Annotated in this window: 55 protein-coding genes and 1 tRNA gene (2 of these 56 cut by a window edge); 33 read left to right on the top strand and 23 right to left on the bottom strand. The window is 51.6% G+C overall.

The genetic code is table 11. The features are described from left to right. On the top strand, positions 1-535 hold the end of the coding sequence (locus RCA23_RS12690) for a hypothetical protein (RefSeq protein WP_169701415.1). Its footprint begins 2651 nt before the window's first position; only the last 535 of its 3186 coding nucleotides appear in the window; its start codon lies beyond the left edge, outside the window; it ends in the stop codon at positions 533-535. 954 nt (positions 536-1489) lie between these two features. On the opposite strand, the gene RCA23_RS12685 is transcribed toward RCA23_RS12690, so the two are convergent. Next, positions 1490-2218, bottom strand: a complete 729-nt coding sequence (locus RCA23_RS12685) for an SDR family oxidoreductase (RefSeq protein WP_044050621.1) — start codon at positions 2216-2218, stop codon at positions 1490-1492. A 949-nt stretch (positions 2219-3167) separates the two neighbouring features. Here RCA23_RS12685 and RCA23_RS12680 point away from each other — a divergent pair. Beyond that, a complete protein-coding gene (locus RCA23_RS12680) occupies positions 3168-4241 on the top strand; it encodes a TAXI family TRAP transporter solute-binding subunit (RefSeq protein ID WP_044050620.1) in 1074 nt (357 codons plus the stop codon). 73 nt (positions 4242-4314) lie between these two features. Here the strand turns inward: RCA23_RS12680 and RCA23_RS12675 are convergent, their stop codons facing one another. Next, positions 4315-4725, bottom strand: a complete 411-nt coding sequence (locus RCA23_RS12675) for a hypothetical protein (protein WP_052377179.1) — start codon at positions 4723-4725, stop codon at positions 4315-4317. Between the two features lie 292 nt (positions 4726-5017). Here RCA23_RS12675 and RCA23_RS12670 point away from each other — a divergent pair, with 292 nt between their 5' ends. Beyond that, entirely contained in the window at positions 5018-5608 is a 591-nt protein-coding gene (locus tag RCA23_RS12670) for a LysE family translocator (protein ID WP_236631360.1), read from the top strand. 481 nt (positions 5609-6089) lie between these two features. Then, the gene (locus RCA23_RS12665) at positions 6090-6797 is read left to right on the top strand and encodes an IS6 family transposase (RefSeq protein ID WP_044051564.1); all 708 of its coding nucleotides are present in this window, start codon (positions 6090-6092) and stop codon (positions 6795-6797) included. A 2-nt stretch (positions 6798-6799) separates the two neighbouring features. Here the strand turns inward: RCA23_RS12665 and RCA23_RS16065 are convergent, their stop codons facing one another. Together RCA23_RS16065 and RCA23_RS12650 are read right to left on the bottom strand one after the other, a co-directional pair. Next, entirely contained in the window at positions 6800-7096 is a 297-nt protein-coding gene (locus RCA23_RS16065) for a DUF2924 domain-containing protein (protein WP_052377178.1), read from the bottom strand. A 277-nt stretch (positions 7097-7373) separates the two neighbouring features. Continuing rightward, on the bottom strand, positions 7374-8444 hold the full coding sequence (locus tag RCA23_RS12650; RefSeq protein WP_044050618.1) for a fatty acid desaturase family protein: 1071 nt from the start codon (positions 8442-8444) through the stop codon (positions 7374-7376). A gap of 639 nt (positions 8445-9083) precedes the next feature. Between RCA23_RS12650 and RCA23_RS12645 the strand changes: the two genes are divergently transcribed. From RCA23_RS12645 to RCA23_RS12630, 4 genes are all read left to right on the top strand, one after another. Beyond that, a complete protein-coding gene (locus RCA23_RS12645) occupies positions 9084-10427 on the top strand; it encodes an enolase C-terminal domain-like protein (protein WP_430902884.1) in 1344 nt (447 codons plus the stop codon). Positions 10428-10636: 209 nt separating this feature from the next. After that, positions 10637-11344 carry a GntR family transcriptional regulator gene (locus RCA23_RS12640; protein ID WP_044050616.1) on the top strand — a complete coding sequence of 236 codons (708 nt, stop codon included), beginning with the start codon at positions 10637-10639 and terminating at the stop codon, positions 11342-11344. Beyond that, positions 11341-12312 carry a TIM barrel protein gene (locus RCA23_RS12635; RefSeq protein ID WP_044050615.1) on the top strand — a complete coding sequence of 324 codons (972 nt, stop codon included), beginning with the start codon at positions 11341-11343 and terminating at the stop codon, positions 12310-12312. The genes RCA23_RS12640 and RCA23_RS12635 overlap by 4 nt, the downstream gene beginning before the upstream one ends. 38 nt (positions 12313-12350) lie before the next feature. Continuing rightward, positions 12351-13157 carry a PfkB family carbohydrate kinase gene (locus tag RCA23_RS12630; protein ID WP_169701414.1) on the top strand — a complete coding sequence of 269 codons (807 nt, stop codon included), beginning with the start codon at positions 12351-12353 and terminating at the stop codon, positions 13155-13157. Here the strand turns inward: RCA23_RS12630 and RCA23_RS12625 are convergent. Together RCA23_RS12625 and RCA23_RS12620 are read right to left on the bottom strand one after the other, a co-directional pair. After that, the gene (locus RCA23_RS12625; protein ID WP_044050613.1) at positions 13145-13981 is read right to left on the bottom strand and encodes an amidohydrolase family protein; all 837 of its coding nucleotides are present in this window, start codon (positions 13979-13981) and stop codon (positions 13145-13147) included. The two genes, RCA23_RS12630 and RCA23_RS12625, sit on opposite strands and share 13 nt — an antisense overlap. After that, positions 13978-15000: an aldo/keto reductase gene (locus RCA23_RS12620; RefSeq protein WP_169701413.1), complete on the bottom strand. Its 1023-nt coding sequence runs from the start codon at positions 14998-15000 to the stop codon at positions 13978-13980. The genes RCA23_RS12625 and RCA23_RS12620 overlap by 4 nt, the downstream gene beginning before the upstream one ends. Positions 15001-15092: 92 nt before the next feature. Between RCA23_RS12620 and RCA23_RS12615 the strand changes: the two genes are divergently transcribed. From RCA23_RS12615 to RCA23_RS12595, 5 genes are all read left to right on the top strand, one after another. Further along, on the top strand, positions 15093-15896 hold the full coding sequence (locus tag RCA23_RS12615; RefSeq protein WP_044050612.1) for a BtpA/SgcQ family protein: 804 nt from the start codon (positions 15093-15095) through the stop codon (positions 15894-15896). Then, a complete protein-coding gene (locus RCA23_RS12610; RefSeq protein WP_044050611.1) occupies positions 15893-16963 on the top strand; it encodes a M42 family metallopeptidase in 1071 nt (356 codons plus the stop codon). The genes RCA23_RS12615 and RCA23_RS12610 overlap by 4 nt, the downstream gene beginning before the upstream one ends. Next, on the top strand, positions 16960-18450 hold the full coding sequence (locus RCA23_RS12605; protein ID WP_044050610.1) for an FGGY-family carbohydrate kinase: 1491 nt from the start codon (positions 16960-16962) through the stop codon (positions 18448-18450). Before RCA23_RS12610 ends, RCA23_RS12605 begins: the two co-directional genes overlap by 4 nt. 14 nt (positions 18451-18464) lie before the next feature. Then, a complete protein-coding gene (locus RCA23_RS12600; protein WP_044050609.1) occupies positions 18465-19004 on the top strand; it encodes an SIS domain-containing protein in 540 nt (179 codons plus the stop codon). 137 nt (positions 19005-19141) lie between these two features. After that, positions 19142-20629: a fucose isomerase gene (locus tag RCA23_RS12595; protein WP_236631359.1), complete on the top strand. Its 1488-nt coding sequence runs from the start codon at positions 19142-19144 to the stop codon at positions 20627-20629. 2 nt (positions 20630-20631) lie between these two features. Here the strand turns inward: RCA23_RS12595 and RCA23_RS12590 are convergent, their stop codons facing one another. From RCA23_RS12590 to RCA23_RS12580, 3 genes are all read right to left on the bottom strand, one after another. Beyond that, positions 20632-21549, bottom strand: coding sequence for a carbohydrate ABC transporter permease (locus tag RCA23_RS12590; RefSeq protein WP_052377177.1), 918 nt, complete (start codon positions 21547-21549; stop codon positions 20632-20634). 1 nt (position 21550) lies between these two features. Then, positions 21551-22657, bottom strand: a complete 1107-nt coding sequence (locus RCA23_RS12585) for a carbohydrate ABC transporter permease (RefSeq protein ID WP_044050607.1) — start codon at positions 22655-22657, stop codon at positions 21551-21553. Between the two features lie 69 nt (positions 22658-22726). After that, positions 22727-24361, bottom strand: coding sequence for an extracellular solute-binding protein (locus RCA23_RS12580; RefSeq protein WP_044050606.1), 1635 nt, complete (start codon positions 24359-24361; stop codon positions 22727-22729). Positions 24362-24609: 248 nt separating this feature from the next. Between RCA23_RS12580 and RCA23_RS12575 the strand changes: the two genes are divergently transcribed. The 4 genes from RCA23_RS12575 to RCA23_RS12560 all read left to right on the top strand — a co-directional run bounded on the left by RCA23_RS12575 (position 24610) and on the right by RCA23_RS12560 (position 28524). Beyond that, positions 24610-25677 (top strand): ABC transporter ATP-binding protein, encoded by a 1068-nt coding sequence (locus tag RCA23_RS12575; protein ID WP_044050605.1) that lies wholly within the window; start codon positions 24610-24612, stop codon positions 25675-25677. Positions 25678-25749: 72 nt separating this feature from the next. Further along, complete coding sequence (locus tag RCA23_RS12570; RefSeq protein ID WP_044050604.1) at positions 25750-26202, top strand: RbsD/FucU family protein; 453 nt, start codon at positions 25750-25752, stop codon at positions 26200-26202. Further along, positions 26199-27119, top strand: a complete 921-nt coding sequence (gene rbsK / locus RCA23_RS12565; protein WP_044050603.1) for a ribokinase — start codon at positions 26199-26201, stop codon at positions 27117-27119. The genes RCA23_RS12570 and rbsK overlap by 4 nt, the downstream gene beginning before the upstream one ends. Positions 27120-27597: 478 nt before the next feature. Next, the gene (locus RCA23_RS12560; RefSeq protein ID WP_044050602.1) at positions 27598-28524 is read left to right on the top strand and encodes an SMP-30/gluconolactonase/LRE family protein; all 927 of its coding nucleotides are present in this window, start codon (positions 27598-27600) and stop codon (positions 28522-28524) included. Positions 28525-28559: 35 nt separating this feature from the next. On the opposite strand, the gene RCA23_RS12555 is transcribed toward RCA23_RS12560, so the two are convergent. Continuing rightward, a complete protein-coding gene (locus RCA23_RS12555; RefSeq protein ID WP_044050601.1) occupies positions 28560-29303 on the bottom strand; it encodes a creatininase family protein in 744 nt (247 codons plus the stop codon). Positions 29304-29321: 18 nt separating this feature from the next. Next, positions 29322-30125 carry an L-fucose dehydrogenase gene (locus RCA23_RS12550; protein WP_044050600.1) on the bottom strand — a complete coding sequence of 268 codons (804 nt, stop codon included), beginning with the start codon at positions 30123-30125 and terminating at the stop codon, positions 29322-29324. Positions 30126-30417: 292 nt separating this feature from the next. On the opposite strand from RCA23_RS12550, the gene RCA23_RS12545 reads away from it, so the two are divergent. The 4 genes from RCA23_RS12545 to RCA23_RS16575 all read left to right on the top strand — a co-directional run bounded on the left by RCA23_RS12545 (position 30418) and on the right by RCA23_RS16575 (position 31611). Further along, positions 30418-30663 carry a hypothetical protein gene (locus RCA23_RS12545; protein WP_044050599.1) on the top strand — a complete coding sequence of 82 codons (246 nt, stop codon included), beginning with the start codon at positions 30418-30420 and terminating at the stop codon, positions 30661-30663. A gap of 66 nt (positions 30664-30729) precedes the next feature. Continuing rightward, positions 30730-31062, top strand: coding sequence for a hypothetical protein (locus RCA23_RS16585; protein ID WP_169701412.1), 333 nt, complete (start codon positions 30730-30732; stop codon positions 31060-31062). Positions 31063-31168: 106 nt separating this feature from the next. After that, positions 31169-31277, top strand: a tRNA-Ser gene (locus tag RCA23_RS16580). 181 nt (positions 31278-31458) lie between these two features. Next, positions 31459-31611 (top strand): hypothetical protein, encoded by a 153-nt coding sequence (locus RCA23_RS16575; RefSeq protein ID WP_169701411.1) that lies wholly within the window; start codon positions 31459-31461, stop codon positions 31609-31611. Positions 31612-31730: 119 nt separating this feature from the next. Here RCA23_RS16575 and RCA23_RS12535 read toward each other — a convergent pair whose 3' ends face one another. From RCA23_RS12535 to RCA23_RS12520, 4 genes are all read right to left on the bottom strand, one after another. Further along, complete coding sequence (locus RCA23_RS12535; RefSeq protein WP_044050597.1) at positions 31731-33632, bottom strand: bifunctional sugar phosphate isomerase/epimerase/4-hydroxyphenylpyruvate dioxygenase family protein; 1902 nt, start codon at positions 33630-33632, stop codon at positions 31731-31733. Between the two features lie 123 nt (positions 33633-33755). Continuing rightward, positions 33756-34550, bottom strand: coding sequence for a metal ABC transporter permease (locus RCA23_RS12530; RefSeq protein ID WP_044050596.1), 795 nt, complete (start codon positions 34548-34550; stop codon positions 33756-33758). After that, positions 34550-35299, bottom strand: a complete 750-nt coding sequence (locus tag RCA23_RS12525) for an ATP-binding cassette domain-containing protein (protein WP_044050595.1) — start codon at positions 35297-35299, stop codon at positions 34550-34552. Before RCA23_RS12525 ends, RCA23_RS12530 begins: the two co-directional genes overlap by 1 nt. After that, a complete protein-coding gene (locus tag RCA23_RS12520; protein WP_044050594.1) occupies positions 35296-35811 on the bottom strand; it encodes a transcriptional repressor in 516 nt (171 codons plus the stop codon). Before RCA23_RS12520 ends, RCA23_RS12525 begins: the two co-directional genes overlap by 4 nt. Before the next feature lie 56 nt (positions 35812-35867). Between RCA23_RS12520 and RCA23_RS12515 the strand changes: the two genes are divergently transcribed. After that, entirely contained in the window at positions 35868-36791 is a 924-nt protein-coding gene (locus RCA23_RS12515; protein WP_044050593.1) for a zinc ABC transporter substrate-binding protein, read from the top strand. 23 nt (positions 36792-36814) lie between these two features. Here the strand turns inward: RCA23_RS12515 and RCA23_RS12510 are convergent, their stop codons facing one another. Further along, the gene (locus RCA23_RS12510) at positions 36815-37171 is read right to left on the bottom strand and encodes a hypothetical protein (protein ID WP_052377176.1); all 357 of its coding nucleotides are present in this window, start codon (positions 37169-37171) and stop codon (positions 36815-36817) included. A 211-nt stretch (positions 37172-37382) separates the two neighbouring features. Here RCA23_RS12510 and cuyA point away from each other — a divergent pair, with 211 nt between their 5' ends. Then, positions 37383-38396, top strand: coding sequence for a D-cysteate sulfo-lyase (gene cuyA, locus RCA23_RS12505; RefSeq protein ID WP_044051560.1), 1014 nt, complete (start codon positions 37383-37385; stop codon positions 38394-38396). A gap of 6 nt (positions 38397-38402) precedes the next feature. Here the strand turns inward: cuyA and RCA23_RS12500 are convergent, their stop codons facing one another. Next, positions 38403-39287: a LysR family transcriptional regulator gene (locus RCA23_RS12500; RefSeq protein ID WP_044050591.1), complete on the bottom strand. Its 885-nt coding sequence runs from the start codon at positions 39285-39287 to the stop codon at positions 38403-38405. Positions 39288-39530: 243 nt separating this feature from the next. On the opposite strand from RCA23_RS12500, the gene RCA23_RS12490 reads away from it, so the two are divergent. From RCA23_RS12490 to RCA23_RS12475, 4 genes are all read left to right on the top strand, one after another. Continuing rightward, on the top strand, positions 39531-40496 hold the full coding sequence (locus tag RCA23_RS12490; RefSeq protein WP_044050589.1) for an ABC transporter substrate-binding protein: 966 nt from the start codon (positions 39531-39533) through the stop codon (positions 40494-40496). Positions 40497-40565: 69 nt separating this feature from the next. Beyond that, positions 40566-41621 (top strand): quaternary amine ABC transporter ATP-binding protein, encoded by a 1056-nt coding sequence (locus RCA23_RS12485; RefSeq protein ID WP_044050588.1) that lies wholly within the window; start codon positions 40566-40568, stop codon positions 41619-41621. Beyond that, the gene (locus RCA23_RS12480) at positions 41618-43171 is read left to right on the top strand and encodes an ABC transporter permease subunit (RefSeq protein ID WP_044050587.1); all 1554 of its coding nucleotides are present in this window, start codon (positions 41618-41620) and stop codon (positions 43169-43171) included. Before RCA23_RS12485 ends, RCA23_RS12480 begins: the two co-directional genes overlap by 4 nt. Beyond that, positions 43168-43890: an alpha/beta fold hydrolase gene (locus RCA23_RS12475; RefSeq protein WP_044050586.1), complete on the top strand. Its 723-nt coding sequence runs from the start codon at positions 43168-43170 to the stop codon at positions 43888-43890. The genes RCA23_RS12480 and RCA23_RS12475 overlap by 4 nt, the downstream gene beginning before the upstream one ends. A 224-nt stretch (positions 43891-44114) precedes the next feature. Here the strand turns inward: RCA23_RS12475 and RCA23_RS12470 are convergent, their stop codons facing one another. Continuing rightward, positions 44115-45332 carry an aminopeptidase P family protein gene (locus tag RCA23_RS12470; RefSeq protein WP_044050585.1) on the bottom strand — a complete coding sequence of 406 codons (1218 nt, stop codon included), beginning with the start codon at positions 45330-45332 and terminating at the stop codon, positions 44115-44117. Between the two features lie 415 nt (positions 45333-45747). Here RCA23_RS12470 and RCA23_RS12465 point away from each other — a divergent pair, with 415 nt between their 5' ends. Together RCA23_RS12465 and RCA23_RS12460 are read left to right on the top strand one after the other, a co-directional pair. After that, positions 45748-46038, top strand: a complete 291-nt coding sequence (locus RCA23_RS12465) for a hypothetical protein (protein WP_169701410.1) — start codon at positions 45748-45750, stop codon at positions 46036-46038. Then, entirely contained in the window at positions 46022-46585 is a 564-nt protein-coding gene (locus RCA23_RS12460; protein WP_044050583.1) for a hypothetical protein, read from the top strand. Before RCA23_RS12465 ends, RCA23_RS12460 begins: the two co-directional genes overlap by 17 nt. A 99-nt stretch (positions 46586-46684) precedes the next feature. On the opposite strand, the gene putA is transcribed toward RCA23_RS12460, so the two are convergent. From putA to rocF, 3 genes are read right to left on the bottom strand one after another with little or no spacing between them, the layout of a single operon-like run. Continuing rightward, a complete protein-coding gene (putA, locus tag RCA23_RS12455; protein WP_044050582.1) occupies positions 46685-50044 on the bottom strand; it encodes a bifunctional proline dehydrogenase/L-glutamate gamma-semialdehyde dehydrogenase PutA in 3360 nt (1119 codons plus the stop codon). Beyond that, positions 50044-51102, bottom strand: a complete 1059-nt coding sequence (ocd, locus tag RCA23_RS12450; protein WP_044050581.1) for an ornithine cyclodeaminase — start codon at positions 51100-51102, stop codon at positions 50044-50046. Before ocd ends, putA begins: the two co-directional genes overlap by 1 nt. A 1-nt stretch (position 51103) precedes the next feature. Further along, positions 51104-52033 carry an arginase gene (gene rocF / locus RCA23_RS12445; protein ID WP_044050580.1) on the bottom strand — a complete coding sequence of 310 codons (930 nt, stop codon included), beginning with the start codon at positions 52031-52033 and terminating at the stop codon, positions 51104-51106. A gap of 117 nt (positions 52034-52150) precedes the next feature. Between rocF and RCA23_RS12440 the strand changes: the two genes are divergently transcribed. The 3 genes from RCA23_RS12440 (at position 52151) to RCA23_RS12430 (ending at position 54429) form a co-directional block, all read left to right on the top strand. Then, the gene (locus RCA23_RS12440) at positions 52151-52579 is read left to right on the top strand and encodes an Lrp/AsnC family transcriptional regulator (RefSeq protein WP_044050579.1); all 429 of its coding nucleotides are present in this window, start codon (positions 52151-52153) and stop codon (positions 52577-52579) included. 122 nt (positions 52580-52701) lie between these two features. Then, a complete protein-coding gene (locus tag RCA23_RS12435; RefSeq protein WP_044051559.1) occupies positions 52702-53406 on the top strand; it encodes a VIT1/CCC1 transporter family protein in 705 nt (234 codons plus the stop codon). Positions 53407-53526: 120 nt separating this feature from the next. Beyond that, on the top strand, positions 53527-54429 hold the full coding sequence (locus RCA23_RS12430) for an AEC family transporter (protein ID WP_044051558.1): 903 nt from the start codon (positions 53527-53529) through the stop codon (positions 54427-54429). A 101-nt stretch (positions 54430-54530) separates the two neighbouring features. Here RCA23_RS12430 and RCA23_RS12425 read toward each other — a convergent pair whose 3' ends face one another. Together RCA23_RS12425 and RCA23_RS12420 are read right to left on the bottom strand one after the other, a co-directional pair. Next, positions 54531-56099: an AMP-binding protein gene (locus RCA23_RS12425; RefSeq protein WP_044050578.1), complete on the bottom strand. Its 1569-nt coding sequence runs from the start codon at positions 56097-56099 to the stop codon at positions 54531-54533. Positions 56100-56197: 98 nt separating this feature from the next. After that, on the bottom strand, positions 56198-57148 hold the full coding sequence (locus tag RCA23_RS12420) for a DMT family transporter (protein ID WP_236631357.1): 951 nt from the start codon (positions 57146-57148) through the stop codon (positions 56198-56200). Positions 57149-57295: 147 nt separating this feature from the next. Here RCA23_RS12420 and doeA point away from each other — a divergent pair, with 147 nt between their 5' ends. After that, on the top strand, positions 57296-57671 hold the start of the coding sequence (gene doeA, locus RCA23_RS12415) for an ectoine hydrolase DoeA (RefSeq protein ID WP_044050577.1). The gene runs 812 nt beyond the window's last position; only the first 376 of its 1188 coding nucleotides appear in the window; it begins with the start codon at positions 57296-57298; its stop codon lies beyond the right edge, outside the window.

Raw genomic sequence — 57671 nt, 5'->3', positions numbered from 1 at the left:
AATCAGGGAGGCTGAGACTGTACAAGCTATAGCCCGGTTGAGGTTGGTTTGGGCTGATTATCAAAAACGAGTATTCTTGCTATCGAACCTGCCTGTCGAGATGCCAGTAGATCATCTGATTGAGTTCAACGACTTGATGCCTGACAGGCTGGAAATGGAACTGATCAGAACAGGTGACCTACCTCTAACACCACCGGGTTTGGAAAAGATGCGGCCTGACTTGGGCTATGCTGGGGCCAGTGCCAGAAAGCTTTTCCAATCGGATCGTTCAAAAGCTTCAGACCCAAAGCGGCTCTTAACACAACTGCCCACACTCGTCAGAACCACCGTTCAGATAGCCACCTTCAAAGCTGGTAATGAACGCAAGACCACCCACCGTCACCTCTACCTCCCGAAGGATTACTCAGGCAGTCCCACCGCCAGCCTCTACACCCCGTGGACTGAAGCAGAAGTACTGGCGCATCTAGCAACAGGCTGGGGTGAAGGTGCTATCAGTGAGTTAAAGCTGGAGTATCTCTACGGGCCAGAGCCTTAAGTTTCGAGTGAGTGATACCGTTAATGTGACAAAGTGCTATAGAGCTATATAGGAACCTGTCACAATAAGGATCACCTTAACGGTCATCTAACCCGAAACAGAACCAATAGTGGTTTACATCACTACAGGGCTGATCACTGGCAGAGGCCATGTATACTTACCCCGCACACCCCCTGTGGCCCATGCAGAGGCCCTCTGATGCTACTGTAACGATTTCCTAGGATACAGGGTAGCAACAGCAGGCATCATGCATAAGCACGCTACGAAGTAGCAGAGGCATACATACAGCCCGCACCCTGCCTCACAGATGAAACCGTCAAGTCTGACCTAAACAGGCTGATGCTGTTGGTTGACGACACTCAAACCCCAATCGCAGGTCAGGGCTATGTACGGTATCACCTAGGGGGCGGAGTGGCACATGCAGGGGGGGTCTGCATTACTGACCAGATTACTGACCAATATGCGCCTTATTGCAGTGAACTGAGGTATGCTGTATCCAGTGATTACATAGAGTTAGCTGATTACTGGTGGATGCTACAGGAGATGAACACCCTGTTCCTCCGCCATTCGCCAGATTTAAGTGGTTGTTTAAGTTTGGTAAATTAAAAAATAAATAATTCTGTCCCTTATTTTGTCCCCTAACAAAAAACTTTCTTAGTCACATACGATAGGCTGCCTTTAAATAAGGGTTACTGTACCCAATCGTTACGGTTCAGCTGCAAGTGGCGCCAGTGGCCCCCCCTATCCCAGGGCCCCGCGTCTCGGACATCAGCCCTTTAGTATTAGCGTTGTAAATTCATTCGGGGGTAATCTTGTTTGCCACCACTAACTGATGAAGCAGACGTTACTTTGGCTAAGCGCCAACGACTGCTATGCGGACTTTCCGGACCTCGGCTGAGATTGTGCCAAAGTCTACTTTCCGTCGACTGAGTAAATTTTTAGAGGGCCGGTCGTTTAGAGATCGAAGTTTGTAGGCATCATCACAACGTCCCGAATTGTCATTCCGCGAGGTCGCGTCAACATGAACATAACAACTTCAGCGACTTCACTCGTTTCCAACAGGCTTCCAGAGTCTCGCGCCTCTTGTAGTTTCTCCGGTGGCCAATCTGACAGCAAGGCCGTGATAACTGGCCCCGGTGATATGGAGCCTACGCGGATGCCATGCTTGAAAACTTGTCGACGAACAGTCTGGACGAAGCAGTTAATAGCCCATTTGGACGATGCATATACGGGCTCCCATGGGGTGGGAAAGTGAGCAGCCAGAGAGCTGGTGACGATTATGTCGCCCGATCCTCGTTCGATCATGTGTGGCAATACATCGTGTACATTCTTCATCACAACGTTGACGTTCAGATTCATCATGCGATCAATGGCACTGGTGTCATTTTCAATCAAATCGCCACCGACGTATGAGCCCGCGTTACAATGTAGAATGTCGAGCTGGCCGCACAGCTCCAGAATTTTAGGAATCAATGTCGCGCAATCCACTGGATCCAACAGGTCGATAACAAGCGGAATGGCGGCGTCGCCATACCTGTCACAAATTGCCTTCAGCGCAATGGCATCACGGTCAACGATAACCACCTGTGCCCCTGCAGAGAGCATCGACTCGACACTTGCGAGCCCTATTCCTGACGCTCCGCCAGTGACCGCAGCAATTTTTCCATTCAATTCACCAGCCATGGGCCAATCTCCATTTTCGGTCGTTGCACTCTTTCAGTCCCAGTATCACGCATTCCAGACATTCATACAATGCGCAGAATCAGTCGAACTGGGCTCAAAGAAGCCCTTCGCTGCAATTTGAATGAATGACTGCTCTAGCCCAATATCTAACGTACAGACATGGAGCCAAGGGCCGTTGGCATAGAACCACGCACCGTCGACCTATTACTGGCGTTGCCTGAGCTCAGTTGGGGTTGGATGGTTTGTCTAAGTCAATGGACTGGTAGCAGGGGTTACTGTGCCTGATCGCTACAGTTGATCCGCAGGACCATGGACCGGGGCCCCCCATCATAAGGTCCCGCGTCTCGGACCAAGGGCCTTAAGTGTTAGCGTTGTAAATTCATTGGAGCGGGATTTTGTTCGGCAACTGCATCTCTATTCACGCATCAATTTCAAGCTAACTCAAGCCGCTGCTCTCGCTGAGTGGCGTCAATTATTGGGCGCATAGATTTAGGCTGTGCCAGCAATGTGATGCGTGTTCGCGTTGGTTTGACTGCTGCACCAAATGGCTTGGGATAAAACCTTCGCCTGTCTTTGTACGCATGCCAGAATGTAATGGCTGTGTTCAATTGTTCATCCGAACCCTGAAAAAAACTTGCTCTGGGTAAGACATTTTAAAACCATAGAAGAACTGCGGTTGGCGCTGCTCGAGTTTAGCCGAACATACAACGAAAAATGGATCATGCAGAGACACCAGAACAAAACTCAGGCGACGTTTAGAATGGATAATATCGACAATCGCGCAATGGCAGCATAAACGCTAACACGTGACTCATAACTAGAGGGCACCACAATATTTGCTTAACAAAATTAATTAAGTATGATTTAGTGTTGATAAAGATACAAATATTTTGTAAATTATCACTTGATCATAGAACATATGGTCAAGCAAAAATAAAAGAAGAGAGCAATGATATTAACAAGAAAATTTTTTGTAGGCATTTCAATTGCAATATTAATACTAATCTTTTTTTATCTCTCAATGCCTCCAAGGGAGATTACAATCTACGTGGCTCCGGGAGGAACCCATTTAGACACAGCTGAAATCTACAAGCCAAAATTTGCAGCACGAGGTTTGACCTTAAACATCCAAAAAAGATCCGATATAGCAAATATAAAAAGTCATGTAGGACAAGCGAATGGCGAGCCTACCATCGGTTTTTCTGGAACCGCATTAACCTCTGCGGATCTACCTAACATCCGTGCCGCTGGTGTTACAACAATAATGCCAATGTTTGTTTTTGTTAAAAGTGAGTTTGCTGACGGTCGTTTATCTGATTTGAATGGGAAACAGGTTTGCCTACCTCCAGCGCAAAGTATAACTACTTTAATGGCCCTTGAAGTTTTAACAGCCTACGGCATTTCAGACGATAACTCGAAAATAAATTACTTTGGTTTGCAAGATTTACTGAAATCGTTGAAATCTGGTAGCTGTGATGCTGGAATAATTATTTTAGCGACAGATAGCCAAATAATAAAAGATTTAACGACGAATTCTGACTTATCAATTTTGGATTTTCCGGATAGCCGAGCAATCAGTACAAAGGTTGAAAATACTGAAGAAGTTATCATACCAATCGGGGCTTTTGACTCAATTAATCAGCTTCCGAAAAAAAATATCCGACTAATTGGAGTGCCAAACACAGTAATTTTTCGAAGTGACTTAGACCCCGAAATAATATACGCTCTATTACAAATTATGAAAGAAAGTCATGCTGCAGCCACAATGGTTACAAAAGCGTTTGACTTTCCAAAACCAGCTCAGCAACTCCTGATAGAAGATGATACAGTCAAGAACTTTTACGAAAACGGTCTTCCTTGGTCATCTAGAGCGTTACCTTTCTGGTTATCAAGTTTGCTTAACAAATATTCAGTTATTCTGGTTTTTCTGATAACGATTAGTATTGCTTTTAATCAGGTGCTCAATTATTTTAATTGGGGAGGATATTTACTTAGAACCTTCTCAAAAAAGACACAGGATTAGCTTTTAAATAGTGTCGAAAACGAGACGCTATCTTCTCCAAAGTGGCTGCTGAGTAATAATGGAGTTCGCGGACTCAATTTGCCAGCGCAACAGGCTGGTTGAAGGTAAGGGTCCCATCGCTTACTGCGCTTAAAACGCTTCCTGCGGCCTGTGAGGCGTCCATGGCGTCGCGCATCTGGGCTAGGGGAAAGACAACTGGCTTATCCTTTATTGGAGGTGCTATACGGTCCATACAAAGCCTCAGGGCAATGCTGTCACCATCAAGTGCTTTCGATATGGCTGTTTGGGTTAATGCTTCAGCTTGGCCCTCCAGAAGGCTGTCAATTGCAATGGTGGCTTTATTGCGAGAACCCTTGGGGCGCCCGCCGTTCCCATCTGTGAACTTACCATCCATATTTCGACCGTTTATCATATGGTATATTATAACACATATGGATTGAATTTGGTAAGTTATAAATGATAACAAATCACCATTCTCCGCCACTCTGGCTCGCTAAAGGCGCAACAGGGGCTGGGTGTGGGGTTAGATTGAGTGTGTGGGGCATAGGAACGCCATCTCTATTCACGCATCAATTTCAAGCTGAACCGTGCCGCTGCTGTCGCTAAGTGGCGTCAATTATTGAGCACATAGATTTAGGCTGTGCCAGCAATCTGATGCGTGTTCTCATTCTGCTGACAGCACCTCCCAGAGTGTTGTTCAACTAAACATATGATTGATTATATTTGGCAGGTGCGGCACTTTTGCGGCACCTGCCTTGTAGTGTGTGAGAAAGCTATTGATAGCCGAAACTCTTCCATTGTTTTTGTTTGTACTGGCTGGGTTGTTTTCGCCCGGCCCGAATGTTGTCATGCTGACTGCATCGGGTGCAAGGTTTGGGTTTAGGGCCACGGTTCCACACTTGCTGGGCGTTCCGTTTGGGACTGGAATTTTGGCCGCCGGAAGCGCACTGGGGCTGAGTACACTTCTGCTGACCTTACCGGCACTAAAATTGTTGTTTCAAATAGGAGCCGCTCTTTGGATTTTGTGGCTGGCATGGCAGACAGCCCTGGCAGGGCGCACCGAAAAAACACAAGACCGTGGGGGCCCATTTACTTTTCGTCAGGCAATCCTGTTTCAGGCTGTAAATCCCAAGGTCTGGGCGATCACGCTCGCGGCCTCAGCAGGATTTGGAATTGGGCTTGCCCCCCATCAAGAGGCACTGCGCTTGTTCGTTGTTTTTGCTGGCATCAATTTGGGTGTGTGCCTGTTTTGGACAACATTCGGCCATTTGCTTTCAAATTTCTTGCATTCCGAGAATGTTTGGCGCGCTTTTATGACTTTGATGGCCGCATTGATGGCCAGCACAGTCATTCTGATATTTGCCTAAAACGCGACATCGGATCAGTGCATGATGAAGGATTTGGTGACCTCGGGTTAGACAGGGCCAATACAGAAGCAATTTAGGGGGAAGGACAGGCACTGTCAGGTTGAACTTGCTCGTAGCGGGTAGGGCTACTTTGCAACCTCGCCCAATGACAAAATGCTCCCCATTTTGCTGAACGAAACCTGGCCCGGGGTTCCTGGACCATCTCGCCTAGGCCCATGGACCTGGAGCCAAGAGCCGAGGACCGTGGGCATTGGATCACGCACCCACGTCTTGCTTATAGCGTTGCCGCGACACAGTTGGGATTGGTTAGTTTTGCTCGGTCCGCGGTCCTTGGACCAAGTCACGCATGCCTAGCAAAGTGATCCAACATGGGGTATAATAAAACCCCATAAACCGATGATAGTTGAGCACAATGAAAGCTAATGGCACTGTCAGACAAAACGAGCTTGAGCTGTGCAGGGAGGCTTTATATCCTCTCCGTATGACAAAATATTCCCCATTCAGGTACTTTAAAACGAGCCCTGAGATCATCCGCTTGGCTGTGATGCTTTATGTTCGTTTTCCGCTCTCACTCCGTAACGTGGAAGATCTTCTGCACGAACGAGGCATTGAGATCAGCCACGAAACAGTTCGGTTTTGGTGGAATAGATTTGGTCCGATGTTTGCTGCTGAGATCCGAAGAAACCGGGTCAGTCGGATGCGATCTTATTCGAACTGGCAATGGCACTTGGACGAGGTTTTCGTAAAGATCAACGGAGAGATGCATTACCTCTGGCGGGCCGTTGATCACGAAGGTGAGGTGCTGGAAAGTTATGTTACCAAGCGCCGAGACCGCAAAGCGGCATTGCAATTTCTCAGAAAAGCAATGAAGCGCTACGGCGGGCCAGAAGTAGTTGTGACGGATAAACTACGTTCCTACGGCGCTGCAATGAAAGTTGTTGGCAACGCGGATCGGCAGGAAACGGGTCGCTGGGTAAACAATAGGGCTGAGAATTCCCACTTGCCGTTTCGACGAAGAGAACGCGCTATGCTCCGCTTCCGACAGATGCGCTGTCTGCAAAAGTTCGCTGCCGTCCACTCTTCAGTCCACAACCATTTCAATCAAGAGCGCCACTTCTACTCACGAGACAATTTCAAGCTCAATCGATCCGCCGCTCTTACTGAGTGGCGCCAACTATTGAGCGCATAGGTTCAGGCTGCGCCTGCAATCTGATGCGAGTTCTCATTCGTCTGACAGCACCCGCGCACAAAGCTGCTACCGGGCTTAAAGGCGGGGCGCATAACATCGCGCATCGCTGCGCGTTTGAGGCGCTGGCTCAGCCTTTTGGAAAAGCCCCTGTGTTGCTTTGATTGCAGTTCAAAAGCTATTATCTGGATCAGCAGGCTGCGGCTGATATGCTTGGGCGGCGGCCTTCCAATCAAAGACCGCCAGTGCTCCAAAAGTTCATCGCGGCCCGCTGTGTCCAATGCAGCTATATCAATTCCCATGTCCTTACTCCCTTTGACTTCGCTCACTGAGCAAAGCCCGAGGGCATTCGGGCACATCAACACACAGGCTTACGGCAAAACAAAAGTCCAGTCCGAAGAGGAGCTGTCAGAGGTTAGGTTGCCGATGCTGAAATGGATGCGTCTGCGAGTACCTTGGCGCCAGAAATTGGAGGCCTAAAATTAAGCTGCGCTAGCAACCCGATGCGAGTTTTAAATCGTCTCCTAGCACCCTGATTGCAGCTATGCAGGCAAAGCGAACCTTGGATCTCCGTGAACATTAGACTGCATGAGGCCGCAACTTTTCTACCTCTGTCCGATATGGGGTAGCTCCAGCAGGTAGATCTGGCACAATGACAGCGTCTTGATAATGCAGCTGCTTTATGAGCACTGGAAGCAGTCGCTTATACGCTGCAAGGATTGACGGTTCTGGTCGCGGGACATCATGTTTGATCAATTCATGTAGTTTTGGCAAGTTATAATAGGGGACCATTGTGAACATGTGGTGTTCTAAATGATAATTCATATTTAAGTAGATGAATCGGCTAACAGGGTTCATCAACACGGTGCGCGTGTTCAGGCGGTGATCGGAAACGTTTTCGGCTAGACCGACATGCTGCAATAAACCCGTCAATACATGGTGCCATGCACCGTAAAGTCGCGGAAAACCTATCAGCATAAGCGGCAAAAGAGAAGTCATCAAAACTGCCGCCGCAATGGTGCAGCCATAAATAAAAAGCCAAATGCGAGCGACACGGAAGACCTTGGCGTGATCCTTTGCGGCAACATACGTGGCTTCTTCAGGATCAATTCGACCACTGGCGTGCAGGATCATGCGCTTGAAAGCGATGTAGACATCAACGACCCCGACAAATGCCAAAGCGATGCGTGCCAAATCTGGTGGACGCATTGCAACGATTTCGGGATCACGCCCCACTATGATTGTATCTGTGTGATGGCGCACGTGGCTGGCCTGCCAGATTGCGGGGTTGCGCATTATCATAAAACTAGCGAGTTGATAGACTGCATTGTTCATCCAAGTAGTTTTGAATGCGGTCTTATGACCACATTCATGCCAACGCGAGTCTGCTGCAGACCCATAAAGAACACCATAAACCAACCAGAAAGGCACGGACCAAACCGATGGCCAAAATGCGACCGCACATCCAGCACTTACAATCATCATACCGAGCCATATTGCTGTGTCGCGTATCGCAATCGCATCAGATTTTTGCATCAGGTTCCGAATGTTGTGTGGATCAACATCGGGACGGAACCACTTTGGATTGGCCGTTCCATTCTCGACCGCCAAACGCCCCGTATCGACGGAAAGTTGATAATTAGTGTTCATAAGAAAAGCGTAGCGACACGATCTGGCGTCGTCAATATGGGCTCAAAGCAGCGCTTCGCTGCAATTTGAATAAACGACTGTTTAGTCCAAGATCTGAAGCTGAGAAACGAAGCCAAGGGCCGTGGGCATTGAACCACGCACCTTCGACCTATTTTCAACCTTGCCTAGGCTAAGTTGGAGCAAGACGGTTTTGCTCGAACCTTGGTCGGTGGATCAACCGCAGGGTTGCTGCGCCCAATCGCTACCGCTAAGCCACAGCAATGCGGGCTCGGGCCCTCGATCCATGGGCCACGCGTCTTAGACCTTGGTGCTTTATTATTAGCCTTGTAAATTCATTCGTCGGTAATTTTGTCTGGTAACGCCGCCTCTGCTCAAGCACCAAATTCAAGCTGAACCGAGCCCCTCCTCTTGATGAGTGGCGCCAATTGTTGAGTGCATATATTCAAGGGGCACTAGCAATCTGACGCGAGTTCTCCTTCGCCTGACAGCAGCCTCTAAAGCTGAAATTTCTAGTGAAGTCTCAGTTCCAATTTTGAAGAGGTCAGTCGCGCTTATTATTGGCTCCATCCGCTTATCGGCCAGTAGCTGGCGAAAACTTGCCCTATGATTTACTTGATTATGCGCTCAAGTTAAATTAACATGCTAGTATGGTTAGTAGTGGACAGCCACGCTAAAATTGAGGACAAAATGCCCGCGCATATAGCCCGTTATTCAGTCCATGATGTTCGTTTTCCAACCAGCCACTCTCTGGATGGATCAGATGCGATGAACAAGGCCCCTGACTATTCAGCGGCGTATGTGGTGCTGCATGTCGATGGTGGGGCCAATGGCCACGGCATGACCTTCACAATTGGCCGAGGCAATGAGATTTGCTGTGCCGCAATTGCGGCCGTTGCAGATCTTCTGGTCGGAAGAGAGATCGAAGGGTTGTTTGCTGACATGGGCGCCACGTGGAAGCTTATCACAGGTGATAGTCAGTTGCGTTGGACCGGCCCTGAAAAAGGTGTGATCCATCTCGCAGCGGCGGCGGTCATTAATGCGGTCTGGGACATGTACGGCAAGCACTTGGGCCAACCTGTTTGGCGATTGATCGCCGGGATGGCGCCTGATGAGATGGTTTCACTCGTTGACTGGCGTTATCTTTCTGATGCTTTGTCACCATCGGAAGCTATAGAGCGACTACAAGATCGCGCTTCTGGCAAAGAAGCTCGGATGCTCGAAATGGAAACCACAGGCTATCCTGCGTACACGACATCCGCTGGTTGGCTTGGCTATTCTGACGACAAGATCAGGTCTTTGATGCGAGCGGCATTAGCCGATGGTTGGACCCATTTTAAGATGAAGGTTGGCGGAAACCTTGAAGACGATTCTAGGCGCGCAGCGATTATTCGGAGCGAAATTGGGCCAGACCGGTTTCTTATGATGGATGCTAACCAGGTCTGGGGTGTGCAAGAAGCGATCACTAACATGGACAGATTGGCTGAGTTTGACCCATGGTGGATTGAAGAGCCGACTAGCCCCGATGATATTTTGGGCCACGCGCGAATTGCACGTGCAGTTGCACCGATCAAAGTAGCAACTGGAGAGCATTGCCACAATGCCGTGATGTTCAAACAGTTGATGCAGGCTAACGCTATCGACGTATGTCAGGTAGACAGTTGCCGACTGGCCGGGCCCAACGAGATCCTGGGCGTCATGCTGATGGCTGACAAATTTGACATCCCGGTTTGTCCACATGCAGGCGGGGTCGGGCTTTGCGAGCTAATTCAGCACATGAGCTTTGTGGATTACATCGCAGTATCAGGAAATCTGGAAAACCGGGTGCTCGAATATGTTGACCACCTGCATGATCATTTCCTCGATCCCGTGCGCACAAAAAACGGGTATTACCTCACGCCGCAAAAGCCGGGCTTCTCCGTCGAAATGAAGGCTGATAGCATCGAAAGTTATACATTTCCGACAGGGAATGTATGGGCGAGCTAAGTCGGAGATGTATTGGTGCTGACAACCTAGTCCTTGGATGCCCTTCTCCATTTTTTGACCTTCTACCATCGATACTGTAGGCAGATAGCCTAATCTAGAGCCTGGCTGGTTTCCTGATGAAATAATGTCGCCGAGCTGCAGGCTCATGGCTCTTCTTTTGATGTTGTTAGCCACTTGTCATAGCCAAAAAATCGAGCTAACATTCTAGCATGTCAACACTTGAGATTTCAGTCCCTTTGTCGCCTTTATCTTGCTACAACGGCACCTTGTCGAGCCGCGTCTATCATAGCCTGAAGGACGCGATTTTATCACTGGCTTATGAGCCTGGGCAAATCATGCGCAAACAGGATATCTGCGAACAATTAGATATTTCTCGTAGTCCGGTATCTGAAGCGGTGACGCGGTTAGCTGCTGAAGGTCTGGTTGATGTTATTCCGCAGGCAGGCACCTTTGTTGCTCGATTTTCGATGGCTGAAATTCGAGAAGGAGCATTCTTACGCGAAGCGTTGGAAATCGCCGCCGTAGAGCGTGTTGCAAAAACTATTAATGATGATCAAGTCAAACTGCTCCAAAGAAATCTTCGGGTTCAACAAGCCTTTGTGGATGACCTAGACGTCCAAGGTTTCTACCAATTAGACAGCGAAATGCACAATTTGATCTTAGGCTTTACCAATTACCGGCGCCTGGCTGTGATGGCCCAAACAAGTTGGCTTCAAGTCAATAGAGCGCGGCAATTAATTCTGCCAAACCAAGATCGGGTGGCTGAAACGCTTGCCGAGCATAAAGCCATCGTTTCAGCGCTGCAAGCGCGTGACCCAGCAGCGGCGCGACAGGCGACAAAGAAGCATTTGGGCCAATTGCTTTTTCACTTAGAAGCTATTGAGCTTGATCGTCCAGAATTGTTTGACAAGAAATGACTCGCGCCAATCGCCCTCGCTACGCGGCTCGCCTAAATGCATTCAAGCAGCTTTCACCTGGATCAGATGTGAAAGACTGGATCGTGGCTGCTGGCCAAGTTGGGGGTTTAGGTGCGGCGGACCTGAACTTTCCTGATCATTTCGCCGCGCATGACGCTACCCAGATGGCAAATTTTTTGAGCGATGCTGAGCTTACGCTGAACGGCGTTGCGATGCGGTACTATACTGACCCGGGATTCAAGCTAGGTGCTTTTACGCACCCCGATCTGGCCGTTCGCAAAGCGGCTCTCGATATTACCAAACAAGGCATCGATGTTTGTGCCGCGATGGGTGGCAAGACGGTCACACTTTGGATGGGACAAGACGGTTTCGACTATGCCTTTCAGATGGATTACGCCGCCGCATGGGATCGAACAATTGAAACTATTTCAGATTTATGCGCCCATAATCTCGCCATAGATATTGCGATAGAGTACAAACCAAATGAACCGCGTGCCTACGCACTCATGCCCGATATAGGTACGACATTGCTGGCCTGTAAGGAAGTCAGTGCACCCAATCTTGGGGTCACTCTTGATTTCGCCCATGTACTCTACGCTGATGAAATGCCTGCTCATTCGGCCGCGCTGATCGGTCGACATTCACGAATGATCGGGCTACATTTGAATGACGGCTATGGCAAACGCGACGATGGACTGATGGTTGGATCGGTTCACGCAATCCAAACAGTTGAGCTTTTGGTAGCCATGTTACGGATGAACCAGACCGACGTGATCTACTTTGACACCTTCCCTGATATGGGTGGCTTAAATCCAATAGAAGAGGCGCGTACCAACGTAGCATTGACTGACCGTTTGATGGATATTGCAGAGGTGCTTGCTGATGATGCAATGCTTGCGGATGCAATCGATAAACAAGACGCTGCCCAATCGCATCGCATAGTCGCAAAAGCGCTGTATGGCTCATGAGTCTTTTGGTTGTAGGCGCATTGCACTGGGATGTCGTAGTGAGGGCTCCTCGACTGCCTGAATTGGATGAAACTCTTCGTGGGCAAGAGGTTGCCTATCAATTTGGCGGCAAAGGCGGCAATCAGGCCATTGCGGCAGCCAAGGCAGGCGCGCCCGTGAATTTTGCTGGGCGCATTGGCGCCGACGCAGCTGGTGAGTCCATGCTCAAGAAATTGGAAACGGCAGGTGTCGATGTCAGCCAGCTTCAGCGGGGGCTAGGGTCATCAGGTATGAGTGTTGCGATTGCTACCGAAGGCGGAGACTACGGCGCGGTGATTGTATCGGCTGAAAATCATGCGTTTGATATGTCTGAATTTAAAATTCCATCGAATTGCTCGATGGTGTTGTTGCAGAATGAAATGGCTCGAGGTGCTTTCGCTGCCTTTGCCAATGCGGCCCGTGCAAAGGGCGCTCAGGTACTTTGGAACGCCGCGCCGGCCAAAGAGATTCCAACCGCTGATTTTGCTTTGGTCGATACGCTTATAGTGAACCGGCTTGAAGCTGCGGACCTCATAGGCCACGAGCACAATGGGTTAAGTCCCGCGGCCACGCTGGCAAAACTTGCTGAACTGGCGCCAGACGCGGAAATCATCCTCACGATGGGGGGCGATGGCGCGGCTTTTTCTGCATCAGGGAAGCCTTGTGAAGTGCAAAAAGCGTATTCGGTCGACGTGATATCAACGCATGGAGCCGGAGATGTTTTTGTTGGCACCTACGCTGCTAGCAGATTACGCGGGCTATCCTTATCTGAAGCGGTGTCCGCAGGACAAAAGGCTGCTTCCAACCACGTCAGTCAAAGTCGATAGAACTTCTTGGCTGTACCACCAAAAACCCTATCTTGCGCGGCCTTGGGCAGATCCGCTGTTAACGCGCGCGCAGCCGAATGCCAAGCGTCGTAGCTGGCCTCAAGGCGACAGACTGGCCAGTCGGACCCCCACATTAATCGCTCAGACCCAAAGACCTTCAGTAGGTGCTCAACGTAGGGTTGCATTTTCTCAAGTGACCAACCATCGGACTCCGTGACTAGTCCGGAATATTTGCAGTACGCGGTGGTCTGGTCGGCTAGACGGCTCATTCCATCGGCCCAATGGGTAAAGCCGTCCACGGAATGGTTGCGGATCTGGGGTTTCATACAATGGTCAATGACGAACCGCATGTCGGAATATCGCGTGAAAAGCGTCAAAAAGTTCTCAAGATGTTGAGGGAAACCCAAAGCATCGAATGTTAAATCGCACTCGATGATCAATTCATAAGCCCATTGAATGTCGTCTCGTAGCATCCAGTCCGTATCCGGTATGTCCTGGATCATCGGGCGGACGCCCAAAAATTTTGGGTGTTTGGCCAACCTGCGCAAATGATATGCATGCTGTTGATTTTCGAAATCGATCCAGCCGACAACCCCGGCGATTCGAGGCGATGCATCTGCAATGCCCAACATATACTCAGTTTCTTCCACCGTCGCCGCGGCCTGAACAAGAACAGTTTGATCAATCCCAGCCGCCAACAGGTGAGGCTCTAAATCTCGTGGGCCGTACACCCTAGCGAGGATTTCATTGTCCATTGGCATCCAATCGTAGTCCCCACGTTTTGGATTCCAAAAGTGTTGATGGCTGTCAATTTTCACGTTCATGGCGTGTCACTACGAAGCAAACCGGCTGCTTTCAGATCAGCCCACAACACAGTAGGAATATTTGCGCTTTCTGCGGCAATGTTGCTATTCATTTCTGCTAGTCCTTGCCCGCCAGGAATCACAGATACAATCGAGGGATGGTGCAACGGAAACTGAAAGGCGGCATCGACCAGACGCACACCATGGCGCGTACAGATACTCTCAATCTCACCGACACGTTGTAGGATTTCGTTTGGCGCGCGCTCGTAATTATAATAGGCACCGGGTTTTGGACCCGTAGCCAAAACACCAGAATTATATGGCCCACCTATGACGACGCCGATCCCGCGTTTTTGACACAACGGTAGGAAACTCTGCAACGCTTCTTGCTCCAAAAGAGTATAGCGCCCGGCGAGCAGGAACAGGTCGAAATCCCCACGCTCCGCCAACCATTGGCATGGTTGCCATTCGTTTACACCTGCGCCGAAGGCCTTGATCACGCCCTGATCCCGAAGGGACATTAGCGCATGATAGCCACCATCCATCAGTTCGGCCAACTTTGTGTTAAGCACCTCCTGAGAACCATGGTTTGCCAGATCTATGTCATGGGCAAAGAGAATATCAATTCGGTCAACGCCTATCCGTTCAAGACTGAACTCAACCGACCGCATCACCCCATCGTAGGTATAATCATAAACTTCGTTCCTTGCAGGGACATCAAACCACTTATCAAGTCCATCGCGTTTGTCCTGGGTAGTGGCCTTCAGCAAACGTCCGACTTTGGTTGAAAGGACGTAGCTGTCCCGGTCCTTGCCGTGCAGCAAAGGATTTAGCCGCGTTTCTGACAGACCGAGTCCGTATAGTGGTGCAGTGTCGTAATAACGCACGCCGGCATCCCAGGCACGGGTCAGAACTGCATGCGCCTCTTCATCGCTGATGGCGCGATACAAATTGCCTAGCGGAGCCATGCCCATGCCGAGCTTTGTGAATTTCAGGCCTCCATTTCCTAATCGGTCCCAGTGTTTAGTTTGCAATGTCATTTGCGTGTTCCTCCAACTGACATGCTAGTATGAATAATACTGGACTGCACCTACAAAATTTTGCATTATGGCAGAAATTTTAGGGGGCATACATGCAGCGTTTTGAGACCGTATTTGGAACACAAAAACCAGTGATTGCGATGGTGCATCTAGGCGCACTTCCAGGGACACCGTTGCACGACAAAGAACTTGGTCTGGTAGGGTTGGTCGAAGCCGCAAGAGCTGACCTCGCTGCACTTCAGTCAGCTGGAGTGGATGCTATCATGTTTGGTAATGAAAATGACCGCCCTTATGAATTTTCTGTCGACACCGCCAGTACTGCCACAATGGCCTATGTGATTGGGCAACTTCGCGATCAGATTACCGTGCCATTTGGCGTAAATGTCCTTTGGGATCCACGCAGCACTATTGCGCTGGCCGCAGCAACCGGTGCTGCCTTTTGCCGGGAGATATTTACGGGGACCTACGCAAGTGACATGGGATATTGGGCACCGGATGCAGGCAGTGCAATGAGATATCGCAAGCAGTTGGGACGCGATGATCTTTTCATGCTTTACAATGTAAGCGCAGAGTTTGCTGATAGTCTTGATCGGCGTCCCTTACCAGATAGAGCTCGCTCAGCTGTTTTTTCCTCCGTTCCTGATGCTGTTCTTGTCTCGGGCCAAATCACCGGTGAGGCTGCAAGGATGGAAGATCTCGAAGCCGTTAAGGTGGTGCTGCCAGATATACCAGTTTTGGCAAATACCGGTGTCAAACACGACACCGTGGCCGAGGTTATGCGAGTGGCGAATGGATGTATCGTTGGGTCGTCACTTAAAGTTGATGGCGATACCTGGAACGCGGTCGATCCGGACCGCGCTCGAGACTTTATGGACCGCGCAAAGGCTGCCCGATGATTGCGGATAATTTAAAGGCATTGATGCAGATTCCAGGCCTCTCTGGCCACGAGCACCGGGTTGCCGCCGCGATATCCAAAAGAATGCCAATCACCTGTGAAACAGACACACTAGGCAATCTGATAGCAACATTCCCCGGCAGCAATCCGTCTGTGATGTTGTTTACGCACATGGATCAGCTTGGTTTTATTGTCCGCAAGATTGAAGATGATGGATTGATCCGCATACACCGGATGGGAGGAGTGCCGGAACGCGCGCTTGCGTCCCAGTCAGTTGTTCTCAGTACAGCCGACGGGCGCGATATTCCTGGTGTAATCGCCAACAAAAGCCATCATGCAACGCAAATGGATGAGAAATACAAAGTTGTGCGTGCTGCTGACCTCTACATAGACACAGGCCACAGCACCAAGGCAGCGGTTGAGAAAGCGGGTATTTCAATTGGAACACCCGTTACTTATGTGCCCAATGTTGTCGAGCTCGCTGAGGGGCGGATAGCAGGCACTTCTGTGGATGATCGCGCCGGATGTGCCGTCCTTCTTGACGTAGCAAACTGTCTTACAAGGCGGGACGGTGGACCGACCGTTCATATCGTCTTTTCCACGCAAGAAGAGTTCAATCTTCGCGGTGCTTTGAGCGCCGCGCAGGCTTTAAAACCTGATATAGCCATCCAAATAGACCTGATGTTAGCAAGCGATACACCGGATGCGGTTGACTTGGGAGAGATGTATCTCGGCTGTGGTCCAGGCATGAGTATGTACAGTTTTCACGGACGCGGAACCTTGAATGGCGTACTGCCACATCCTGCGTTGGTATCACTGTTTGAACACGCGGCAAAGGACGCAGGCGTAGGATTGCAAAAATCTGCACAGGTTGGCGTTTTGACAGACCTTAGTTATGTTCAGCATGTCGGAAAAGGTGTTGCCGCCATCGATTTGGGATTTCCAATGCGTTATAGTCATTCTTCGCTGGAGGTCTGCCAGTTAAGTGATCTGGAAGACCTGGCCGCTTTGCTTGTTGCAGGGCTTGCGCGCATCGGTCCAGACTTTTTATTAAAGCGTTGGGTATGAGCTACACTCTTGGAATCGACATCGGTACGTTTGAGACTAAAGGCGTTTTGGTTGATGCCGCAGGCGTTGTAATTGCAACAGCGCGCCACCGGCATGAGATGATTGTTCCGCAGCCTGGCTGGGCTGAACACAGGCCTCTAGAAGATTGGTGGGGCGATTTTGTTAAAGTCACGAAAGAACTGATTGCCAATGCTGGCTGCGCATCGGAACAGATCAAGGCAATTGCTTGCTCAGCCATTGGCCCTTGCATGTTGCCCGTGGACGCAAACGACGCCCCATTGATGAACGGGGTACTTTACGGCGTCGACACCCGCGCGATTGCTCAGGTTGAGGCTCTGACAGCACGCATCGGGGAAGATCTCATCCTGGAGCGTTGCGGCAATGCGCTGACCTCTCAGTCCGTTGGACCAAAAATCCTATGGCTAAAGGAAAAACGGCCGGACCTTTATGCCAAGACAGCTAAAATCCTCACTTCCACCAGCTTTCTGGTACAGCGCTTGACCGGTGAATACGTAATCGACCATTACACGGCGGCAAATTTTTCACCTATATACGACGTAGGTACGCAGGATTGGTGCTTTGATCTAGGGCCTGAGATCGCAACGCCAGAAATGCTACCACGTCTTTTGTGGTCGTCGGAAATCGCGGGGTACGTCACCAAAGAAGCCGCAGAGGCGACTGGGTTGGCTATAGGCACGCCCGTAACAGCAGGCACCATTGACGCCGCTGCAGAGGCCCTGAGTGTTGGTGTGGAATCACCCGGCGATATGATGATGATGTATGGTTCAACTATCTTTATCATTACCCTTACGCAGGATCGGGTTCGTGATGGTCGGCTTTGGTATGCGCCTTGGCTCTTTCCTGGGCAACATGCTTCGATGGCGGGGTCGGCAACCTCTGGAACGCTGACACACTGGTTTCGCGACCAGTTCGCTCGCGATTTGCCACTTGACACGGCCTTTACTACGCTCGCGTCAGAGGCAGACAAAGTTCCGCAAGGTTCTGAAGGGTTGCTGTTCCTGCCTTACTTCTCTGGCGAGCGCACACCTATCCATGATCCACAAGCCAAGGGCGCGTTCTTTGGATTAAACCTTACACACACAAGGGGAACTATGTACCGGGCTTTGATCGAGGGCATTGCGTTTGGGACCGCCCATGTAGTGGAAACTTATCGCGAAGCTGGAGTTGGGCTGGACCGTATTCTTGCTGTGGGCGGGGGCACAAAAAATCTACTTTGGATGCAGGCAATATCTGATACGTCGCAGGTTGATCAGTTTGTCTGCGAAAAAACTGTTGGTGCAAGTTATGGCGATGCGTTTTTAGCTCGGGTGGCCTTGGGCGAGGCAGAACTTGCGGACATCGGACACTGGAATCCGATTGCCACACAGATTACCGCAGCAGAAGACCCTGCCTACGAGAAAAACTATGCGTTGTTCCGCAGGCTCTATGAACAAACAAAGGATATTGCAAAGGAGCTTTCATCTTAAAGTTACAAAACGATATGCAGACAGTACTAGCAGAGCTTCGCACAGTTGCCGAGGGGATCGACCCTTTGCAAGTCGAAACTGCTTGTCAGATGATCGCCGACGCAGGACGCATCATGCTTTACGGTTGTGGGCGGGAGGGCCTACAAATTCAGGGGTTTGCCATGCGGCTCCATCATTTGGGCAAGCTAGTGTCTATGCAGGGTGATATGGCGGCCCCCCCGATGATGCAAGGCGACTTGTTCATTGTCTCGGCGGGCCCGGGGGCGCTGGCCACTGTCTCCGCCTTGATCGGTCAGGCAAAGGCAGGCGGAGCCTCGGTTTTGTTTCTTACCGCCCAAGCGCAGTCACAGACTGCAAAAATTGTCGATCACACAATCCTTGTGACTGCGCAAACCATGGCTAACGATAAGAAAAAAGATGCATCAACGTTGCCTATGGGGTCGCTTTACGAAGGGGCGCTATTTGTCTTGTTCGAGGCTATGATACTGAAGCTTATTGTGGACTTAGACCAAACGCCGGGAAGTATCCGGGCTCGGCATACAAACATGGAGTAAGAATTTCACGTTTGGAGAAATTCAAATTGAAAGACTAGAAAATGAAACAAGTTTATCTTCTGGCTAGTGGCGATTTGCGAGAAAGTGCAAATCAAACTTGTTGGCCGGCACAGGCTGCTATGGAAGACGCCCTGAGGATGGCATTAAGCAACGCTGGGGCTGAAAGTATCCGCGCCCATGCGTTCAATCCTGACCGGGGTCACGGCTTTATTGCATCACAGCGTGAAGGCATGGATGTTTTCCGTGACCTGTCACCTGATGCCGCGATCATTGTCGCGCAATCGGCCTGGCAATATTCGCACCATGTACTCCCAGGGCTAATCCATCACAATGGCCCGATCCTGACTGTGGCAAACTGGTCAGGTCAATGGCCTGGACTGGTTGGAATGTTGAACCTCAATGGATCATTGACCAAAGCAGGCGTGCCATACGCGACGCTTTGGAGTGAAGATTTTACAGATGACTTTTTTCTGGACGGGCTGCGCACATGGCTCCAAACTGACGCGCTGCAACATCAGGTGAACCATGTAAGGGACGATTTCGAAGTCCCTAACTATCTAGTAAATGTCGCGCAGGTTCTTGCCGAAAAAATCCGACGCGACAAGTTGATCTTGGGCGTATTCGATGAAGGTTGTATGGGGATGTTCAATGCGATTATCCCAGATCATCTTCTTCATCCCACGGGCGTATTCAAAGAACGCCTGTCGCAATCGGCTCTTTACTACGAGACGACTCAAGTATCTGAATACGAGGGCAGAGATGTGCTGGAGTGGTTGGAGGCGCGTGGTATGCAATTTGAATTTGGCGAGGATGAAGCTACCGAACTCACTCGCAATCAGGTGGTATGGCAAGGGCGCATGTATGTAGCCGCTGTGCGGATGGCGGATAAGTTTTGTTGTGATGCTATCGGTATCCAATACCAACAGGGCCTCAAAGATTTGCTACCCGCTTCAGACCTTGTCGAAGGGCTCTTAAATAATTCAGATCGCCCACCGATTCTTGATAAAGAGGGGCGGGAAATCAAACCGGGCCAACCAATCATTCACTTCAATGAAGTGGATGAATGTTCAGGACTGGATGCGCTTTTGACCAACCGTGTCCAGGCAGCCCTGGGCTTACCGGTAGAGACAACTCTGCATGACGTGAGGTGGGGGGACGAAGACCGCGATGGCGATGCCGGTTTTGTTTGGGTCTTCGAGATTTCTGGCGCGACCCCGCCAGCGCATCATGTCGATGGTTTCGCAGGCTCAGTAGGGTACCGCCAACCACCGATGTATTTTCGGTTGGGCGGATCCACACTTGCAGGCGTTGCCAAGCCAGGCTCCATCGTCTGGTCGCGGATCTTCATAGAAGGTGACGCTCTGCACATGGACATTGGCACCGGTCAGGCGTTAGCCCTTTCAAAGCGTGAGACGCAGCGCCGCCTTGATGCCACGACACCGCAATGGCCAATCATGCACGCGCAATTGGACGGGATTGATAGGGACAAATTTATGGCCCGCCATAAGGCCAATCATGTGAATGTAGTCTATGCAAACAATGCTAAATCCGCACTTGATGCGGCTCTTTGCCGAGCAGCACTCGCGCGGGCGCTGGGGATCAAGGTACATCTCTGTGGGATTTAGGCTTACTTTACAGCACCTGCGGCCATTCCTTTGATGATAAAGCGTTCTAATGCAATGCCAATGACGATCAACGGTAATATCGCGGCGAAACTTAGCGCAGCCATAGACCACCAACTTATGCCCTGGCTGCCGGTTTGGCTGGCCACCATCACTGGCAATGTTTTGGCATCGCTTGACGTCAACAGAGCTGCAAAGAAGTATTCGTTCCAGGTCAGAACCAAAGATAGAATAAAAGCTGCGACCATGCCAGGAAGCGCAATTGGCAAGATGATCGTCAAGAATGCGCCCCAAATCGACAAACCATCGACGAGAGCGGCTTCTTCCAACTCAGAAGGTATTGAACTGAATTGATCGCGCATGATCCAGATGACAATGGGCAAGACTGTTAAAGTATATAGAAGAATCAAACCAATCCGCGTGTCCAACATGGCAAGAGCTTTGTAGAGAACGAGAAAGGGCAAGGCCAAAACCACCGGGGGCAGTATTAATTGGCTGAGAAAGAAAAAAGAGATGTCTGAATTTCGCATGAACCCAAATTTATAATTGAAACGCGATAGCCCATAAGCGGCGCAACTGCCCAAACCAACGGCGATCACCGAAGCCGATACAGCAATAACCACAGAATTCCAAAACCGTTTCAGGAACTCGGCCCGAACGGTGCTCTCATTGCCGATGGTATCAGGCGAAAGCCCAAGCGACCGCCAACCCAACCATCTCGGGTTATAGTCCCAGTAGGGAACGATATTTCCTTTCATCACGTCGGGGGCCATCTTGAAGCTGGTCGTGATGGTCCAGTAGATTGGGAACAGAGCAATGAATGCCCACAGGATTAGGATTCCATAGATTACTGCCCGCCCCGTAAAGCGCTTGGCCTTAAAGGCGCGATCTGCATTGCTATCGTGGAAAATCTGATCTGACATCTTAGTATCTCGGTCGCATCCAGCGGTCCGCCCCCTTGATCAGGATAGTCATCGCAATAACTATAACCACCAAATAAAACATTGCGAGCATTGTTCCGTATCCGACATTTGACCGGTCTCGGTATTCGCGGAAAATGAAGGATGTGACGCTATCGGTGGCGCCGCCCGGTCCGCCGGAGGTGACATTGATAATAATATCCGCAAGCTTTAATTTGAAAATAATGCGGATCAGGATTGCAGTGATCGAGACTGGCAGCATCAACGGGAATGTCACTTCCCAGAACCGTGTCCAAGCGCTGGCGCCATCCACCTCGGCGGCTTCATGCAACTCTTTAGGAATGGCCTGGAGCCCAGCAAGGATCATGATCATCATAAATGGAATGTATGTCCACGCATCCATAAGCATGATCATGAGACGAGCAATTTCGGGTGAAGAAAAGAAAGATGGATTGTCCACGCCCATTTCGCGTAGCATACGTGCGATTGGGCCAAATCGATTTTCCAACATAGACTTGCCAATCATCCATGAAACAGCAACTGGCGAGAGCATCAGCGGTAACAAAAACGCCACTCGAAAGAATTTACGTCCTTTAATCTGGGCATTCAGTAACAGCGCAAGAACAAAGGCGAAGGCATATTCTACGATGATGGCGAGCGAATACCAGACCATGTTGCGCATTGCGTTCCAATAGAATGGGTCAGCCCACATTTGTCGAATATTATTCCAGCCGTTGAATTGCCTGCCATCAGGCGACGCGAGGTTCCAATCTGAAAACGCTATAATCAACCCAAATAGCAGTGGAAAAACCACCATAGACACAACAAAAAGCGCGGCAGGCAATACAAAAAGGGTACGTTTCCCATGTTCGCCTCGCGCAATTACCTGACCTGTGCAAAGGCAAATTCCCCAAAAAATATAGGCATAAAGGGTTGGCCGCCATGTCTCGAACTCAAGGTCGATCCAGCCGTTTTGATCGGCAGTTTGTAAGCCTGCGACAAAGAACATTAGCGCAGCAGATCCCCAAACTATCAGCTTGCCAAAACGTCTTCGCTGGTAAGAGATATTGTCTGCGGTTACGACGTGAAGCAGATCGCCTGCGGTATTCATGGGGATGTGACCTCAGGTTAGGAAGAAAGTGTCAGACCGCCGGATGTCCCAGCGGTCTGAACGTTTTGGTCAAAGCCCAAGTGAAGCTTTGTAAAGCGCGATCTGACTGTCCCGGCCAATCTGATCTGTGATCTTTTCCCAAGCGGCGGCGATGGCATCGCCGATTTCCTGAGCAGATCCGTATTGACCAGCATAACCCTTCGCCAATTCATCTTCGGCAACTGAGTAGTACTGAAAAATACCCGGGATACGCGGTTCGATAGCAGCATTCTCGTGGTTGTAGCTGTCTGCATTTGAGCCGAGGTAATCTTCGATATAGGCACGATCGTACCCTGCTGCCTCCCATTCATCGTACTGGAAGTGCGAGTTCCGGTAAGGTTGGAAACCGGATGGATAGGCTGACATCCAAAGTGAAATGTCTTTCCCGCCCAAATGCGCTGCTGCGCTCCACGCCGCTTTTTGTTTTTTCTCGTCTCCTTGAACGTTTTTGGTGACGTAAACACCCCAGCCGAGGTAGGCCATGTTAGGTGCTTCATTGTAGGTGTTTTCCCAAGCGCCGCTTTGGCTGTTGTAAACGCGATCAGAACCGGGGTTGATCCCAAAGCCAACGACATCGCCGACCACAGATGTGTCTGAGGTGCGTGCGTTTGAACCGATGTCGCCCCACCACATCAACATAGAACCAGTACCAGCAAGAAACTGCTGGAAGCCCGTTGTGCCTGGATCAGCGTTGATTTGGTCAGCAGGATAAGCACCCGCTTCGATGAGATCAAGAACGTCTTGAATCGCTTGCACCCAAGCCGGGTTGTTGACCCGCGGCTTCATAGTGTCTGGGTCAAACAACCATGCCGGATCTGATGGGTGTTTGGCATAAGCCGCCGCGCGGTTTTCTAGGAAGTAGAAGCCGAAACCACCCCAGCCTTTGAGCGGATCAAGATAACCATGGGCAGGCAGCCCTGTGAGTGGGTCTTCTTTGCCGATCAACTCTTTGGAAGCAGCGTTTACCTCTTGCCACGTCTTGGGCACAGATGCGCCACCAATTGCGCCGTCGCCAAAATAGTCGGTCCTATAGCAGAATGTGTGACAATCGCCGTCGATGGTGACACGGTATTTCTTACCATTCCAGGTTCCAACTGGTGCCTGCAAGTAGCTCACAAGATCGTCAGCCTCGATCTGCTCCTCGACCCAGGCTGGCATTTCATCGAGTAGGCCTTTTCCAGCTGTGTCACCTTCAAAAGGGGCACCCATTTCGATCAAATCGAAGTCAACTGTGCCTGTGGCAATCGCTTGTTGCAGGCGTGGATTGTAGTCTGCTTGTGCGAGATCTACCCAATTGATCTTAGCGCCCGTGTAAGCCTCCCAAGGCTTTAAGAACCCGCGGAAAAGGAAGTTGTGAAGGTTTTGATTATTTAATCCCATAAAGGTCAGCTCAACCCCCTCAAATTCACCTTCAGCCACACGTTCTTTCGTTGGCCCAAGGCAAAGGTCACCTACTTTTTGCCAGTCTGCGTCAGTCGGTGAACCGGCGCCAACACCCGGAATTTTCAAAATTTCGGCGCGCACTGCAGAGTGACCACCGGCGGCAACTTGTTTGGGGAACAGGCCTCCCATCGCAGCAATTGCGCCAACGCTTGCAGCGCCTTGTAGCATTTTCCGCCGGCTCATTTGCTTGTGTATAATGGCGTTATAGTGTTCGACTTTCATTTTAGTTTCTCCCTTTCAGTAAAACGTCGCCCTTCTTAGAATCGGCCATTGTTAAAGGCGTTTCGTATGGTCGGTGACGAAACGCCAGGTGCATCAATGGCAGTCGCGTGATTTTGCTATACTAAAATAGGTTCGTTCTAAAATTGGCATCTGTCAAGTAACTAACATGCTAGTCATGTCAGAACTGGACATAAGTCATACCTTAAGATAGGCAGATCATAAAGCGATAGCAAAATTTTGGGGTGGCAATGGCAGATGTTTCGGTAAGAAGATTATTCAAAAGGTACGGTGAGACAGCTGTTATTCATGGTATCGACGTGGATATTGCCGATGGAGAGTTTGTGGTGCTTGTGGGCCCGTCAGGATGCGGTAAATCCACCCTTTTGCGAATGATTGCTGGGCTAGAAGAAATCACATCAGGCGATGTAAATATAGGAAATCAAAGAGTAAACAACCTTTCGCCAAGCCAACGTGACATAGCGATGGTGTTTCAGTCTTACGCGCTCTACCCGCACAAAACGGTCGAAGCCAACATGGGCTTTTCTTTGAAATTGCGAAAGATGAACAAGGCCGAGGTGAAACGCCAGGTTGCGGATGCAGCTGAAATACTTGGCCTAACACCTTATCTTGCACGCTATCCTCGCGCGCTTTCTGGGGGACAGCGGCAAAGGGTGGCGATGGGTAGGGCTATTGTACGAAATCCAAAGGTTTTCCTTTTTGACGAACCCTTATCCAACCTTGATGCTAAGCTGCGTGTGCAAATGCGTGCAGAAATCCGAGAGCTGCATCAACGCCTGCAAACGACAACCATTTATGTTACACACGATCAGATTGAAGCTATGACCATGGCTGACAAAATCGTAGTTCTGAATGGCGGTCATGTGGAACAAGTCGGCAGTCCGTTGGATCTCTATGACCGTCCCAAAAATAGGTTTGTCGCCAGCTTTATCGGCTCTCCCTCCATGAACCTCCTTAACGGTGAGGTAACTGCATTAAAAGGCGGGTTCGCAACGATTATGCTAGCCGGTTCAACATTAGATATTCCAGCGTCCAAGGAGCTCGCTGTTGGAAAAAGGATCAGTTTAGGTATCCGGCCTGAACACCTCAAACTGTCAGATGTTGGACTGCGAGCAAAGGTACGAGTAGTTGAGCCGACGGGCTCTGAAATTCATGGAATTTTCCAGTTTCAAGATCAAGAAATTACAGCCGTTTTCCGAGAGCGCCATGCGCTGGTACCTGGCGACGAAGTATTTCTCGAAATTCAGCCAGATAAAGTGCATATATTTGATAAGGAAAGTGGCGAAAGGCTCGAGTGATGTCTGACTCTTGTTAGTTTGAAGCAATTTAGCCGGGGGTAAGGTTTAGAAAACCAGTGAGAGGTATTAAACATGCTAAAAGGGATTGATTCCAAATTGAACGCTGATGTGCTGCATTGCTTGCGCTCCATGGGCCATGGAGATGCATTGGTGATTTGCGATACAAACTTTCCGGCAGAAAGTGTAGCGCGGCATACGGGTCTTGGCACCCTCTTGCGTATGGAGAACCTGACATGCGGCGAGGCAATAGGCTCCATCCTTTCAGTTCTGCCATTGGATACCTTTGTGGATGATTTTGCGATGCGCATGGAGGTTGTTGGCGCCCCAGATGAGCTACCAGCGACCCAACAAGAAGTGCAAGATCAGATCAACCTCGCTGAAGGGAAACCCCGCCCAATGATAAGCGTTGAGCGGTTCGCCTTTTACGATCTGGCACGCAAGAGTTATGCGGTAATTCAAACGGGCGAACGCCGGTTTTATGGCTGCTTTATCCTGCGTAAAGGCGTTGTTGGGCCAGACGAATGACCCTTGATATAGTTATTCTAGGGGTTTTTGTCGCTGACACGGCATATCGAGCCCAACGTCAACCACGGCTGGGAGAAACCATCCTTGGGCAGTCCTTTGCACTCGGTCCGGGTGGGAAAGGATCTAATCAATCCGTCGCTGCTGGAATGGCTGGCGCTTCGGTAGGCTTCATCACGAAACTTGGGAAGGACCCATTTGCCGATATGGCATTGGCAACCTGGAAAAAAGCGGGGGTGACGTCTCTGGCTACGCGGCATGCTGATGACTACACGGGTGCTGCTTACATCTTTGTTGATGAAAACACTGGGGATAATGCCATTATTGTATGTCCAGGTGCTGCCGCAACAATCAATCGTTCAGATATCGATAGTCACGCCGAAGTCATAAAGCAGTGCAAAGTCTTAATGACTCAACTTGAGCAACCAATAGATGCCGCTGAATACGCATTGGCCTGCGCTCGAAAAGCTGGCGCAACTACAATCCTCAATCCAGCACCGGCTGTAGAGCTACCTACCTCCATGATTGCTTTATGCGATTTTGTGACCCCAAATGAAATCGAAGCAGAAACAATCACTGGAATCACAGTCAACTCACCGAAAGATGCGGTTGCTGCAGCCGAAGCATTGCTCGCCAAAGGTGCAGGTGGAGCCATAATTACGCTCGGTGAGAATGGCTGCCTTTATCACGATGGAAGCAACTCAGTGCACGTGCCTGCAATCAACGCAGGCCCAGTGGTTGAGACGACTGGTGCGGGCGATGCTTTCAATGGTGGTTTTGCAGTTGCCATTGCTGAAGGCCACTCACCACTTGAGGCGATCCGTTTTGGCACAGCAACCGCGGCTATCTCTGTAACTCGACCGGGTACAGCACCCTCAATGCCTACCCGGAAAGAAATTGAATCGCTATTACGAAATTAGATCCCCAAGGGTTTGATGAACTTTCCTATTCGTAGAACTGCCAGAGCAAAATTACTTGAAGTGGGCATCTCGACCACTCAGCATCCTTGAATGACAAAGCTCAGCCCATTTTGTGACTATCAAATAAGCCCAGAGATTATTTGGCTTGCTGCAATTCTGTGTGATTGGTTCCCACTTTAGCTTCGTAATGCAAAGCCATAATGAAGTTAACAATGCTGCTGCTCTTGATGAGTGGCGCCAATTATTAGGCGCATAGCTTCAAGCTCCGCCTGCAATCTGATGCGGGATTTTATTTGTCTGACAAAACTTTTGCTATTGTTCTGGAGCAAACCGTCCGTTTACTTTGCGTTGATGTAGATAAAAGGTAACAATTTGGATAACTAGCAAGCCATTCCGGCCAAGACCCAAGTGTGCTTGGTGGCTAAATCAGCTAGAATGGTTAAGGGATCATTCGCCTCAACAACAAGGAAAATACATTATGTTTGGAAAGATTGACGGTACCGGATATGAAATCCTCGACCCAATTTTTGCAGATTGTATAATAAGTCATGCAAAAATTGAGCGCCTTTGGTCTGGCGGGCGTTGGGTTGAAGGGCCTGCATATTTTCCCGCAGGTCGATATCTCATCTGGTCAGACATTCCCAACAATCGCATTATGCGCTGGGATGAAACAGATGGAACCGTTTCTGTATTCCGCGATCCTTCAAACAACGCTAATGGACATACCATGGATCAGCAGGGGAGATTGATTTCTTGCGAACATTTATCACGCCGTGTTAGCCGAACGGAATTTGATGGCACCTTGAAAGTCATTGCAGATAGCTATCTGGGCGCCCGTCTCAATTCGCCAAACGATGTTGTTGTTAAATCTGATGGTTCAATTTGGTTCACAGACCCTACCTATGGTATAATAATGGACTACGAGGGTTGCCGTGCAGAAAGTCAGATTGGGACCTGCAATGTGTATCGTTGGGATCCAGAAACGCAAAAAATTGAGGCAATGGCCACCGACTATATCAAGCCCAATGGACTAGCCTTTTCTCCCGACGAAACAGCATTATACATTACGGATACAGGTGGCACCCATGAACCAAATGGCCCCCAGCACATGCGTCGCCATATGATAGATTCAGATGGCAAAACGCTTGGTGTAGGAGAAATTTTTGCAACTTCTACAGCGGGATATTTTGACGGCTTTCGAATTGACACTGGCAATCGTATCTGGACGAGTGCTATGGATGGAGTCCATTGCTACGATAGCGCCGGCTGTTTAATTGGTAAAATTTTAATCCCAGAGATAGTATCAAATGTTTGTTTTGGGGGATTAAAGGGAAACAGGCTTTTCATTACTGCAACATCCTCTGTTTATGCAGTGTATTTGAATGTAAACGGATGCCGTCTATAATGATGCTTAATTTTATCTATCTGAAGTTTCCCATGTTATGATTTAAGCCGCTGCATCAGACGCTCTATAATTTTCGCAGTAACCTCTTCGCCCCTATCAGTTGATGAGTTAAATGCCGACTTAGTGTACCAAGTATTATTTTCCGCTACGCGAGCTATTTCGACTCCTTCTGGGGCAAGGGCCATTAAGAGCGAAGTTTCTCCCTCTCCGGCATGATCAAAAATATAATTTTTGATAATCGCCTCATCCATTAATGGATGTAATTTTATCCAATTAAACGGGTCGTTGCCTGACTGATGTTGAGTATAATAATCATTCATATCTTGCGCGCCCCACCAACCCTCGCCGTTGGTGCGCTCTAAGAACTTAAAAAGTGCCTGCCTTGCACCAATTTTAAAAGCTAAGTCAGTTGGCATGCCTGCTGAAAAGTTTTCTGTTTGGTGGTGTATGACCCCGTGTATATTTCGGAAGCCTATTCTCAGCAGGCCGGTAAATATTTGCTCGGCTAAAGGAGCAAGTACTGCTGCATCAACATGCAAGGTGCCACTGCTTTCAGGGGCAGCCACTGCATAACTGGCGGCTCCATAGCTAAATGGTGGAAGAATGACCACTTCCATCTGGCGCTCTAACCTATCCAAGCTCTTGGTCACGGCAAGGGTATCCATGCCCACGGCCATATGCTCACCGTGATATTCCATCACCCCTATAGGGAGTACAACTGGTGTATGTTTGGTGATCGCTTCTTTAATTTGGTACGGTAACATCAATTCAAAGCGCATATTAAAACCTTTATTAGATTATTCAAAAAAATTATGGGTGTGAATTGTGCTTAAAGCTCTATCAAGATGGGTATATCCACCATCAACGAAAAGAAACTGTCCCGTTGTGTGAGAAGACCATTGCGAGAGGAGAAATATTACTGACGTTGCCACTTCAGCTGATGTCGTTAATCTGTTTTCCAAGGGAATATTCGAAGTGATCGCCTGTAATTTGTCTTGTGGGCTTTTAAAAGATCTCAGCCAATGGTCATACATTGGGGTCATTACTTCGCCAGGAATAACTGCGTTAACCCTTACTCCAAAAGCTGCCAGATCAACTGCCCATTCCCGCGTTAATGAAGTAATTCCGCCTTTTGAGGCCGCGTAGCCTGAAGTACAGCCCTGTCCGGTAAAAGAAACCTTTGAACCAATATTCACAATTGTACCCTTGCTTTTTTTAAGTGCTTCAAGGCATAGATGAGCCATCGTAAAATAGTGGATAAGATTAGCTTCTATTGACGAGCGGAACTGATCAAGGCTTGAAGTAAGTCCAACGCCATCATTCACTCCAGCATTATTAACAAGACCGTCTATGCGACCAAATTGATCAATTATTTGGCTTACAGCTTTGCGGCACTGATCTTCTGCCACCAAGTCCGCTGTGATCCATTGGAGTTCAGGAATAGTACTACTGTCTTGCCCCCATTTCGCTTCAACTTTCTCCACCCTATCAACAACGATTGGGATCGCTTCAAGGGCGTGCAGTTTTTTTACAATTTCTTGACCGATACCCGCGGCACCACCGGTCACCAGGATTACTTTATCTTTTAGAGCGAGTTCCATTTCTCAGAACCTTTAAGTTAAACTCCAGCTTTTAGGGTCATTTCCTTTTCATGCTGGTGCTAAATCAACCTCTGTGTCAAGCTCGGCGATTGGCTCTGTCACGTGTGGACGGCTCCTTTTATGCAAGCGCTAGGCACTGTCAGACAAAACGAGCTTGAGCTGTGCAGGGAGGCTGCTCAACCACACCTCAGTTCTACTGTGTGATAAATCAGTGACTCTTCAAAAGAGACTGAAGTAAAACCTTTGTGCGAATCTGAAGCTTCGTAGAACCTCAAGAGTCTGGGGAGAAACTATGATGTTTGCTTATAGCGAAGATGGACAGCATTTTTTAGGCTTTCGCACGAACGCCGTTGGGAAAATGCAAATTGTCTATGACTATGAAGGTAAGATGCATCGGATCTATGATGTTGAAACACCTAACGTAAAAACGAAAGTGATAAGTACTGCAATAACTAACGCCGTTAAACATAGAATGGTGGTTCCGACACTTTTTGCAACGCTTTCATCACAAAACATTAGTTTGAAAGAACTTGTCTAAACTTTCATTCTAACACTCTGCTGCTTTAACAGCCGTATTTGACGGTAGAATAGGTGTGCAGTTATTATGGAGATTGTATTAGAAAAAAGCCAAGTCGTAGACCTGCGGCTGGACCTGCACAAACAAGGGATAAGCATTGGCGATGATTTGGATTTGGTCGTAAATGATCAAGATCAGTTCATATTGTACTTTGAACCCAAGCGAACAATTTGGTCCCGCTTTTTTTATAAATTGGTACCAAAAGTATTTGGCCGGCTCCATCCTAATGATGCTGAGCAGTTAACAAAATATCTCCAACACGCCTCAAAAATTAGGGTAAAAGTGGTTGATACTGTGCCGAAACACCTTTCTGCAGATAATACTGATGATGCCTACATCTCCGTTTGGGTGAAGAGTTAGATTGGCTCCCTCTGAAGACATAGGTTGAGGTTTCCATGACAACCCGTGTGACAACCTTTTAAAAAAACTGGTGCCTAAGCATGGTGGATATGACGCTTGAAATGCGGGAAAGTTACTAATTTTGAATGCTATGACTACCTATGAAGCGCCAGAGTTCGGTCTTGAAAACCGACGAGGGTGAAAGTCCTCCCAGGGTTCGAATCCCTGTTCCTCCATACCGCTCTTTCCTACCCCATGCCCCGGATCAATTCTCCTTGCCGCGAGGGTGAAACCGGGCAATAAGCGCTAAGCGTGGTGGCAATGTTTTCATGGCCCAGGTTCATCGACCATGCTTTAAAGTGTTCGAGCGTTCTTTTGGTTCTATAGGCGGTTCTTGAAAGCAATAACTTGCTCGATATGAAACTGCTTGAAGGAATTGGAATTGGTGCTTTGCTCAAATCTATGGATTGCCTCGGCGGCCCTGTCCGCCGTCGAAATATCCATGCGTGTGGCTTGGCGCAAATTTCGTTTCCTTCGTGGTATTTCCGGGCCATCATGTGTCTTGTCTGAAGTTATGGTTATAGAGGGGTTCGGCGGGTTCCTTTAATCCAACACCGCCGCCTACACCATCAAAGGCAAACGGCATAATCAATTATACAAACGAGCCAGAACCTCCAAGCTTCAGGCAGCTAACTCATCTGAGGACGGACATTCGGTATCCCTTTTTGACGCATCAGCCGCTTTTGTGCTGCGATGCGGAATGGGGCGTTGGGGCCACCGTATCCTTCATATCCACCTGTGCGTTGTACGATTTCAAAAAACATGCCGTCGGCGAAGGGGCGCGAGTAGAGTTGGAAGAATTTCCCCCGCGCATCCTCATCATAAAGAATATTTTGCGCCCGTAGGCGCGCCAGCGTTGCCGCATCAATGTCGAAACGTGCGGCCAGGTCGGCGTAATAATTGCGCGCGATCGGCAAGGGGGCAAACCCACAGGCCTCTAATCTTTGGGCAGAGGCAAATATATCATCTGTCGCAAAGGCAATATGCTGAACCGAGGCGTTGGAACTTTCCGCCAAAAAACGGCCCGCCATGGTCTTATGGGTTTCCGCCCCGTTGAGGGTAATCCTTAGGCTGCCATCTAATGACTCAAGCGCCTGTGATCGCACCAGCCCGTCGGGATCGACCACGTCAACCATTGCCGATTTTTTCAGGTCAAAGAGCGTTGTGTAAAAGAGAGACCAGCTGAGCATATCCTCATAGCTCATCGTATGACCCATATGATCGACGCGGGTCAGACCCGCCGCCTGTGAGGGATCGGCGCGATTGGTGAATTCGAGATCCCATACATTCGATAGGCCGGTCTTATCGTCGATATAATGCAAAATTCCACCACTTTGGCCGTGGATGGCTGGAATTTTCAGGTGTTCGGGATCGATTGGCTGCTCAAATAGATCCGCACCCAAGAGTTGCGCGCGTTCGGCGGCCTCTTTTGCATCTTCCACTGCAATCCCAATATCGCAGACATTGGTTCCATGGAGCGTGAATGCGCTGCTGGCGTAGCCTTTGGTTTCGCGGTTCACCAAGATGCGAATGTCTCCCTGTGCCCATAGGGTGAGGTCCAAAGTCAGATGATCGGCGCAAGCTGTAAACCCGAGGCTGGAGAGCAAAGCGCCCAGAGTCTCTGCGTCTTGTCCCTTACTCGCAAACTCAATGAACGACAGGCCTTTGGCCTGAATTCGCGCTGGCATGTCCGGCACAGTCAGTGCGAGCGCTGGCTCTGCGCGATGGACATCATCTATCAGCGCCAAAAGGGATCGATAGCCATCTTTTGCGATAGTTTTTGGTTGGCCGCCTCGGAACTGATCGTTAAATATTTCAAGCGAAATAGGACCAGAATATCCGGTTGCCATCACCGCGCGTGTGAAGCCGATCATATCAAGGTCACCTTCTCCTGGCATGTTGCGAAAGTGACGGGAGCGATAGAGCAAGTCCATGTCAATGGCTGGCGCATCGGCAAAGTGAACGAAGAAAATTTTATCGCCGGGAATGCGGCGGATTGTATCTGGATCAATCTTGCGTGCCAAAGTGTGATAACTGTCCAGAATGAGCCCGATATTTTCATGGTCGGCACGCCGTACGATTTCCCAAGCGTCCCGGTGATCATTGACGTGACGACCCCAGGCCAGTGCCTCATAACCGACGCGCAGCCCCCTCTTTTTCGCGAGCTCCCCGAGCTCGTGAAAATCAGCCGCTGCGCGATCAATGCCGCCAATTGCCTCTGGATGGCAAGACGAGCAAATCAACATGAGATCCGTTCCCAATTCTTGGATTAGGTCAAACTTATGCTCCGCGCGATCAAAAGCCTTTGCGCGCAGAGGATCAGGCAGGCCCTCAAAGTCACGAAAGGGTTGAAAAATGGTGATTTCAAGCCCCATCGCGCGGATCATCTCGCCGACTTCGCGCGGATTGGCGTCATGGGCGATGAAATCTTGCTCAAAAATTTCCAGCCCATGGAATCCGGCGGCCGCGATCGCTTCGAGCTTTTCTGCGAAGTTGCCCGAGATAGAGACGGTCGCAATCGAGGTTTTCATGTTTGATCTCCGCGGGTGCCGATGTTCGGGCTGATTGCAATAGGCCATTCCTGTGACGCTGCTCTTAGCTTTGAAACCTAGATGAAAAATGGGTAAACTGTCAAAAAGGATAGGAAGGCATATTTATCGTTGGGGCCTCACGGCTTTGAACACGCTTGTCACAAGGAAAGTCAGCGCCGCGATACAGACGATGGATGGGCCCGCGGGCGTATCAAACACATAGGCTGCGCGCAGGCCAATTATGGCTGAAACAACTCCGATGAGACCGGCCATCAAAGCCATGCCTTCGGGGGTCCGCGACAAAGGGCGAGCGGCGGCGGCGGGAATGATCAACATGGCCGCGATAAGCAACACACCGACCACCTTGATCGCGACTGCAACCGTGATGGCCAGTGCAAATGTCAACGCCAGTTGCTCACGTTTTGGGTTGATCCTACTGGCATAGGCGAGATCCTCGTTCAAAGTTGAGGTCAGCAAGGCCGACCAGCGCCAGCCGATCAGCGCCACCACCAGCACCGCACCGCCCCAGATGACCGCAAGATCATCCTGTGAGACCGCAAGGATATCACCAAAGAGATAGGCCATGAGATCAATCCGCACGCCGGACAGAAAGGAGACCGCGACAAGTCCAAAGGCAATAGCTGAATGTGCCAGAACCCCCAGCAATGTATCCATTGCATAGCCGCGACCGGATAAGATGCTGACGACAAGTGCCATGAGCAGAGCCACCACCACCGTCCCCACGAATATGGACATCGAAAATGCCAAGGACAATGCCACGCCAAGGATCGCCGCATGGGCGGTAGCGTCCCCAAAATAGGCCATGCGCCGCCAGACAACAAAGCACCCGAGCGGTGCCGCGGCAAAGGCCACGCCAATGCCGGCCAGAGCCGCACGTATCATAAAATCATCCATCATTATTCTACGACCTTTGTGTGTTGGTGGTGATGATCGGCATGATCGTGTCCATGGTCGTGTTCATGTCGGTAAAGTGCGAGTGCGCCGCCCGTTCCTGAACCAAACAAGGCCCTATATTCTGGTGCAGATGCCACGACCGCGGGCGTTCCTTCGCAGCAGATATGGCTATTGAGGCAGATAACGCGGTCAGAGGCGCTCATGACGACATGCAATTCGTGGCTGATCATTAGAACGGCACAGCCGGTCGTGTTCCGCACTGTTTCGATCTGTTGGTAAAATGACGCTGAACCGCGTTGATCCAAACCCTGCGTGGCTTCGTCCAACAAAAGCAAATCGGGTTTGGCAATCAATGCCCGCGCGAGCAAAACTCTTTGAAACTGTCCACCTGACAGCTGCGACAGTTGCGCCTTTTCCAGTTCAGGAACGCCCGCCTGGGTGAGCGCTTCACTGATGTCTGTAGAGGTGACGCCACCTTGCAAGTTTAAAAACCTTGAAACTGTAATGGGTAGAGTTTCGTCAATGTGGAGTTTTTGGGGGACATATCCGATTTTGAGGTCATGGGCGTGCGAGACCTGGCCCTTAAATGGCTTGATCGCACCGATAATGGCTCGAAGCAGGCTGGTTTTACCGGATCCATTGGGACCAACGATTGTTACGATTTCTCCAGGGTCGATCCGCAAAGAGACACGCGACAAGGCTGTTGTTGCGCCATAGGTCACGCAGAGCTCGTCAACCTGAACCAAGCTCATGCTTGGGCCTTTTCGGTGCAGCCCGGGCAGACACCTTCCGCCTCAATGACAGTCCGCTCTATGTGAAAGCCCGTGGCATGTGCCGCCTCATGCAGCACGCCCCGCGCTGTGGTCGATAGCGCCTCGGCCACCGCATCGCACAACCGGCAAATCATAAAGGCTGGCGTGTGGGAATGGTGGGTGTGCACGCAGGCGATGAAAGCATTCAACCGTTCGATCTTATGTGCCAACCCATTTGCAACCAGGAAATCCAAGGCGCGATATGCGACCGGCGGTTGCGATCCGAACCCCTCTTCGCGGAGCCGGTCTAGGATCGAATAGGCACCCAGCGCGCGGTGCTCCTGCAGCAAAATTTCGAGCACCTTGCGCCGCACAGGCGTAAAGCGCAAACCACCCGCCGCGCAACGCGCTTCCGCTGCGGCCAAGGCTTCGCTCATACATGCGCCGTGATTGTGCTGTGCAAACCCGAGGGGCTGCCTGCCTGTATTTATTGTCGTGGCTTTACTTGTCATGCGTTCACATTTCGCTTACACCTAATGTAATGTTATAAAATCACATCTAGGTATCCATGTCCAGAACCCTTTTTAGCTTGTGTTTCACGGCCGTATTCATAGCCGGCCCCGCCTATGCGGACAGGCCGCAGGTTGCCGTTGATATCGCGCCGGTTCATTCTTTGGTTGCGCAGGTCATGGAGGGAGTTGGCGTGCCTGATTTGATCATCCAACCTGGCGCGACTCCGCATGAGTATAGTCTGCGCCCCTCTGAGGCCACTGCCTTGCAAAACGCCGATCTCGTGTTTTGGGTCGGGCCCGATTTGACCCCATGGCTGGCAGAGGCGCTTGAAACCCTCGCGCCGGCTGCGGTTTTGACAAGTTTGCTGGAGGTCGATGGCACAATTCAATTAGAGTTTCGAGAAGATGCGCTGTTTGAGGCTCACGATCACAGTGACCACGATGATCATGACGATCACGGCGCGCATGATCCACATGCTTGGTTGTCACCCACAAATGCGATGACCTGGTTAGACGTGATTGCCGGCCGGCTCTCCGCTGTTGATCCGGTCAACTCAGATGCCTATTTGGCGAATGCCGCGTCAGGCCGTGCGGCGATTGAAGCCCTCATCGAGGAGGTTGAAGCGACGCTTGATCCAGTGCGGGGCCGCGAATTCATTGTGTTCCATGATGCCTATCAGTATTTTGAGACGGATTTTGATTTTGCGGCATCCGGGGCGATTTCTGTCAGTGATGCCTCTGATCCCAGCCCAGCACGTATCGCAGAAATCCGTGGCCAGGTCGTGGAACACCGGGTTGTTTGCGTTCTTGCTGAGCCGCAGTTCAATCCTGGACTCGTTGCAACGGTTCTGGAAGGGTCTGACGCGCAGATGGGTATTGTAGATCCGCTTGGGTCTGACCTGGAGCTTGGATCAGAACTTTATCCGGAGTTGATCCGACATCTCACAGCTGCTCTTGCGCGGTGCTTGCACGCTCAGTAAGCCCGCCATGTGCGGCTCAGGGCTTACTGTGTTTCGGGCCGAAGGTAGAATGTGGCGCTGCGTCCGGTGCCCTTGTCGCTGGTGAAGATGAGGGATGCGCCATCTTTCTTGACCTGCTGGCAATTATACTCCAGCTCGCGGTCGCCCCAAGTCATGCTGCGGCAAAAGAATCCATCGGTCCACTCCCAGGATCCGGTAACGCCGCGACCAAAGGCTTTGCCGGTGATTTCGCCGCTGTCCAAAACCTTGAGCTGTAGGCTTAAAAGTCGGATCTCGAGGATGTTTGTGGCAACGGCACTCAGAAAGTCTGATCTCTTAATCAGAGTTTCCTGCGCCGCAGCACTGGTGGCCATGAGGCTTAAAAAGATGGCAGTGATCATTCTATTCATGGGTCCGGCAGTCTTAATTGCGTTTTGATATTTTTACGCAGAGATTGCTTGATTAGATCACTTTTGCGCTGACGTTGCTTGGACCCGTACCGGATGCCGCGCGATGATATTGCAAGTTTGACATGCCTTGATGCAATTTTTGCATTGGATAAAGCAAAGCATAGGCTCTACGTCTCTAGGCAATCAACCCGAGGAGTTTTTCATGCATCTTGCCCGTTTCCCAAGAGTATTTCTTGCGCATCTTTCGACGCCCCTAGAGCCGATGGAGCGTTTGTCAAAAGAATTGGGTGTTGAGATTTGGATCAAACGGGATGATTGCACGGGCATGTCGACCGGAGGAAACAAGACCCGCAAGCTGGAATTCTTGATGGCGGAAGCTCTGGATCAGGGCGCGGATATGGTGATGACCCAAGGGGCGACCCAGACCAATCACGGGCGCCAAACCGCTGCATTTGCAGCAAAACTTGGGTTGAAATGCCATATTCTTTTAGAGGATCGTACCGGTTACCAAGATGGCAATTACAACACCAATGGTAATGTTTTGCTCGATCACCTACATGGCGCGACAACGCAGAAGTTTCCAGCCGGTCACGATATGCCCGGCGAAATGGAACGCGCGGCGGAGGCCAAGCGTGCGGAAGGTCACAAGGTCTATGTCATTCCCGGAGGCGGCTCAAATCCGACGGGGGCTTTGGGATATGTGAATGCGGCTTTTGAGCTGCTGGGCCAGGCCAATGATCGCGGTCTCAAGTTTGATCGCCTGGTGCATGCAACCGGATCTTCGGGCACACAAGCGGGCCTGGTCACAGGTCTTTGCGCCATGAATGCACAGCTGCCGGTTTTGGGCATAGGCACGCGTGCACCAATGGAAAAACAAGAGAACATGGTGTTCGATCTGGCCTGCCGCACGGCGGAAAAGCTCGGTTGCCCCGGCGTGGTTCAGCGCAGCGATGTTATGGCAAATACTGATTATGTCGGAGAGGGCTATGGCCTGCCGACCAAAAGCGGCCTTGAGGCGATCAAAATGTTCGCGGAACTGGAGGGCATTTTGCTTGATCCTTGCTATTCCGCCAAGGGGGCAGCGGGCCTGATTGATCTGGCGCGCAAGGGTGCGTTTTATGGCGAGCGGATCGTGTTTTTGCACACCGGTGGTGCGGCGGCCTTGGGGGGATATGATTTTGCCTTCGATTTCTCGCGCAATTGGGTCACCCTGTAAAAGCTGCTAGAGCAAAGACCACATTTTGCGGGCGCTATCGTCAAAATAAGTGGGATTGGCGAGGGCGGAAATGGTCAGAGAGACATTCAAGCTCTGGTCGCCAATGGCGATCAGACTTCCATTTTCCAACTCTGTTTCAACGGCGGTTTGGGGCATCCAGGCAAAGCCGCTTCCTTGTAAGAGGCGGCGGCGGATGGTTTCAACCAGCCCATCAATATAGATGGTCTCGATGTTTAAAGTCTCAATCGAAATAGAATTTTCAACGACTTGCCCCAAAAACGACGATTGTTCATAGGCCAGATAAGGGATGGGAGTGCCGCCGCTGTTGGAGAGGTGCCACCCCCGCGCTTCGGCGACCTCACGGGCGGCAACAGGAATTAATAAATCTGATAAGAGATCCTTGCGCTCAAAGCCTGTGTCATCGATTTTCGGCGATACATACTGATGGTAATAGACCAACATGATATCAACCGCCCCTTCGAGCAGCAGCTCGCAACAGGTGCTCAGGGAATCCGAGATCACCCGTGTGCGCAACTCTGGGATTTCTTTTTGAATGCGTTCGATTTGATGGGCGAGATAATTCATAGATATCGTGTGCAGAGCGGAGATTCGGACGAAGCGCGTATCGCCTCTATCTGCATCGCGGATGGATTGACGGCTTTCGTTGAGCTGCGCGATGGCCGCCTTGGCTGTTGGCAGAAAGTTGTGCCCGGCTTCTGTGAGCTGAATGGGGTAGGTGGCGCGGTTGACCAGGGGCAGCCCAACCCAGTTTTCGAGAGCCTTGATCCGACGACTGAAGGCAGATTGGGTGATGTTACGCTCGTTAGATGCTCTGGTGAAATTCAGAGTGCGCGCCAAACACTCAAAATCTCTTAGCCAATTCAGGTCCATAACGTCCAATCCCCAAGCGTGATCTTATGGTCAACTCTGTAGCATTAAATATGCAATTTGCGAATAGTTTGATGAAATGTTCGAATTTGATATTCGAAAACCTCTCCCCTTACAGTGAAGCCACAATCGCTTTGCGCATTCCAGGCCCTTGATTTTGTCATGGATATGGCTGGGCCGCGCTGCAAATAACAAAGAAGAACAAAACTGGCGCCAATTCGGCGCAGTTCAACAAAGGAGACTGACATGCTAATCAAATGCAAGACATTGTGCTTTGCTGGGGCCGTGAGCCTGCTATCCCTGCCGGTGATGGCGGCGGAAGAGGTAAAAATCGGCCTGCCATCTTGGACTGGCGCACAAGCCATTGGCCATTTGCTCGGGGAAATTGTGACCTCGCGCATTGGTGGTTCGGTGGAATATGTGCCGGGCAATAACGCCACGATTTTCCAAGCGATGGACCAAGGCAAGGGCGACATTGATGTGCACCCGGATGTTTGGTTGCCAAACCAAGAAAGCTTTACCAAAAAATATGTGGACGGAGCGGGCACCGTCACGCTGTCGTCCAACCCCTATGAAGGCAACCAAGGGTTTTGCGTTTCGCAAGATTTTGCCAAGGCCAATAACATCACAGACATCGCAGATCTGGGCCGTCCTGATGTTGCTGCAATGATGGACAGCGATGGCAATGGCAAAGGCGAAATGTGGATCGGTGCGCCAGGCTGGGCCTCGGCGAATGTGAATGAGGTGAAAACACGCGACTATGGGTTGCTGGATTTCATCGAACCGATCCGGGCGGAAGAAAGCGTGAAGACCGCGCGAATTAAAGACAGTATCGCCAAGGGCGAGGGCTATGCCTTCTATTGCTATAAACCTCACGCGGTATGGTTCATGTTTGATGTCGAAATGCTGAGTGAGCCGACCTATGATCCGGCCAGCTACAAGATGGTGCAGCCGTCGGATGATGCCGATTGGTATGACAAATCTTATGTTGCGACGAAAGATGCGCTGAAGAACGTGCAGATTGCTTGGTCCAACTCTTTGGCTGATCGGTCTCCGGCTATTGCAGAATTTTTTGCCAATTTCTCGGTAACAGCGGACGATGTGTCTGGTTTGGCGTTTGAGATCAGTGCAAATGGTGTCTCTCCAGAAGCCGCGGCACAGGCTTGGATTGCTGCCAACTCAGATCGCGTTGATGCGATGCTGGGTCTGTAAGTATTAAATAGCGGCTGGTCCGGCCTGGCTGGACCAGCCTATCGAAATTTTTAGAAAAAGAGAAAATATATGACCTCCCAACCCGTTGTCGAAATTTCCAATGTGTGGAAAATCTTTGGGAGCCGCGCGCAAGAGGCTTTGCGCGCCGTGCGTGAGAGCGGATTAAGCAAGGCTGAAGCTCTCAGTGAATTCAACGCCGTTGTGGGGGTGGCAGATGTCAGCCTATCAGTGTCACGCGGCGAGATTTTTTGCATAATGGGATTGTCTGGCAGTGGGAAATCAACCCTCGTGCGCCATTTTAACCGTCTGTTAGAACCTACCGCCGGCCAGATTATGGTTGAGGGTATTGATGTCATGGCCTTGGGACAACGTGAGCTTCAAACCTTTAGAAATCAGAAGATTGGCATGGTTTTCCAAAATTTTGCATTGATGCCGCATCGTTCGGTTTTGGACAATGTTGCCATGCCGTTGGAAATTCGCAATGTGGCGAAAAATGAGCGGATGCGCCAGGCAGCTGCCATTTTGGATATTGTCGAGCTGGGCGCTTGGGGATCGAAATTTGCCCATGAGCTTTCGGGTGGGATGCAGCAACGGGTGGGATTGGCCCGCGCTCTGGCCGCAAACCCCGATGTGCTGCTGATGGATGAGCCGTTTTCGGCCCTCGATCCTCTGATCCGCCGCCAGCTGCAAGATGAATTTATTCGACTGAGTAAAATACTCAAAAAAACGACAATATTCATCACGCATGATCTTGATGAAGCGGTGCGGATTGGGGACCGGATTGCCATTATGCGGGACGGAAAATTGGTGCAAGTTGGAACAGCAGAGCAAATTGTGATGCAGCCTGCCGATGATTATGTGGCCGATTTTGTGGCGGGCATCTCCCGACTTAAGGTCGTACATGCCGATGCGGTTATGCAATCCATACAGGCCTATACTGCAGCGCAAGGACCGCTGCCGAGTGATTTGGTAAGGGTGCCGGCAAAAGAAACTCTGAGTGCGCTTATGAATATTGCAATTGAAACTGATAAACCGATTATCGTGAGTTCTGGTGGGCGAGATATTGGCCTTATCACCCGAGCAGACCTTTTGCGAACAGTGATTGAAGGAACTGAAATATCATGAGCAACCGTGATGTAGACTTGGGTGTGAACCCTCTTGAAGATATCCATTCAGAGGCCGCTATCGCGTACCAAGAGCAAAGATATGAGAATATCCGCAATTTTGTGCGCACCAATTCCGACTATTATATTCGCAATTTTGATAAGATTGGAGCCTCGGCTAAGTTTACAGCAACGTTCAATTTTATGGCCGGTTTATTTGGCCCGATCTGGTTTGGTGCCCGTGGGCTTTGGAGCTGGGCCTTGCCGTTTCTCATTCTGGAGGCGGTCGGGTTTGTGCAGATTGCCCGAGGTCTGTTTGGTGATTTGGCCAATGATGCCATGATGCGGATTGCATCCATCGAAGGCACGTTGGAATTGCGGCGCAAACAATTGGCGGCAGCACTGGAAAGCAATTCGGATAAAATTGATGTCTACCGCAGAACCGTTGAGTCTCTTGAGGCCAATATTGGCGGCATAAGAGCAGAAGCGGAAGCCATGGCCAGCGAAGGACCAATGATTGCTTTAACAGGTTTTATACTTTTGATCGCCGTGAAGCTTGTTCAATCTATTGTTGCCAATTGGGCGCTGGAGGGCCGGTTTTCGGAGTGGCTTTCTGACGGTGAAATTCGCTCTGGGATGCCGTTAAGTCACATGGTTTTTAGCTCCGTTTTTATGGTCATCATCGTGAGCACCGCGATGGTACATTACAGCTTTCCGGGTAGTTTTTCGGTTTTGGGAAGTTTTCCGACCGATCCGGATATTAGGCTTGTCAGTATTGACAGCGTTGAGGCATTTTTCAATTGGGCCGTTCTGAATGGTGACGCGCTTTTTGATGCCATCACCTACTTTATTCGTGTGGTGCTCGATACGTTAGAGCTGGTTTTTGTCAGCACGCCGTGGATCGTCATTGCCGCGTTAATTATTCTTCTGACCTGGCTGACGGCGGGCGTTCGTATGGCGATTTATTCTGGAGCTTTCTTATCTTACATGGGGCTGCTTGGCTTTTGGGAAAAAGCGATGACGACCCTAGCATTGCTCGGCACTGCGGCTTGCTTGTCGATCTTAATCGGAATTCCTCTTGGAATGTTTGCAGCTCGGCGTCCCCGGTTCTATGCCTTCATTCAACCGATCATGGACTTTATGCAAACGATGCCAGCCTTCGTCTTTATGATCCCAGTCATTGCTTTTTTCGGGACCGGAAAGCCCGCGGCCGTGGTCACCACCATGATTTTTGGTGGCACGCCCGTGGTGCGTCTCACGGTGCTCGGCCTGCGCGGCGTTCCGGAAAGTGTCCGAGAGGCTGCCATTAGTTTTGGGGCCAATAAGTGGTTTTTGCTGACCAAGGTGGATCTGCCACTGGCCAGCCCCTCCATCCGGGCCGGTATTAACCAAACCATCATGCTATCGCTCGCCATGGTGGTTGTTGCCTCGCTTATTGGTGCAAAAGGTCTTGGAGAGGACGTCTTGGAAGCCTTGCAATATGCCAATGTCGGGCAAGGCATCCTTGCAGGCTTTTCCATCCTGTTCTGCGCCATGATTTTGGATCGTATTGTGCAAGGTGGGCGCAAATGATCCCTTTGGTATTTGTGCATGGGTTTATGGGGGGCAGTGCGCAATGGGATGGCCAAGTCGCAGCTCTTGCAGGCGTTCCAGTCATTGCGCTGGATTTGCCCGGATATGGCAAGAATGCGCATTTAGAAGCCTGTCGTGACATTGTTGATTTTGCCCATTGGGCCTTGGATGAATTGGAGCGGCAGAATGTGGCGCGGTTTCATCTGCTGGGGCATTCTATGGGCGGCATGATCGCGCAAGAAATGGCAGCCTTGGCACCAGATCGGATTGTGCGACTGGTCTTATATGGAACAGGAGGCCAAGGCATTTTGCCGGGGCGTTTCGAGACGATTGAAACCTCTAAGTCTCGTGTTGCGACCGATGGGGTGCGCAACACGGCCCGGCGGATTGCAGCCACCTGGTTTTTAGACTGCGAGCAAGCGCCGGGCTTTGAGGCCTGTGCAGCCATTGCGCAAATGGCGGGAAAACAATCCTTGCTTGCAGGGTTGGACGCAATGAATCGCTGGGACGGTGAGGCCAGGCTACATGACATTATTGCGCAAACCCTGGTCATCTGGGGCGACCGCGATCGCACCTATCCCTGGCCGCAGGTTCAAAAGCTGTGGCAGGCCATACCGAATACCAGCCTAGCGGTCATTCCAAATTGTGCCCATGTCCCGCACCTTGAAAGCCCCGATGTGTTCAATGCCATCTTAAAGGGCTTCGTGACAAAAGCTTAGGCGCAACCAATGTAAAATTTGAGCAATCACCATCTCAATATACTGATACGTGTGGTTATTGCTCAAATAGTGCAGTGATTTCACCACCGGACAGATGCGCCCGCCCAGGCCGGCGCTGCCCTCATTTCGTGTTGAAATGGTGTTATGCAGAGGTCCCTTGGCTTGAAAACAGGCCTTGCGTTCAGGAGCCAACGTCAGAAAATCTCGCTCAGGGATTGACGGCGTTATCCTCCCACCACATTGAAGGCGGGACCATAGGGATACTGCGTGATATTTTCATTACCATCTTCGGTAATGATCAAAATATCGTGTTCACGATACCCGCCCGCTCCCGGTTGCCCGTCTGGAATTGTGATCATGGGCTCCATGGAAATGACCATGCCCGGCTCTAGAACCGTGTCGATGTCCTCGCGCAGTTCGAGCCCGGCTTCTCGACCGTAGTAATGGCTTAACACGCCAAAGGAATGGCCATAGCCGAATGAGCGATATTGCAGCAAATCGCGGTCTTCGAAGAAGGCGTTCACACCGGCCGTGACCTCCGCACAGCTGGCGCCGGGTTTCAGCAAGCTGATGCCAAGTTCGTGGGCGGCGACATTGGCCTCCCAATAGGCTTGGGATGCCTCATCAACGGTCTCCACAAACATTGTGCGTTCCAACGCTGTGTAATAGCCTGAAATCATGGGGAAGGTGTTGAGGCTTAGAATGTCACCCCGCTGCAAGACGCGGCTTGTCACGGGGTTATGCGCCCCGTCGGTGTTGAGGCCAGATTGGAACCAGACCCAAGTGTCCCGATACTCCGCATCTGGAAATTCCCGCGCGATATGCGCCTCCATTGCGTCGCGGCCAGCCATGGCGACATCAATTTCCCGCACCCCGGCCCGGACGGCGTCCCGGATCGCGTAGCCACCCACATCAGCGGTTGCCGCCCCGGCGCGTATAAGGGCGATTTCAGCCGGCGATTTCATCATGCGCTGCTGCATTGTGGCCTGCGCCAGATCAACTTGGGCTTTTGGGGCCAGAAAGCTGTTGAGCGCTGCGGCCTGAGTGAGAGACAGGTTATCACCCTCATAGCCGATCACACCGCCTTGGCCTGCCACAGACGCAATTGCACGCCAGTAGTTATCGCGCTGCCAATCTGTATAGGTAAGGTTGTCAGCAAAGCTGCGGCGCCATGGCTGGCCGGCGTCGATGCCGGCGGAAATGGTGACGCAATCCGTTGCGGTGACAACCAAGCCGTAGGGACGGCCAAAGGCACAGTATAAAAAGCCCGAATAATAGGCGATGTTGTGCATAGATGTAAAAACAGCCGCGTTAACACCTTTGTCGCGCAGGATGTTGCGCAGCCCCGTGAGGCGGGTTTCATATTCCGCATCGCAAAAGGGCAGAGCCGCTTTTGATCCATTGTGAAATCGGTGAAAATTTGGGCGCTTGATTTGGGTCATGTCGACACCTCATTGAAAAACAAATCCCGGCGTTCAGGATCTATTTTGCGCAAGTGGAATATGCCACCTGCCAGCGACGCCATCGCTGAATGCCTGCAAACTATGATCGATTCTCCCAATTTTGCCACCACATTTGCGACGCCTTCTTGCGGGAATTGCGACCATGTGTTGGCGATTTGGGTGAAGATGAGGGGGCGGATAAACCTAGACGATTTGTGAAATCAAGACACTCTACTTGATTAACATTGCTGATTAGATGCTATTTTATGAGCATAATATTATTTTTAAGAATTAATTAAAAATATAAATTTTTGTGTTTATCATAGAATTTACGTTCTGAATTATCCGCATACAATATTTGCCATTTAACTTGTAATTTGCTATATCAGATAAAAATTAACGTGAGGTTTGGGTTATGAGTAATGCAATGAAGCAACTGTCGCGCCTGGCCAAGTTGATTTTTGAGATTGAAATCGATTTGGGGTTGAGCGATCTCTCGCAGCCGGAAAAACTGGTTTTAATGGCGGCCCATGAGCAATCTGATGCAGATGGGCAATTCCAAACGCATCAATTGTTGTCGCATCCTTTGAGTGCCAAGATGGCCCGTCCTACCTTTTTTCGGGCCTTGAAGCAGCTTGAGCAAAAGGAATTATTGCTGAGAAATCCGGAGAAAAAGCGCGGGCTGTATAGTGTTGCGCAAACTTAATCTCGATTGGCTCACCTTTGTTGTGGTGAGCGTTGGATATATTTCAGCTTATACAATTACCTCCGGGCTGGTGATGCCCCTGCAAAAGATATTGGCACCGCAGCTGCCTATTGTTTTCAGCGTGCTCTTTTTGCCCCACGGCATCCGCGTATTGGCGGTCTATTTCTTGGGATGGCGCGGCCTTTTATACTTGCTGCCCTCCAGTTACCTCATGTGGGCCACGAGCGTTTACGGCAACTCTATCGACCTGGCAGTTTTGAGCCCTGTGGCGTCTTTGGTCGTGGTGTATGTCGCTGTCAGAATGGTCAAAACATACCACGGATCGCGCAATAAGGCTGTGTTTGATTTCTCCTGGAAAGAGTGTTTGGTGATTGCAGCGATCGCATCCGTGCTCAACGGTGTAACGCTCTCAATGCTTTATGACAGTGAGATTAACTGGATTTTGATGATCGGATATTCCTCCGGTGATATGGCTGGGCAGATTGTTTTACTTCTTCTGATAGTTGCTCTTATGAGGCTCACTCGTAAGCTGTCCAAATTCATCTAAGAAAATATTTAGCGATAAATAGATAATACGCGCAACCGCACCCGCATAGACGACGTGTTTGCAGTTTTCATTCGTGAGGTAGATGCCCTGCTGGCCCGGTTAGCTGGCCAAGAGGGCGGGGTTTCCTCCTGCGGCAGTTGTGTTGATACAGATAGATTGCTCGCTCACCAGCCACCGTTCGAATGTCTCATCCATCAGTAAGGGGACAATCGCACCGCGCCGCGCGCTCAAGGCTTGGCGGAGGAGGCGCGCCTGCGGACCGGCGTAGACCACCGCTTGTAAGTCAGGGATCTTTGTCACATCAGCCATCGCAATCTCTGCAGCAATGGCTCTGCATCCCATGTCCCTGGCGCTTTGTGCACGGGTTTCTGCCCCGGGACCCATGCACAGAATGCGTGATCGGGGCCGCAAAAGGTAGCGGTTCGACTCGCCTGTGGGGCCGGGTAAATCTTCGGTGCTATGGCCCTCCTGTGGCGGCTTGCTGGCAAAGGCTTGCTCTAGCTCTGCCAAACTCATCTGAGGGGGTAAGGGGCCGTCAGCGGTCATGAGGCTTTGCGCGGCGAAGCGTGGCAAATAGCGCGGCCCGCCAGCCTTTGGCCCGGTTCCGCTCAACCCATGGCCGCCGAAGGGCTGGGAGCCAACGACAGCGCCGATCTGATTGCGATTAATGTAGAGATTGCCCGCATTAACGCGGCTCACGACCTTTTGCACCCGATCATCAATGCGGCTGTGAAACCCGAAAGTGAGGCCATAGCCGCTGGCGTTTATATCCTCAATCACACGATCCAAATTGCCCGCGTCGTAGCGGGCCAAATGCAGTACGGGGCCGAAGATCTCCTCGTGCAGGTCAGAGATTCCGCTTACAGATAGGATCGTTGGGGCAACGAAATACCCGTTTTCTGGGGCTGAGGTTTGAAACAAAAGCTTCTGGCGTGCGATATGCGCGGAACTGCGTGCTTGAGCTGCCGCATCTATCACCGGACCGACATCGCAATCTGCAGCCTCCGGGGGGCCAACCACCAGGGCTTGCATCGCGCCGCACAACATGCGCTCAAACGCATCTGCAATATCACTTTGCACATATAGCATCCGCAGAGCCGAGCAGCGTTGACCGGCCGATTGAAAGGCGCTGACAACCACATCCTGCACCGCCTGTTCGAGGAGGGCCGTACTGTCGACAATCATTGCATTCAACCCGCCGGTTTCGGCAATCAAGGGCGCCTGCGGTGGCAGATTTTCCGCCATAACTCGGTTGATCGCCTGCGCCGTGGCGGTTGAGCCTGTGAAGCAAACACCAGAAACATTGGGCGTACTACACAGAACAGGACCCACAACAGCGCCCTCTCCGGGAAGCAGCTGTAGGCAGGTTTTTGGCACGCCTGCTTGATGCAAAAGTGCGGTTGCTTGCACGGCAATCAAACTCGTGGCTTCGGCCGGTTTGGCCAAGACCCCATTGCCCATGGCCAAAGCGGCGGCGATTTGCCCAGTGAAAATGGCCAAAGGAAAATTCCAAGGGCTAATGCAGGTGAAAATTCCATCTGAGTTGCTGGCCAGCGCCTCTGCCTGATGGGCGTAATAGCGTAGAAAATCCACCGCCTCGCGCAATTCGCCAATGCAGTCACTTAACGTTTTACCGGCCTCATGGGTGAGCAGTGCAAAAAACGCCTCTGCATGGCTTTCATACAGATCTGCGGCTTTGCGTAAAACTGCGGCCCGCTTGGCTGGAGTGATCTGCCAAGGGGTGGCAGCAGCGGCCAGCTGTCGCGCTTGGTCTGCGGATAAAAACCTAATCTGTCCAATTTGATCGCCCGTGGCTGGGCTGTGCACAGGATGAGCTTGGCCAAGATCGCCATAGCTCCAGGTCTGGCGTCTTGCGCGCTGGGCTTGCAGATGCGCCAAAACCTCCGGATTTGACAGATCGAATCCTGTGGAGTTGGGGCGGTCTGGCGCGAAAATATCTGCCGGTAGGGAAATTTTTGGGCCGGCCTCTTGCCCTTTTTCAAAGGGATCTGCGACCACCACATGTGCCGGAACCTTCGCATCAAAAATCTGGTTCACAAAGGAGGAATTGGCGCCGTTTTCCAACAGTCGGCGCACCAAATAGGCCAAAAGATCAGAATGGTGCCCAACTGGCGCATAAATCCGGCAGGCAACCCCATGCTCTTGCAGCACTTGATCATGCAGAGCTTCCCCCATGCCATGCAGTCGCTGGAATTCGAAATTTGTCACCTTCTGAGCGCGCGCGCTGTGCAATACGGCCGCGATGGTATGGGCGTTATGGGTGGCAAATTGCGGGTAGATGCGATCAGACATGGCCAGCAACTTCTGCGCACAACAGATGTAGTGCATATCGGTATGTGGTTTCGTGGCCAGCACCGGAAAACCTGGGAGCCCCTCAACCTGCGCCAATTTGATTTCCGTGTCCCAATAAGCGCCCTTAACCAGACGCACCATGATGCGGCGATCCAGTTTTTGGGCCAAAGCATAGAGCCAATCAATGACATATGCGGCGCGCTTGCCATAGGCTTGAACGACCACCCCAAACCCGTCCCAATGGGCAAGACCAGGCTCTGATAGGACAGCTTCGATCACATCTAAGGAGAGATCCAAACGTGCGGCCTCTTCGGCGTCGATGTTCAAGCTGATGCCGGCAGATTTCGCCAAAAGCGCCAAGGATCGGGCGCGGGGCACCAAAACATCCATTACTTGCTTGCGATGTTGCAGATCATAATTGGGATGCAGTGCGGAGAGTTTAATGGAGATGCCGGGATTGCGCGAAATATCCCTGCCAGAGGCAGCTTTGGCGATTTGCGCAATCGCATCGGCATAGGCCATATGGTAGCCTCTTGCGTCCTCGTCGGTGATCGCCGCTTCTCCCAACATGTCGTAGCTGTACAGATAGCCTTTTGCCTCAAAACCTGCCGCGCGGCTCAGCGCTTTTTGGATGGTTTGGCCAAGGACAAATTGTTGCCCCATTTCGCGCATGACCCGCGCCACGGCTTGGCGGATGACCGGCTCGCCGAGGCGTTTGATGGCCCCGCGCAAAAGTCCGGCCATGCCTGTGTCGGGCGCATCCAGCACCTGTCCCGTGACCAAAAGCGCCCAAGTTGACGCATTGACCAAAGTGGAATGGCTTTCCCCCAGATGCTTGCCCCATTCCGACGGGGCAATCTTGTCTTCGATCAAAGCATCCATGGTGGCCGCATCGGGCACCCGCAACAGCGCCTCGGCCAGGCACATCAAGGCGATGCCCTCTTCAGAGGAGAGGCCATATTCGGCCAAAAACAATTCCATCACAGAGGGCTTAGCCTCTGCACGCAGTCTCTTGACCATGGCGCTGGCTTGGCGGGAAATTTCAGCGCGCGCCTCGGGGCCCGGGGCCAGCGTGGCCAGATTTTGCAACACCTCTGGATCAGAGGCATAGGCTTTGGCGCGCATCTGTGTGCGGAATTGGTCCATCACACGGACTCCTTGGCGCGGTTCACCATGCCAAATAAATCGCGCGGATCATCGGGATCGGCGAGAAGGTCAAGCTGAACAAAATGCCCGGTGCGTTCCAATTGGTCCCGCAGATACCGCAGAGCGGAAAAATCCTCTATGGCAAACCCCACGCTGTCAAATAGCGTGATTTGCCGCTCCGTACTGCGGCCGGTTTTTTGTCCAGCAATGACCTGCCATAGTTCTGTCACAGGGTGATCGGCTGCCAGGGCTTGGATCTCACCTTCGATGCGGGTTTGCGCTGGGTATTCGACAAAAATATCCGCGCGGTGCAAAATATCGCGGTGCAGTTCAGTCTTGCCCGGACAGTCGCCACCAATAGCGTTGATATGCACGCCTGCACCGACCATATTATCGGTTAATACAGTGGCATTTTGCTTATCTGCGGTGCAGGTGGTGATGATATCGGCCCCGGCGACGGCCTCTTCGGCGCTGGCGCAGATGCGCAGTTTCAAGCCGGCGTCGGCCAAGTTTCGCGCGGCTTTCTCGCTGGCCTTCGGGGCGATGTCAAACAGATGAACTGTGTCAATTCCTAAAACCTCCTGAAACGCCAAGGCTTGGAATTCGCATTGGGCGCCGTTGCCGATCATGGCCATTGTCCGCGCGGATTTTGGCGCCAAATATTTTGCCGCCATGGCGCTGGTGGCGGCGGTGCGCAGGGCTGTTAGGATGGTCATTTCCGTGAACAGAACCGGATAGCCGTTGGAGACTTTGGCCAAAACGCCGAAGGCTGTGACCGTTTGATATCCGCGTGCCATATTGGCCGGGTGACCGTTGACATATTTGAACCCGTAATGCTCCCCGTCGGTGGTGGGCATCAGCTCAATCACGCCTTCCTCCGAATGGGCTGGAATGCGGGGTGTCTTGTCAAAGGTTTCCCAGCGTAGGAAATCTGCTTCGATATAGGCACAAATTTCCCGCAACATTTGTCGCGGGCCGATCGCGTTGACGATCCGCATCATGTCTTGCACCGAAACAAATGGCACCATGGCCAGGGCGGAAGGATTGGGGGCGGCCATCTTATAAACCTCTTGTTCGGCGATCTAGAACCTTGCGGCCCAAAAGGGACGCGGTCAGATCGCACATCAGCGTTGCGGTTTTACCTCGGATGTCGAGGAAGGGATTCAATTCGGTCAAGTCAAGTGAGCTGGCCAGGCCACTGTCATGGATCATTTCCATGATCAAATGCGCTTCGCGGAACGTGGCGCCGCCTGGCACGGTTGTGCCGACTGCGGGGGCGATCTCTGGGTCGAGGAAATCCACATCGAAGCTCACATGCAACAGGCCATTGGACTGCGCCACACGGCGCAGAAATGCCTCCATAGGTTTGACAACGCCCAATTCATCAATGCGGCGCATGTCATAGACATCAATGCCCAACTCAGCGATGAAGCGATGTTCTGCCTCATCCACAGAACGTAGCCCCATCATACATATATTGGCCGGATCCAAGGGCGCGGGCACGGGTGGGAATATCCCCTCGAAGCTGTCTAAGCCCAGTGCATAGGCCATGGGCGTGCCATGCAAATGTCCGCTGAGGCTGCTGGTGAGCGTGTTCATATCCGGATGCGCGTCCAGCCAGAGCACAAATTGCGGCCGTCCCAGCGCGGCCGCCGCCTGTGCCACGCCGGTCAATGTGCCGGCCGCCATGGAGTGATCGCCGCCGATGAAAATTGGAAAACTGTCTTGTGCGGCCAGCTGGGCTGCCTGGGTTTGAATGTCCCGCGTCCAAGCCACAATTTCGGGCAGTTTTTTCAAATGCGCCGGGCCGGTCACCTCGGGCACAGAGGCTGGAAAAGGAAGATTTCCGAGGTCTGTCAAGCCAAAACCCTGGCTGGTGATGACCTCTCCCAGCCCGGCCGTGCGAAAGGCGTCTGGCCCCATAAGGCAGCCGCCGCGCCCTGTGCCCGCCTGAAGGGGCAAGCCTAGAATTGTGCAATGAGGTGTCATGCTGCGCTCCGATGTCAACGAGGTTGAGTCAAATTGCCATGCTCATGTTGCACAATCAGCTGAAATATTGTTCAATTCACATATGAATTGCTCAAAATATAAAGGCAAATATACAAAATGATCAATATCGATGACATTGACCGAAAAATCATTGCGCGTTTGCAAATTGATGGGCGCGCATCGGTCACCACGCTGGCGGGTGTTTTGGGGCTGGCGCGTGGCACGGTGCAAGCGCGCCTTGCACGCTTGATTGACAGCCGTATCATAAAACGCTTCACGATCGATTTGGGCGGGCTGGAAACCCATGAGCTGGTGCGGGCCGTCATGATGATTGAGGTGCGCGGCAACACGGCCAATTCTGTGCAAAAGGCACTGCAGCGCCTGCCGGAGGTCACCTCTTTGCACCGCACCTGCGGGGTTTGGGATTTGGTGATCGAATTGGAGACCACAAGTCTTTATGAATTCGATGGAATTCTTTCTCGCATTCGGGAATTGCCCGGCGTGTCAAATTCTGAAACCTGCCCTTTGCTGCGACGGATCAGCTAGGCAGGCCTGGCGCGATGCCCATTTCGGGCGCGCTGCGATCTGCGCTGTTTTCTTTATGCCTGACATTGAGAAGTTGTCGGCGGCATGTTTTAATTCAGGCAAATTTTGGAAAGATTGACCGCATGTCACACCCAAGCGCCCATCCTGATGATCCCCATTACGTCACCCGCAACAGCTGGCTGCGCGCGGCTGTACTGGGGGCGAATGACGGGATTGTCTCCGTATCTTCCTTGGTTGTGGGCGTGGCGGCGGCAGAGCCAGATGCGCGGGTGATCCTTGTTGCGGGGGTCGCCGGCCTGGTGGCGGGCGCAATGTCTATGGCGGCGGGCGAATATGTCTCGGTGTCCTCGCAATCGGATACAGAACGCGCGGATATCAAGCGCGAGGAGGCGGCCTTGCGGGATATGCCGGCGGCAGAACTCGAGGAGCTTGTCGAGATTTACCGTTTGCGTGGCCTGACCGATGAGACCGCGCGAAAAGTGGCGCAGGAGCTCTCAGAGCACGACGCTCTTGGCGCACATATCCGCGATGAGTTGGGACTGTCAGAGATTCATAGTGCGAACCCGCTTGAGGCCGCCATTGCTTCCGGCCTGACCTTCAGCGTGGCGGCTGCGATTCCGGTTTTGGCGGCCGTTGTAGCCCCGTCGGATTGGATCGTTCCAACGGTGTGGGCGGTGACTGTAGGCTCCTTGGCGGGCCTTGGCGCGCTGGGCGCAAAGTTCGGCGGGGCCCCGATGCGGCCTGCGATGTTCAGGGTCATGGGCTGGGGCGTTCTGGCGATGGCGGTGACCACTGGTGTAGGGTATCTGTTCGGCGTCCACATCTAAGCGCATGAGTGCGGGCGAAGCCGTGCTAGCCTGCGGCGGGTGCATTTTCGCCTATTGCTGCGCCGCGTTTCCTCTTATAGGCCGGTCATGCACGGGCCAGTGCGGTGTCAGGAGCACAAATTGCTAACCATTTTAACCCACAATATTTTGCCGGTGTTCTCGATCATGGTGCTTGGCTTTGCCATGGGGCGGATGCGGTTTGTCTCAACGGCTGAGGCGAGCACGCTCAACCGTATCGCCTTTTTGATCTTGCAACCCGCTTTGATCTTTCCCCTGGTCAATGGGGTGGATCTCGGCAGTTTTTATTTTGACGCCATAGCTCTTTATGCCCTGGCCCAAGTTGTGGTCTTTCTGACGACCCTGCTGCTTTCGATTTACCTATTCAAATGTGCGTTTCTGGAGGCTTGGCTTTTGGCCATGGCCACCATTTTCGTCAATTCCTTGCTGTATATCTGGCCGATTTCGGCGCTGATCTATGGAAGCGGCGGCAATATCCCGATCATGGCAGCGGTGGTTTGGGACGCCACTGTGACCTTTGCCTTTTTCATTATCACGACGGATTTACTGGCCAATCGCGGGCAATCGGCGGGGCAAAGCCTGCTGCGCTTGGTGAAAAATCCAGTTTTGATTGCGATTGCCTTGGGTCTGGGCAGCAATGGCTTGGGGGTGATCGCCGCCGAGCCGCTCTTGGTGGCCTGTAAATTTGCCGGTGCGGGCGCGGCGCCCCTGACGCTCTTTGCCCTTGGGGTGATCTTATCGGGGCACAGCCTTTGGCCGACAAAAAAAGTGGCGGCGGTGGCGGGTATCAAGTTGCTGCTCATGCCCGTGGTCGTCGTGTCCGTGCTGGCATGGGGTGCGCGGCCCGAGCTTTGGAATGATCTGCTCTTGCTCAACGGTGCCGGGCCTTCGGGCGCGATGGCCTTCGCCCTGGCCATGCTTTACAAAGTGCGTACAGATACCATTGCGCCAGTGATCATCTGGACCTCGGTTTTATCGCTGTTCTCGCTGGCCTATCTCGCCTGAGACCGCAGTGCGGGCTTAACTTAAAGCACTTCCAGTTAATATTGAATCATCAATACCCTGCCGTGCTGCGCACTCTCGAGACCTTGATGATAACATGTGCCTCAATGTAAACTGGAAATGCTGTAAAGGCTGTTCCGCAGCAAACGACGTAGGATCTTGCCCGAGGGCGATTTCGGAATTGCCTCTACGAAGGTGACACGGTGCAGTTGTTTGTAATGGGACAGTTGCGTGCCGACATAGGATTGGATCTCTTCGGGGCTGGGGGCAGGGTCTGCACAGACGACAAAGGCCACGGGGACTTCGCCGGCCTCTTCATCGGGCAGGCCAATCACGGCTGCATCTTGAATCTGTGGATGGGCGACCAAACAGGCCTCCAGTTCCGCCGGGGCCACTTGGAACCCTTTGTATTTTATCAGCTCTTTGAGACGATCCACGATGAACATGTAGCCATCCGCATCAATGATTGCCACATCGCCGGTTTTCAGCCAGCCATCCGAGGTGAGCGTATCTCGGGTGGCTGTTTCGTTGTTGAGATAGCCAATCATGACTTGTGGCCCTTTGATCCAAAGCTCGCCTTCCTCCCCCGGTGGCAAGTCCTCCCCGGTTTCGGGGCTGACAATTCGGCAGCGGGTGTTGGGAAGCGCAAGCCCAGAGGCCCCTGAACGCGGGGTGCTGAGGGGGGTAATATGGGACACGGGCGCCAGTTCGGTCATCCCATAGCCTTGCAGCATGGCGCAATTGAGGCGACTGGCCACCGCGTCAGACAGGGCACTGCCCATGGGTGCTGCGCCGGAAAAAACTTGCTCCAATGCGCTCAGATCATAGGCATCGACCAAGGGATGTTTGGCCAATGCAAGGGCGACCGGCGGCACAATCCACATGCGCCGGGCGCGGTGGTCTTGGCAAATGCGCAGGAAAAGCTCCAAATCGAACCGCGGCATGGTGACCAAAACACCGCCACAGGCGAGATGCATATTCATCATCACGGTCATACCATAGATGTGAAAGAAGGGCAGGAAGGCGGCGGCGGTCTCACCGGCTCGAAATTCAGCGCCCTGGGCGGTTTGATCGATATTCATCGAAAGGTTGCGATGTGACAGGCAGACCCCTTTGGGCAGGCCGGTGGTCCCAGAGGAATAGGGCAACACAACGCTGTGGCGGTCCAAGTCTACGGGGCATTGCTGCTCCTGCGCTGGGCCGTAGAGCGCGGACAGGCTCAGGCAGTCGTCGGCGCTGCCGATGACGCAAAGCTGAACCTCTGGCAGCTCTTCCAGCGCCTCTTTGGCGACTGCGAGGGTGGCCGGATCGGTGATCAACAGCCCCGCACCGGAATCACGCAGCTGGTGGCGAATTTCATGCGCTGTATAGGTCGGATTCAAAGTTGTTATCGTGCCGCCTGCCCAGGCGACCGCATGAAAAATAATGCAATATTCGGGTGAATTCGGCGCCATCAGGGCGATAGGTTTTTGCGGCACATGGCCCGCGGCGCGCAACCCACCCGCCAGGCGTTTGACGTGATCGATCACGTCACCGGCGGTAAATTTGCGCCCATCTATCCCATCAATTATGACCACATCTTCCAGTCGCGGCGCGAGACCTTCGAAGACGCGCTCTGTCACGCTCAGGGTGCTGAGGGGAAGGTCTGATGCGGCCGTTTCATAATGGGTCATAGTAAATCTCCTCGCACAGAAGCTAGGACCCTACATTCTCGTTGTCGATCATTTAATTGTGCCCCTTCGCGATCACAGCCGTTTTTACTGGCGGCGGTTCAGGCGGCTTTGCGGCCCTCAAGGATCAAGAATACCGACAGACAGGTCAAGACGATGCCACCGCCAATTAACATCATGGCGCTGGGGGCCTCATCAATGCCCCACCAAACCCATAAGGGCCCCAAAACTGTTTCGAGCAACATGATCAGGCTCACGGTCGAAGAGGGCACAAAGCGGGCCGCATAAGAGAGGGTGACAAAAGACAGCGGTAGAATGAAAATACCGGTCAAAGCAATAGCGGCCATCTGCGGCAGAGCTGGCCAAGCGAACGTGGTGGCAAAGACAGCCGCCAGCCCGGCTGCGGCAATGGCCCCAACGGCAATAGCCAGAACAAATGGCACGTCTGTGTCTTTTCGAATTATTGTGAAATTCATCGCTAGGCTGAAGGCGACACCCAAGCCTAGTCCCGCACCGATGAGCGTGGTGAGATCGAGCATAAGATGCCCGTCGTCACTGCCCAGCACAGAGATGAATAGGCCCAAAAAGACCATGGCTGCGGTGATAAGCGTGCGCATTGAGAGGGCTTCACCCAATAGCAAGCGCGACAGAAGAGCGGCGAAAATTGGCACGGTGGCCACGCCTATCAAAACCACAGTCACGGGTGCGAGGGCAATGGCGAGGCTAAATAACGCCGCATTGCCGGTTTGACAGGCGACAATTATGGCAAAGTTGCGGGTCCAGATATTGGACAGATCGCGCGGGCCGCGCATCCATAACCAGATCATAAAATAGGCCAGGCCGCTGAGACCGCCGCGCCAAAGTAACATGTTGAACCCGTCGAGCTGCGACAGGCGCATGAACAACGTATCGGGAGTCAACAACAGCGCGCCAAAAATGGCGAGTGTGAGACCAATGGTCTTTTGGCTGCGCGGGGCTGTCACAGGCCGCGCCTCGGTTTGCGGCCGATCATGCTGACCCTGCCTGTTGGAAAACATCTGCTCATGGGGCATAGGCGCAGGTCGGCGGATAAAATTCAAGCGCGAGATTGGCTCCCCTGACCGTTTGGGTGATAATCCACAAAATATGTCGCACTGGGGATATACAGGCGGGTTGGCTCTGATAAGTTTTTCAAAGCAAACCACATAGGAGTGCCGGCGATGTCACAGGCTAAACTCAATTTTTCGCGCGCTGAGTTTGACCAGCGGCTCATGAAAACCCGCCAAGAGATGCAACAGCGGGGGATTGATCTGCTGATTGTGTCGGATCCGTCGAATATGAATTGGCTGACCGGATATGATGGTTGGTCGTTTTATGTGCACCAATGTGTTATTCTACCGCTGGAGGGCGCGCCGATCTGGTATGGGCGGGGCCAGGATGCCAAGGGCGCGCTGCGCACCTGTTTCATGGAGCCTTCTGATATCATCGGTTACCCGGATCACTATGTGCAATCGACCGAGCGCCATCCGATGGGCTATCTTGCGGCGCAACTGACCGATCGCGGCTTGGCCAAGGGTCGCATTGGTGTGGAAATGG

It is taken from the genome of Planktomarina temperata RCA23 (genome assembly GCF_000738435.1).
In the GTDB taxonomy this organism is placed as follows: domain Bacteria; phylum Pseudomonadota; class Alphaproteobacteria; order Rhodobacterales; family Rhodobacteraceae; genus Planktomarina; species Planktomarina temperata.
Note: the sequence above shows the minus strand (reverse complement) of the source record. Positions and strands in the feature narration are given on the sequence as shown.

Bases quoted from the DNA above. Each gene is read 5' to 3' on its own strand.
- RCA23_RS12685 (WP_044050621.1), bottom strand. From the start codon at position 2,218: ATGGCTGGTGAATTGAATGGAAAAATTGCTGCGGTCACTGGCGGAGCG.
- RCA23_RS12680 (WP_044050620.1), top strand. From the start codon at position 3,168: ATGATATTAACAAGAAAATTTTTTGTAGGCATTTCAATTGCAATATTA.
- RCA23_RS12665 (WP_044051564.1), top strand. From the start codon at position 6,090: ATGACAAAATATTCCCCATTCAGGTACTTTAAAACGAGCCCTGAGATC.
- RCA23_RS16065 (WP_052377178.1), bottom strand. From the start codon at position 7,096: ATGGGAATTGATATAGCTGCATTGGACACAGCGGGCCGCGATGAACTT.
- RCA23_RS12650 (WP_044050618.1), bottom strand. From the start codon at position 8,444: ATGAACACTAATTATCAACTTTCCGTCGATACGGGGCGTTTGGCGGTC.
- RCA23_RS12645 (WP_430902884.1), top strand. From the start codon at position 9,084: ATGCTAGTATGGTTAGTAGTGGACAGCCACGCTAAAATTGAGGACAAA.
- RCA23_RS12640 (WP_044050616.1), top strand. From the start codon at position 10,637: ATGTCAACACTTGAGATTTCAGTCCCTTTGTCGCCTTTATCTTGCTAC.
- RCA23_RS12635 (WP_044050615.1), top strand. From the start codon at position 11,341: ATGACTCGCGCCAATCGCCCTCGCTACGCGGCTCGCCTAAATGCATTC.
- RCA23_RS12625 (WP_044050613.1), bottom strand. From the start codon at position 13,981: ATGAACGTGAAAATTGACAGCCATCAACACTTTTGGAATCCAAAACGT.
- RCA23_RS12620 (WP_169701413.1), bottom strand. From the start codon at position 15,000: ATGACATTGCAAACTAAACACTGGGACCGATTAGGAAATGGAGGCCTG.
- RCA23_RS12615 (WP_044050612.1), top strand. From the start codon at position 15,093: ATGCAGCGTTTTGAGACCGTATTTGGAACACAAAAACCAGTGATTGCG.
- RCA23_RS12610 (WP_044050611.1), top strand. From the start codon at position 15,893: ATGATTGCGGATAATTTAAAGGCATTGATGCAGATTCCAGGCCTCTCT.
- RCA23_RS12605 (WP_044050610.1), top strand. From the start codon at position 16,960: ATGAGCTACACTCTTGGAATCGACATCGGTACGTTTGAGACTAAAGGC.
- RCA23_RS12600 (WP_044050609.1), top strand. From the start codon at position 18,465: ATGCAGACAGTACTAGCAGAGCTTCGCACAGTTGCCGAGGGGATCGAC.
- RCA23_RS12595 (WP_236631359.1), top strand. From the start codon at position 19,142: ATGGCATTAAGCAACGCTGGGGCTGAAAGTATCCGCGCCCATGCGTTC.
- RCA23_RS12590 (WP_052377177.1), bottom strand. From the start codon at position 21,549: ATGTCAGATCAGATTTTCCACGATAGCAATGCAGATCGCGCCTTTAAG.
- RCA23_RS12585 (WP_044050607.1), bottom strand. From the start codon at position 22,657: ATGAATACCGCAGGCGATCTGCTTCACGTCGTAACCGCAGACAATATC.
- RCA23_RS12580 (WP_044050606.1), bottom strand. From the start codon at position 24,361: ATGAAAGTCGAACACTATAACGCCATTATACACAAGCAAATGAGCCGG.
- RCA23_RS12575 (WP_044050605.1), top strand. From the start codon at position 24,610: ATGGCAGATGTTTCGGTAAGAAGATTATTCAAAAGGTACGGTGAGACA.
- RCA23_RS12570 (WP_044050604.1), top strand. From the start codon at position 25,750: ATGCTAAAAGGGATTGATTCCAAATTGAACGCTGATGTGCTGCATTGC.
- rbsK (WP_044050603.1), top strand. From the start codon at position 26,199: ATGACCCTTGATATAGTTATTCTAGGGGTTTTTGTCGCTGACACGGCA.
- RCA23_RS12560 (WP_044050602.1), top strand. From the start codon at position 27,598: ATGTTTGGAAAGATTGACGGTACCGGATATGAAATCCTCGACCCAATT.
- RCA23_RS12555 (WP_044050601.1), bottom strand. From the start codon at position 29,303: ATGCGCTTTGAATTGATGTTACCGTACCAAATTAAAGAAGCGATCACC.
- RCA23_RS12550 (WP_044050600.1), bottom strand. From the start codon at position 30,125: ATGGAACTCGCTCTAAAAGATAAAGTAATCCTGGTGACCGGTGGTGCC.
- RCA23_RS12545 (WP_044050599.1), top strand. From the start codon at position 30,418: ATGATGTTTGCTTATAGCGAAGATGGACAGCATTTTTTAGGCTTTCGC.
- RCA23_RS16585 (WP_169701412.1), top strand. From the start codon at position 30,730: ATGGAGATTGTATTAGAAAAAAGCCAAGTCGTAGACCTGCGGCTGGAC.
- RCA23_RS16575 (WP_169701411.1), top strand. From the start codon at position 31,459: ATGAAACTGCTTGAAGGAATTGGAATTGGTGCTTTGCTCAAATCTATG.
- RCA23_RS12535 (WP_044050597.1), bottom strand. From the start codon at position 33,632: ATGAAAACCTCGATTGCGACCGTCTCTATCTCGGGCAACTTCGCAGAA.
- RCA23_RS12530 (WP_044050596.1), bottom strand. From the start codon at position 34,550: ATGATGGATGATTTTATGATACGTGCGGCTCTGGCCGGCATTGGCGTG.
- RCA23_RS12525 (WP_044050595.1), bottom strand. From the start codon at position 35,299: ATGAGCTTGGTTCAGGTTGACGAGCTCTGCGTGACCTATGGCGCAACA.
- RCA23_RS12520 (WP_044050594.1), bottom strand. From the start codon at position 35,811: ATGACAAGTAAAGCCACGACAATAAATACAGGCAGGCAGCCCCTCGGG.
- RCA23_RS12515 (WP_044050593.1), top strand. From the start codon at position 35,868: ATGTCCAGAACCCTTTTTAGCTTGTGTTTCACGGCCGTATTCATAGCC.
- RCA23_RS12510 (WP_052377176.1), bottom strand. From the start codon at position 37,171: ATGATCACTGCCATCTTTTTAAGCCTCATGGCCACCAGTGCTGCGGCG.
- cuyA (WP_044051560.1), top strand. From the start codon at position 37,383: ATGCATCTTGCCCGTTTCCCAAGAGTATTTCTTGCGCATCTTTCGACG.
- RCA23_RS12500 (WP_044050591.1), bottom strand. From the start codon at position 39,287: ATGGACCTGAATTGGCTAAGAGATTTTGAGTGTTTGGCGCGCACTCTG.
- RCA23_RS12490 (WP_044050589.1), top strand. From the start codon at position 39,531: ATGCTAATCAAATGCAAGACATTGTGCTTTGCTGGGGCCGTGAGCCTG.
- RCA23_RS12485 (WP_044050588.1), top strand. From the start codon at position 40,566: ATGACCTCCCAACCCGTTGTCGAAATTTCCAATGTGTGGAAAATCTTT.
- RCA23_RS12480 (WP_044050587.1), top strand. From the start codon at position 41,618: ATGAGCAACCGTGATGTAGACTTGGGTGTGAACCCTCTTGAAGATATC.
- RCA23_RS12475 (WP_044050586.1), top strand. From the start codon at position 43,168: ATGATCCCTTTGGTATTTGTGCATGGGTTTATGGGGGGCAGTGCGCAA.
- RCA23_RS12470 (WP_044050585.1), bottom strand. From the start codon at position 45,332: ATGACCCAAATCAAGCGCCCAAATTTTCACCGATTTCACAATGGATCA.
- RCA23_RS12465 (WP_169701410.1), top strand. From the start codon at position 45,748: ATGAGTAATGCAATGAAGCAACTGTCGCGCCTGGCCAAGTTGATTTTT.
- putA (WP_044050582.1), bottom strand. From the start codon at position 50,044: ATGGACCAATTCCGCACACAGATGCGCGCCAAAGCCTATGCCTCTGAT.
- ocd (WP_044050581.1), bottom strand. From the start codon at position 51,102: ATGGCCGCCCCCAATCCTTCCGCCCTGGCCATGGTGCCATTTGTTTCG.
- rocF (WP_044050580.1), bottom strand. From the start codon at position 52,033: ATGACACCTCATTGCACAATTCTAGGCTTGCCCCTTCAGGCGGGCACA.
- RCA23_RS12440 (WP_044050579.1), top strand. From the start codon at position 52,151: ATGATCAATATCGATGACATTGACCGAAAAATCATTGCGCGTTTGCAA.
- RCA23_RS12435 (WP_044051559.1), top strand. From the start codon at position 52,702: ATGTCACACCCAAGCGCCCATCCTGATGATCCCCATTACGTCACCCGC.
- RCA23_RS12425 (WP_044050578.1), bottom strand. From the start codon at position 56,099: ATGACCCATTATGAAACGGCCGCATCAGACCTTCCCCTCAGCACCCTG.
- RCA23_RS12420 (WP_236631357.1), bottom strand. From the start codon at position 57,148: ATGCCCCATGAGCAGATGTTTTCCAACAGGCAGGGTCAGCATGATCGG.